The sequence below is a fragment of the Pseudarthrobacter sp. CCNWLW207 genome (assembly GCF_037203945.1).
Lineage (GTDB): Bacteria > Actinomycetota > Actinomycetes > Actinomycetales > Micrococcaceae > Arthrobacter.
This window is the reverse complement of sequence record NZ_JBBCBS010000001.1, coordinates 230,687-288,126: the sequence shown is the minus strand read 5'-3', so window position 1 is coordinate 288,126 and position 57,440 is coordinate 230,687. Positions and strand designations below refer to the sequence as shown.

Genomic DNA, 57,440 nt, shown 5'->3' with positions numbered 1-57,440 from the left:
TTGGGATTACGGACGTCCTTTTCGCCGATATCGGCGGCCCCCAGGGCTGCAGCCGCGGGGCTATGGCTGGTGTCGTGCTCGCGCACACGAAGCTCCGGGTGATGCAGGTCAAGGGCCGGACGCTCGGAGCGGATCCTTGGCAGCGACGTGAAGTTGTGGCGTGGCGGCGGGCAGGACGTGGCCCACTCGAGCGAGGCGCCGAAGCCCCACGGATCGTCCACTTCGACCTTTTCGCTCGATCGCGCCGTGATGTAGACGTTCCAGAAGAACGGGATCATCGATGCGCCCAGGAGGTAGGACCCGAAGCTGGAAAACTGGTTCATCCACATGAAGTTGTCTTCGACCAGGTAGTCCGCGTACCGGCGGGGCATGCCCATGACGCCCAGCCAGTGCTGAATGAGGAACGTCCCGTGAAAGCCCAGGAACAGCATCCAGAAGTGGATCTTTCCGAGCCGCTCGTTGAGCATCTTGCCAGTCCACTTGGGCCACCAGAAGTAGAAGCCGGCGAACATCGCGAACACCACGGTGCCGAACACGACGTAGTGGAAGTGCGCCACCACGAAGTAGGAATCAGAGACGTGGAAGTCCAACGGCGGCGAGGCCAGGATGATGCCGGTCAGGCCACCGAAAAGGAAGGTGATCAGGAAGCCGAGACTCCACAGCATTGGCGTTTCGAAGGTCAGGGAACCGCGCCACATGGTGCCGATCCAGTTGAAGAACTTCACCCCGGTGGGCACTGCGATCAGCATGGTCATGAAGGCGAAGAACGGCAGGAGCACCGAACCGGTCACGTACATGTGGTGCGCCCATACGGTCATGGACAGGGCGGCGATGGCGATGGTGGCGTAGACCAGGCCCTTGTAGCCGAAGATCGGTTTCCGGCTGAAGACCGGGAAAATCTCGGAGACGATGCCGAAGAACGGCAGGGCGATGATGTACACCTCTGGGTGGCCGAAGAACCAGAAGAGGTGCTGCCACAGGACGGCGCCGCCGTTCTCCGGGTCGTAGATGTGGGCGCCGAATTTGCGGTCCGCACCCAGGGCGAACAGTGCAGCGGCGAGCGGTGGAAAGGCCATGATCACCAGGATGGCCGTGACCAGCGTGTTCCAGGTGAAGATCGGCATCCGCCACATGGTCAGGCCCGGGGCACGCATGCAGATGATGGTGGTGATGAAGTTGACGGCACCGAGGATGGTGCCGAAGCCCGACAGCGCAAGGCCAAAGACCCACAGGTCGCCTCCCACGCCCGGGGTGAACGTGGTGTTGTTCAACGGTGCGTAGGCGAACCAGCCGAACGCCGCCGCGCCCTGCGGGGTGATGAAGCCTGCGACGGCGATAGTGGAGCCGAAGAGGAAGAACCAGAAAGCCAGTGCGTTCAGCCGCGGGAACGCGACGTCAGGTGCACCAATCTGCAGGGGCATGATGACGTTGGCGAAGCCGGCGAACAGCGGGGTGGCGAACATCAGCAGCATCATGGTGCCGTGCATGGTGAACAGCTGGTTGTACTGCTCCTTGGTCTGCAGGATCTGCATGCCGGGCTCGAACAGCTCGGCCCGGATGAGCAGGGCCATCACCCCGGCCATCATGAAGAACACAAACGAGGCGATCAGATACATGTACCCGATGATCTTGTGGTCTGTGGACGTGATCCATCTGACCACCATGCTGCCTTTGCGCCGCGGTACTGCTGCGGGCACGGAAGCGGCTGTCCTTTGTGAATGTCCGGCGATGGCCATTTTCCACCTCACAGAATTCCTGTATGGCGCGACAGAGTCCCTAGTTTGAGTCCCTAATTGCAGGCTACTCAGGAACGCGGCCTCCGGGAAGAGGAGAGGCTAGTGCAGGCCCATCGCGTTCCGGACCTCGTCCAGGATGTGGTGCATGGCGGACTCAGCGGTGACGGCGTCCCCACCGGCCACCGCGGCAGCTACATCCTCATGCGCCTGCAACGCTTCGTTCCGCGGCTTGAACGGCATGAGCCCCTGCTTGGTTCGGCTGGTCAAGACCTCGGCCACCATGCCTTCCAGCGCCGTGAACATCTCGTTGCCGCAGCTATGGAGCAGCATCCGATGGAACTCGATGTCCACGGCCAGGAAGCCCTCAAGGTCGCCGGCCTCACCTAGCCGGCGAAGGTCGCCCGCCAACGAAAGCAGCTTGGCGCGCTCGGCGGCGCTCGCCCGGCGCGCGGCCCCGGCCGCGGCAATGGGTTCGACGGCGATGCGCAGCTCCGTGAGGCTGCTGTACTGCTCGGCACTGTTGTCTGAGGCGAGGCGCCAGCGCACCAGCTTGGGGTCGTAGACGTTCCACAGTGCGCGCTCCTGCACCACGATGCCCACCCGGCGGCGGGAATACACGAGGTTCATGGATTCGAGGACCTTCATCGTGTCGCGGGCCACGGTGCGGGAGATCCCGTACTCCTGCTGGAGCAAGTCCAGCGTGAGCCGGCTTCCGGGCGGAAGACTTCCGGACGCGATGGCTATGCCAACCGCCTCCAGAACGCGTTCATGCATCGCGGGGGAGGCCCCGCCGTCGTCCGCGGTTTCCGCGTCCTGTGGTGTCGCCGTCGACATCTGGCCTACCTTCCTCTGCGCCTGCGCGCCCTGCAATCGTACCGAGAAAGTCGTAAAGGTATGACTTGTGACACCAAAAGATAGTATCTGTGGGCCGAAATGGTGATACCTTATCTCCAGCGCACCTCACTGTGAGATGCGCAACGAGCTTTCTTCACTAAGCCAACGGCGTCTTCTTCGGAGGTAAAACATGCAGTATCCAGCCACGCACCTGGTGGTAATGGGCGTTGCCGGTTCCGGCAAGTCCACCATTGCGGCAGCTCTTTCCCGGCAGCTTGGCTGGGCCTGTGCCGAAGCGGACGAGTTCCACCCGCAGTCCAACATCGACAAGATGACCCAGGGCATTCCGCTGCAGGACGAGGACCGCTGGCCCTGGCTGCGGGAGATCCAGGACTGGATGACCACCCAGGCCACCGCCGGGAAAAGCACCGTGCTCACCTGCTCAGCGCTCAAACAGAGCTACCGACGGCTGCTCTCCGATGCGCAGGGCCGGGTCCTGTTCCTGCACTTGCACGGCGGGGCCGACCTGATCGGCCAGCGCATGCAGGGCCGCGAAGGCCACTTCATGCCGCCCACGCTCCTGCCCAGCCAACTGGCCACCCTGGAACCGCTGACCGACGGCGAACTCGCCGCCGGCAGCCTCCAGCTGGACATCTCCCTCTCCCCGGAGGAGATCGTCGCCGCCGTGATCGCAGCGCTCAAGCTGCCCGCACAGCCGGCGGCTAGCTGACCCTCAATTTTGATCGGTCCTTGAGCCCTTGGGCTCGCCGGACCCCCCGATTTCCCCCCATAAATTCTGTTTCAAAGGAGAACCATGGTCATCGAAGGATGGACCCAAACGCTGGGCGCAGGCCCCCTGCTGCTCATCGCCGCGGCAGCGATTGTTGTGCTGCTGTTCCTGATCATCAAGCTGCGGATGCACGCGCTCGTCGCCCTGATCGTGATCAGCCTCGCCACAGCATTTGCCACCGGAATCCCCGCCAACCAGGTGGTACCGGTATTGATCAACGGGTTCGGCACCACCCTGGGCACCGTGGCGCTCCTCGTCGGCCTCGGCGCAATGCTCGGCCGCATCGTTGAAACGTCCGGCGGAGCGAAAGTCCTTGCCGAGTACCTGATTGGTGTCTTCGGCGAGAAGCGGGCCCCGTTCGCCCTGGGCCTCGCATCGCTGATCTTCGGTTTCCCCATCTTCTTCGACGCCGGCCTGGTAGTCATGCTGCCCGTCGTCTTCGCCGTCGCCCACCGCCTGGGCGGGGGAGTGCTGCGCTACGGCCTCCCGGCTGCCGGTGCGTTCTCCGTGATGCACATCTTCCTGCCGCCGCACCCGGGCCCGGTTTCCGCCGCAGCCTTCTTCGATGCCAACATCGGCCTGGTCATGATCGCCGGCCTTATCACCGCCATCCCCACCTGGTACGTCACCGCCTACCTGTTCGGCCTCTGGACCGGCAAGAAGCTGGTCCTGCCCGTTCCGGAAATCCTCGGCCACGCCACCGCTGAAGCCGAGTCCCACCCACCGCGTTTCCGCACCATCGTTGGCCTGCTGCTGCTGCCGCTCGTCCTGATCTTCCTCAACACCGGGCTGAACACCCTGGCCTCCTCGGGCGCGCTGTCCGAAGGCGTCAAGAACGAGCAGTGGTTCCAGATCCTGCGCACCATCGGCGAAACCCCGGTGGCCCTGCTGATCGCCGTGCTCGTGGCTGTGTTTGTCCTGGGCGCCCGCCGTGGCAAGGATGCCGGCGCCATCGAGAAGTTGCTCGAATCCTCACTCGGCCCGGTCTGCTCGGTCATCCTGATCACCGGCGCAGGCGGCATGTTCGGCGGCGTCCTGCGCACATCGGGCATCGGCGCGGCCCTGGCGGACGTGCTGGGCAACCTGGGCATCCCGCTGATCCTGGCCGGCTTCCTGATCTCCGCCATCCTGCGCATCGCCCAGGGCTCGGCCACCGTGGCACTGACCACCACCGCAGGCCTGATCGCCCCGGCTGTGGCACTGGCCGGCCTGACCGGTATGCAGGTTGCCGCGCTGGTCATCGCCGTGGCCGCTGGCTCCGTGGTTGTCTCCCACGTCAACGACTCCGGCTTCTGGCTGGTGGGTCGCTTCTTCGGCATGGACGTCAAGACCACGCTGAAGACCTGGACCGTGATGGAAACGCTGATCGGTGTGATGGGCTTCGCCATCGCGGCGGCCCTGTTCTTCCTCGCCGGGGTGGCTGGCTAACTTCCCCCGCTCCAGCCCAACTAAGTAGCAGCAGATGTCGTTTTGAGCCCTCAAAACGACATCTGCTGCTACTTAGTTGGGGGGCGCTTGGGGGACAGGGGGGAACACCGGCCGGCCCGCCGTCGTTGTGCCCAGAGGCAGCGTGTTCCACCCGAGCGCTGAATCCCGATCAAAGGACACCCCTTGACCCAACGCACCATCGTGATCACCGGCGCCAGCGACGGCATCGGCGCAGCAGCCGCGCGGACGCTCGCGGAGGCAGGGGACCGGGTTGTCGTCGTCGGCCGTTCCGAGGAAAAGACGCAGGCCCTCGCGAAGGAACTGAACGCGGACTACTTCGTCACCGACTTCGCCGAACTCGCCCAGGTCCGCACCCTCGCCGCGCAGCTCAGGGACGATTACGACCGGATCGACGTCCTGGCCAACAATGCCGGCGGCATCCGGAGCGGGCACCAGCTTACGGTGGACGGCAACGAATCCACCTTCCAGATCAATCACCTGGCACCGTTCCTGCTCACCACCGAGCTCATGGACGTCCTCACCGCCAGCAACGCCAAGGTCATCAACACCGCCAGCGGCGCCAACAACTTCGGCAAACTGGACCTCTTCGACCTCAACGCCGAGCACAGCTACTCCACGCACCGTGCCTACGGCACCGCCAAGCTCGCCAACATCCTCTTCACTTCAGAACTGCACCGCCGGTTCGGCGAGCAGGGAATCACGACGGCGGCATTCCACCCGGGCGTGGTCCGCACCAACTTCGCAGCGGATTCGTCCAGCCCGTGGCGGCACGCCTACAAGACCCTGCTCAACCGCTTTATGCTCAGTCCGGACCAGGGTGCCGACACCATGCTGTGGCTCATCAACGGGACCGCCGGCACTGACTGGGTCTCCGGCGCCTACTATGCCAAGCGCGCACTGGCCAAGGCCAACCCGCAGGCTTACGACGCCGGGCTGGCGCAGGGGCTGTGGGAGGCCAGCGAAGCGTTGGTGGCGCCCTAGATCTCCACTGGGTCGGGTCACCCGAGGTAACAAGTGTGCAATATGAACAAGTTCGCATGATTTTAACGATCGTAATTCGGCGATTGTGCTAATTTCTCTCTGTTGACGTGCATATCTTCGTTACCCGGGACGGGACTGGAGTGCGCGCATCTGCCGCACACCTGCTGACCACCCCTCCTGGAGACGATCGTGGAATCCCCCTCACCCCTCACGCTGGACGCTACGACGCCGACCGGGCTGGCACCTGTTCAACCCGGACTCCGCAGATCCATGGGCTCCCGGCACCTGGTGATGATCGCGATGGGCGGCGTTATCGGCTCCGGCCTGTTCCTCAGCTCGGGGTACACCATCTCCCAGGCCGGTCCGCTGGGCGCGGTGCTCGCCTACCTGGTGGGCGCGTTTGTGGTGTACCTCGTGATGGCCTGCCTGGGCGAGCTGGCCATCGCGTATCCGGTCTCCGGGGCATTCCACATCTACGCCGCGCGCTCCATCGGCCCAGCCACCGGCTTCGCCACGGCGTGGCTGTACTGGCTCTGCTGGGCCGTGGCCATCGGCTCCGAGTTCACTGCGTCCGGGCTCCTCATGCAACGCTGGTTCCCGGACGTTGACGTGTGGGTCTGGTGCCTGGTGTTCGCCGCCGTGCTGTTCGGCTTCAACGCTGTGTCCGCCAAGTTCTTCGGCGAGTCCGAGTTCTGGTTCGCCATCGTCAAGGTAGGCGCCATCATTGGCCTCATCGTCCTAGGCGGCGCCGCGCTGTTCGGCTTCCGCCCACTCAGCGACGGCGGCAGCCACCCCAGTCTGTTCGAGAACTTCGCCACTGAGGGCGGACTGTTCCCCAACGGCTTCACCGGCGTACTGGTCACCGTGCTCGCCGTGTTCTACGCCTTCTCCGGCTCCGAGCTCATCGGCGTGGCGGCCGGCGAAACCAAGGACCCCGCCACAAGCATCCCCAAAGCCATGCGCACCACCGTGATACGCCTGCTGATCTTCTTCGTCGGGGCCATAGCTGTCATCGCCGCCACCATCCCGTACACCGAAGTGGGGCTGGACGAGAGCCCGTTCGTTACGGTCTTCTCCGCCGTCGGGATCCCTTTCGCCGCCGACATCATGAACTTTGTGATCATCACCGCGCTCCTGTCCGCCGGTAACAGCGGCCTCTTCTCCTGTGCCAGGATGCTCTACTCCCTGGCGGACGAGGGGCACGCACCCCGGGCCCTGAAGAAGCTCACCCGCCGCGGCATCCCGCTGATCGCACTCTCGGTGAGCATGGTGGGCGGCATCGCCTCGCTGGTCAGCAGCGTGGTGGCCCCGGAAACGGTGTACCTGGTGTTGGTCTCCGTAGCCGGCTTCGCTGTGGTGGGCGTATGGATGTCCATTACCGCCTCGCACTTCTTCCACCGGCGCGCTTTTGTGCGGAACGGCGGAGACGTTGCGGCCCTCGCCTATAAGGCCCCGTGGTTCCCCGTGGTGCCCATCCTGGCGTTCACGCTGTGCGTCATCTCGCTGGTGGGCATCGCGCTGGATCCCAACCAGGTGGCCGCACTCTATTTCGGCGTCCCGTTTGTCGTTGCCTGCTACGGCTACTTCTACTTCCGGCACGGCCGCCAAACGCCGGTCAGGCCCTCACTGGGGAGCTGAATCCACGATTCGGTAGTCGATGGCGGTGTGTCCGGTCACCTCATTGGACCCGAAGCCAAAGGCAGCGTAGGTCATGATGGTCCGTTCGCCGATGACCAGCCCGTTCGCGGGGTCGATGATCATTTCTGCCCGTTGTCCGGCGCGAAGGGGTTCCGTCCGCCCGATCGCCACGCCAACCTTGCCATCGAAGTTGGCCTGCTCGCTGGCGGTGACTCCGGGGATCAGGTTGTTCGTCGTCACCAGGAGCCAGGGCAGTATTGAGTCATTCACCATGCGGATGCTGGCACGCCGTCGCCATGCTTCGTAGAAGACCACGGCAGTGACGTCCTCAGCCACATGCGGCTGGCCCAGCACTTTTGTCGCGTGACGCCAGACCCGGTCATGGTGGCGGTCAAAAAGTATCCCGAAGGCGTCGCCATCACCGTTGACCGCCTGGCACCACAAAACCTCGTCCGAGACATCCGATGGATCGCCCATACCTCATAGTGTCCGGTCGCCGGCGCCGGTTCCATGATGAGGGGGACTATTTTGAACCGGGTCATGCAGGAAGCCCCGGATATCAGGGCCCGGAAGTGAACGTACGACGTCGGCAGTTCCGTAACCAGCGCACGTCGCCTCCGCGACCGCCGGGGATTGCCGTGGAACAATAGTGCGGGCACCGGCAGTAAGGGGTAACAGGCGTGGATTCGTCCGCAGAGGCGTCATCGTTGGCGCAGGGGCTCCGCATTCTCCGGCTGGTGGTGGACCGGGAAAAACGCGGTCGGCAGCAGCCCGGCGTATCCCAGCTGGCGGCGGAACTGGACATGGACCAGGGCCGCGTGTCACGGCTCGCACAGGAGCTGTGCGATCTGGGCCTGCTGGAGCGGGCGGACCGGGGACCGTTCCTGACCGGGCCGCGGTTCTTCAGCCTGGCCGCTTCGCTCAACACCGGCTGGGTACGTGCAGCGAAGCCAGAACTGGAGTCGCTGGTTTCCGCCTTGGGGTTGCGGGCACGGCTCTCTATTCGGGACGGCTTCCGGGCGATCCTGTTGCGCACTTCCAGCAACGACGCCGGACTGGGCAGCTTCGTAGCGCCGGGGATGGTGACGCCGGTGTGGTGTTCTGGTGCCGGCCGGGCCTTGCTCTGGGACCACGACCGGTCCGCCCTGGACCAGTTGCTGCACGAGGTGAACTTCATCGGGGTGGGTGGCCCCGGCGCCGCACATTCCATTGATGAAGTGTGGGACCTGATGGCCCGCGACGTGCCCAGGGGCTACGTCACTTCCGACGAGGAATTTGAGCACGACATTGTGGAAGTCGCCGTCCCTGTGCGGAAGACCGACGGCGCCATCCTCGCCTCGCTCAGCGTGCTGGGAAGCCGTGCCCAAATGGGAACGGATGCCGCGGGAGTTGCCACCGTTCTGCGTGGGGCAGCGGAGCGGCTGGGTTCCCTTGCCGCCAGCTAGTCCTGCACCCGCCTAGTCCTGGCTGCTTAGCGGCTGCCGGTACCCCAGCCGGGCCTCAAGCCATGTTCCCTTTGCCACCAAAGCCGCGGCGCACTCAGTCCGCCGCGGTTCCAGGCGGGCTTTCGTGCCGACGATCTGCAGCGCTGCCGCCACCTCGCCCTTGAAGTCCCGGACGGGCACGGCCAGCGAATAGAGTCCCGGCTCCGCTTCCTCATCCACCACTGAGTAGCCCCGCACGCGCGCCGCGGCCAGCCGCATAAGGAAGTCGTCGACGTCGGACGGGGTATTGGGGCCGTGCCGCACAAAGTCGACGCCGGCAAACACCGTCCGCACCTCGGTGTCCGATGACTCCCACAGTGCAGCCTGCCCGGCGTCGCTGCAGTACGCGGGGTAGGGCCTGCCCAGCCACGAACCCACCAGGTTGCTGCTGGCCGGAACGCTTTCGCCGATGGTCACCGTGCCCGCGCCGTGCAGCACCCCAAGGAAGCAGGCCTCGTCGGTGTCTCGGGCCAAGTGCTCCAGAGCCACGGCACCGTCTGTATGCAGCCTCCGGGCGGTCAACTGCTGCGCATCGGTCAGGAGGGACCAATCCAGGGTGTACGTGCGCTCGCCAGTCCGGCTGAGGAATCCCTCCTGCTCACCGGTGCGGAGGTTCCGCGAGACCTGGCTGCGGTCTTTGTCCAGATCGGCGGCGATCCCTGCCACAGTGCCGCCGGGAAGTCCTGCGCCCTGCCGTGCACCCAATGCCAGGATGGCCAGCATGCCGCGGCCCATGCTGGAGGATTTCAACATAGGCCAGAGTCTAACGGAGGTGCCGCCAGCCAGCCCGGTCATAGTTCGCCATGATCATTAAACACATCTTGGATTGTTTATGATGAACAAAGGACCCTTCCGCAAACCTCCGGAGTTCATTCCATGCCCCGCAATACCACGCTGTCCCAGCTTCTCGATGCCCGGGCGTACCTCACGGCCGACGGCGCCCTTGCCACCGAGCTGGAGGCGCGCGGCTGCAGCCTGGATGACCCGCTGTGGTCGGCCAAAGTCCTTTTGGAGCAGCCGCAGCTGATCCGCGATGTGCACCGCGACTACTTCGAGGCCGGCGCAAATGTGGCAACGACCGCCAGCTACCAGGCCACGCCGCTCGGGTTTTCGCAGCGCGGGCTTTCAGAAGACGCGGCGCTGGACCTTGTCAGGCTTTCGGTCCGCCTGGCCGATGAGGCCCGGCTCGAACACCTTGCCCGGAATCCGCAAGCAGGGCCGCTGCTGGTGGCCGGGTCGGTGGGCCCCTACGGCGCCTACCTCGCAGACGGCTCGGAGTACCGCGGGGACTATGTCCTGGACGCCGAAGCCTTCAAGGATTTCCACCGTCCGCGCATCGCAGCGCTGGTGGACGCCGGCGCCGACTTCCTGGCGTGCGAGACGCTTCCGTCCTTTGCCGAAGCAGAGGCGCTGCTGGCACTGACGGGGGAGTTCGACGTCGAATCCTGGTTCTCCTTCTCGCTGCGGGACGGTGCGCACATCAGTGATGGCACACCGCTGGCTGCGGTAGCGGAACTCTGCGGGTCCGATGATCGCGTGGTGGCCGTAGGTGTGAACTGCGTGACGCTGCACCTGGTTCCGGCCGCCCTGGGAGCCCTCGGCGGGGCCGGCACCAAGCCGCTGGTCACATACCCGAACTCCGGCGAATCCTATGACGCCGCCACGAAGACCTGGGCCGCCGGATCGGGCGCTGAAGGCGAAGGCGGGGCTTCCGGAGCAGACGGCGTGCCAACAGGGCTTGCGGCAGGAGCCGGTGCCTGGCGGGAGCTCGGTGCCCGCATCCTGGGCGGCTGCTGCCGCACCACGCCGAGGGACATCGCTGCCCTCGCCGCCGCCCTGCCGCCCACCCCAAGTAGGTAGCAGCAGATGTCGTTATGAGGCTCCATAGCGACATCTACTGCTACTTAGTTGGGCGGCCGGGCACCCAGATTAGGGGCGCGTCGGACGGGCCCGCTCGACGTCGGCAGCGCTCTCCGTCTGCCCCCGGGCGGTGAGCCCATTAATCACCCCGTCGATGTCGGCGTCGGGCCGGTTCTGGCTCAGCTTGGCCTTCGCCTCAATCCTGGAGATCACCAGCTCGATGCCCACGATCGCGCGCAACTGGCCGGCGATGTAGCGCTCTGGCGCGTCGTCCACGCTCCATGGATGGTCAAAGCCGGCCTCATGGGCGCCGGTAAGGCGCCTGACCTGGCCCGCGAGCCATGCCGGATCCTCGTGGACCACCAGGGTGCCGTACACGTGGGCCGTGGAGTAGTTCCAGGTGGGCACCACGCGGCCGTGCTCAGCCTTGGATGCGTACCAGGAAGGCGAAACGTACGCGTCCGCGCCTTGGATGATCATGAGCGCTTCGCCGATGGCAGGCTCAGACCACTGCGCGTTGTTCCGTGCCAGATGCCCTTGCAGCGCGCCGTGCTCGCCCACCGCAGCATCGTAGACAAACGGCATCAGCGTAGCCAGCAGGCCCTGCGAGGTCATGGTGACCAGGTTGGCCGCCCCGGGTTGGTTGAGCAGGTCCTGGACGGCCTCGGGGCCAGGTTCGAAATGGGCAGGAACGTACATGATGCTAATCCTTTGCAGGTTGGAGGGTTCGGGGAGTGGGGAGGAAGGCGGGCTGGGCGGCAGGCGGCTTGAGCCGGACCCGGACGGCTGCCCCCGCGCAGAGGATGACGGCAAGGCCGCCCACCATAGTGGCCCACGTCAGGGTTTCGCCCAGCAGCAGCCCGGCCCAGCAAATGGTCAGCACCGGCTGGATGAGCTGGACCTGGCTGACCTGGGCGATGGGGCCGATGGCCAGCCCGCGGTACCAGGCGAAAAAGCCCAGGAACATGCTCACCACGCCGAGGTAGGCAAAGGCGGCCCACTGGACCGGCGTCGCGGAAGGCGGCTGCAGCGAGACGGAGACGGCCGTCAGTGCCACCATCAGCGGCGAGGCCAGCACCAAAGCCCAGGACACGGTTTGCCACGCACCGAGCTCACGGGCCAGCAAACCGCCTTCGGCATAACCGACAGCGGCAGCCACCACCGCGCCGAGGAGCAGTACGTCAGCCCAGTGCAGTTGTCCGAAGCCGCCGGACTGCATGGCGGCGAAGGCGACGGCGGCGAGGACTCCTACGGCGGTGATGAGCCAGAATGCGAGCGGCGGACGTTCGCGGCCGCGGAGGACAGCCGCCGTCGCGGTCGCGGCGGGGAGCAAGGCGATCACCACGGCGCCGTGGCTGGCTGGGGTGCTTGTCAGGGCGAAGGACGTGAGCAGCGGAAACCCGACGACGACGCCGGCGGCCACGACTGCCAGGCGCGCCCATTGCGCGCCGCGGGGGAGCCGCTGCCGGGTAAGTGCGAGGGCGAAGGCTGCGAGGAGGGCGGCCACCACCGCGCGGCCGGAACCGATGTACAGCGGGGACAGGCCGGCGACGGCGACCTTGGTGAACGGAACGGTGAAGGAAAAGGCCGCTACTCCGATCAGGCCCAACCAGAGTCCGGTCGGCGGTGAGGGGGATAGCACTATGCGTCCCGATTGAGTAGCGCTACTATTGTCTCTCATGAACTACGATAGCAGTTCCAGGATTGTGGCGCACCTGAAAAAATGGATCGCCGCAGCGGCGCCCGGTGCGAAACTGCCATCCACCCGTTACCTGGTGGCCGAGTACCAAGCAAGTCCCGTCACAGTGCAGAAGGCCCTGCAGACCCTCACGGCACAGGGTCTGATTGAGAGTAGGCCCGGCGTCGGGACGTTCGTGCGGGCGGTCCGGACCGCGCGTCCGTCCGACTACGGCTGGCAGAGCGCGGCCCTCCGGTCACCGCTGGCGCCGCTTCCCCCTGCCTCCAGCACCATGCGCACGGTGGCCAACGATGCCATCTCCTTCCACTCCGGCTACCCGGACCGCGAACTCCTGCCAGAACGGCTGGTCCGTGCCGCCCTCGCCAGGGCAGCCCGCGGCGACGCAGCGCTGTCCCGCCCGCCCGCAGCCGGCATGCCGGAACTGCAGTCGTGGTTCGCGCAGGAGCTTGGCGCCTTGACGCCTGCCGGGACCACACCGCCGAACCCGAGTGACGTCGTCGTACTTCCCGGCAGCCAAAGTGGGCTGAGTTCCATCTTCAGCGCACTCGCTGGCCGCGGACAGCCGCTGCTGATGGAATCGCCGTCCTACTGGGGTGCCATCCTGGCTGCGGCCCAGGCCGGCGTGCGCGTCGTTCCGGTGCCCAGCGGGCCGGACGGTCCGGACACCGCGGAATTGGCCCGCGCCTTCGAGGAGACCGGCGCGCGGCTGTTCTACGCCCAGCCCAACTACGCAAATCCCACTGGTGCCCAGTGGTCAGCCGAACGGCGCGAACAGGTCCTGGACGTAGTGCGCGCGAAGGGCGCATTCCTTGTGGAGGACGACTGGGCCCACGACTTCGGCATCACCTCCAACCCGGTTCCAATCGCCTCCCGCGACGACTCCGGGCATGTGGTCTACCTGCGCTCGCTGACCAAGAGCGTTTCTCCGTCGATCCGCGTGGCCGCGGTGATCGCCCGCGGCCCGGCGCGAGAGCGCATCCTGGCGGACCGGGCGGCCGAGTCGATGTACGTCAGCGGCCTGCTGCAGGCGGCAGCGCTCGACGTCGTCACGCAGCCCGGGTGGCAGACGCACCTTCGCAGCCTCCGCCACCAGCTCGAAGCCCGACGCGACCTGCTGGTCACCAGCCTGCGCCGGCACGCGCCGCAGGCACACATCGAGCAGGTGCCCAAGGGTGGCCTGAACCTCTGGGCGCGGCTGCCCGACGGGACCGACCTCGAACGCCTGACCCGCGATTGTGAAGCGGCCGGAGTGATCATCGCAGGCGGCAACGAGTGGTTTCCCGCCGAACCGGCCGGCCCGTTTATCCGCCTCAACTACTCGGGAACGAACCCGGGCGCCTTTCCCGAAGGCGCCCGGATCATCGGCCAGTCATTGGAGCGGAACAGGGGTTAGGGCTTCAGGGCGGCGCTCCATGCACACCAGCCCGGGCCGTGCGTCCCACGAGGGGACGGTGACGAACCCCCTTGATTCGTATAGCCGCGCGGCCTGTGTCCGCCAATCCCAAACTGAGAGGCGCACAACGCCGGTGCTCTCCCGCAGGACGGCATCAAGGAGCGCGGAACCGATGCCGCGGCCGCGTACCTGCGGGTCGGCCCAAAGCCGCTTGATTTCGTTGGCACCGCGGGCCTTTGAGGCGATGGCGACTCCAACCGCTTCGGCGTCGATCTCCGCCAGGTACACCGACGCCGTTTTGAATACCGTTTCGGGGCGGTCGACCTCGGCTTGGTAGTTTGGCGGGAGTTCCTCATCCGGCCCCAGCGACGGAAGCGACAGGTTCACGGCCTTCTCATGCTCCGTTTGTCGCAAGTAAGTCCCAATGAGGCGTCCTACTTGCCGGGAATCCGGCCCGGTGAGGAGGGCACGTCGAACCGTGGGTTGAGACGGGGAAGCTGGCATGTATCCACTATTGCGCACCGGTCCGCCCGCGCCAACCGTCCAGCGGCCGAAAACAAGCCAGCGGAAGGCTGGATGGAAGTCAGTAGGCTTAGGCCAGCAAGCCGAAGGACGATGGGTGGGGGTTGAACCGGTGACGGAGTTGGTTCTGTGGGCCCGGGCTTACTTTGGCGTCCAGGCGGTAGCCGGCGCCTGCTGGTGGGTTGCGGTCTTCATGTCGCCAGCGGTGCGTGAAGCGACCCTCGGAAATCTCGACCCGATTACCGTGGCCATTTTAGACATTCCACTGTTCGTCATTGCCTCAGCTATGGCCGCAGCAGGCGTCCGGGCTGCCGCAGTGGTGGGTGCAGGCTGGACGTGTGCCGTCGCCATCGCCATGGCGGTTTACGCCACGGTCACAACCGAAGCGGGTTGGGGCGTGCTCACCATGGGTGCCGCCGCCGCAGCTTCGCTGGCCTCGCTCGGCGTCATCCTGCGCGGGTGCGTACCGACCTCGTGGATCATCCGTGGTCCGTTCGCATTCCGTCCCGCCACTGTTCGCTCCAGCGCGGCAATCCACGTGCTTTCAACTTTCGGTCAAATCGTCCTTTTCTGGGGGTTTTTCCTGGCGATGATTCCGCTTGCCATCGCGTTTTTCGAACAGCGCTGGGCGGTGGCAATCCCCTTTCCCTCAGTGGCAGGCCCTGTGGGCGTGGGGGTTCTTGTACTCGCCAGCGCCCTGGGCATCTGGTCCGCAGTGGTGATGTCGGCCCTGGGAAATGGCACGCCGCTGCCGGCGGCGATGCCCAACCGCCTGGTGATCGCAGGCCCGTATCGCTGGATCCGTAACCCGATGGCCGTCGCAGGCATCGTCCAGGGCGCCGCGGTTGGCATCATCCTGCAGTCGTGGCTTGTTATCGCCTACGCGGTGGTTGGCTCCCTGGTGTGGAACTATGTTGTCCGGCCGCTTGAGGAAGCTGACCTCCGGGACCGCTTCGGCGAAGACTTCGAGCGATACCGGGATACGGTGCGTTGCTGGGTGCCCCGGATGCCGAAGGCCCCGCGCTCGCCGTCCCTGCTGTAGGCCTCCTGTAGGCCGCCCGCTCGAAGACCGTGGGCTCAGCCGCCCAGCAGGCTGTACGTGCTGATGACGTTGCCTTTGCTGGTCCTGTACTCATCCTTCAGGGTGAGGCGGGTGACGGGGTCGCCGTCCTCAAACAGGCGCCTGCCGCTGCCGGCCACTACCGGATGAGTCATCAGGGTGAGCTCGTCCAGCAGCCCTGCGAACAACAGCTGACGCGTGACGGAAATGCTGCCGAACACGGCGATCTCGCCGCCGTCGCGCTGTTTCAGCTCCGCGACAAAGTCTTCCAGCGGGCCGTGGATCAGGTGCGAGTTCTGCCACTCCAGCGGCTCAGGCAGAGTCCTGGAGGCCACAAACTTTTCCATCGGGTTGATGAAGCCGGCGAAGTCGTCGTCCACGGTCGCGTTGGGCCAGTAGCCCCCCCATTCCTGGTAGCTCACCCTGCCCAGGACTCCGGTGTCCACGCGCTCCATCATCTCCGTCATGCCCTTGCCCAGGTCTTCGTCGAAGCTGTCGAACTGCCAGAGGTTCGGGTCCGACACCACTCCATCAACGGAGTGGAACAGGCCAGCAGTTACTTTGCGCATGAGGACCTCCAAGAAGGGTGCGTACGGTGCGTGTGGGTCCGGCGGCATGGCCGGACAAATCCACCGTATTCGGCGCTTCCTTGGCAGGGAAGGGCCGCGGAACCGGCTACTGTTCCGGCAGCTCGACCGGAATGCGTAACTTTAGGCCCAGTGGGCACCCGCCACCGGCGTAAATCCGAGGCCGGCGGCTTCGCAGGCGTCCGTAAATGACGCATTTTGGGCAGCCTTCCTTGGCACGGAAATCGCTCCCCGACACGGCCTGGAGTTAGGTTCGTCACCACTGCCTGCGTGTTGCCCGAATCCGCGCTCCGGCAGCCCCATACTGGTGTTGATGCGGCCTGTCGCCGCAGCCCCCGGCCAGGCAGGAGGAAATGCGTGGAAACCCTGAAGAAGATTGTAAAGAACGAGTATTTTCCTGCTGCCGCGGTTCTCGTGGCAGTGGTGCTGTTTTGGGTCATCGCCATGCTCGGCGGGCTCTCGCTCCTGAACAATAACCAGCCGCCGATGGCCACCCTGACATGGCTGCTGTTCGTCTACGCGGCCGCAGTGCTGACACCGCTCGCCGGCGTCCTGGCCGCCATCAATCTGGTCCGCCGCTGGCAGCGCAACCGTCAGTACGCGCAGGCTGTGGCAGGCGTGCAGGATGATGTCGACTTGGCGGATGAGCCGGAAACTGCAGCGGAGCCTGCCGCTGTGCCGTCAGCCGAGCCCAAGCCTGTGCCGGTCCAGCGTGAGCAGGGCCGCCTCGAACCGCAGAGCCGTCCTGTGCCCAAGCAGCCGGCACCGAACCACCAGCCAACGAACCACCAGCCAGCGCAGAGCCGCCCGGCCAAGAGCCAGCCGCTCAAGAAGCCGGCCCAGTCGAAACAGCGCAAGAAAGCCGCGTAGCACAGCCGCCAGCCAGGACTGGTGGTGAAAGCGCCTACACCGCCAGCTCCACCCGGTTCCGCCCGGCCGCCTTGGCCGCATAGAGCGCCGCATCGGCTTCGCCCAGGAGGGTCTCGGTGTCGGCCTGGTGATCCGCACTGTAGGCGGCGATGCCGGCGCTCAGCGTCAGCTGCCCACGGGGGTCGCCGGAGTGGGCCAGTTCCAGGTCGCGCACGCTGACCAGCGCCCGCTCCATAAAAGCCTTGGCGCCCAGCTGCGACTGGTTCGGCAGGACCAGCAGGAACTCTTCGCCCCCATACCGGTAGACGCCGTCGCTTTTGCGTGCCGCGCCCACCAAAGCCGCAGCCACGGCCCGGAGCGCGAGGTCGCCCGCCTGGTGCCCGTAGATATCGTTGTAGCTTTTGAAGTTGTCCACATCGCACATGGCCAGGCAGTAGGCCTCCGCGTACCGCTGGCTACGGGCGTGCAGCTGCTCCAGGTCCTCTGCCAGCTTCAGTCGGTTGTGCAGGCCGGTGAGGGGGTCCGTCCTCGCCTGCTGCGACAGCACCTTACGGTAGTGGGCCAGGTCGGCGTGAAGCGTAGTCACTCGCAGCGCCACCAGCAGCCGCGCGTGCAGAACGAAAGGGTCCAAGGGTTTGGTGACGTAGTCGTCCGCGCCGGCCTCCAGCCCGGCGAGAACGTCGTCGCGTGACCCCTGCGAGGTCAGCAGCACCACGTAGGTGTAGAGGTCCGCGTCCCGCGCCCGGATGGCCCGGCACAGCGCCAGCCCATCCATCCCCGGCATCATCCAGTCCGTGACCACCACGTCCGGCTGGTGTTCCAGGTACAGCGCCCACGCCTCGTCGCCGTCGGCCGCCGCCAGGCAGTCATGCCCGTAGCGTTCGACGGCGGCCCTGGCCACTAAGAGCGAGCCCGGGTCGTCATCTGCCACCAGGACTTTCACTGCGCCACCTCCAGTGCTTGATCGAGTTCGAAGTTCACCCGCGCGAGCTCAGCCTCCAGCCTGCTGACCAGTTGCGGGCCGCCGTCGTGATTTCCGTTGCGCCCCATCTCTTCCAGCTGGCCGCACAGGCTGGCCACGGCCGTTGCTCCAATGTTGGCCGCCGCGCCCTTCAATGTGTGCGCGGCCTGCGCCAAGGCCAGGCCGCCGCCATTGTGCACGGACTCCCGCAGCACTGCGAGCCGGGCCGGAACGTCCTTCCGGAACGCCGCCGCGGCGGCCGGCAGCAGGCCCAGGCCATCCTCCGGGCCGAGGCCCCGCAGCATGGCCAGCCGGTCCGGATCCACCGACGGCGGTCCGCCGCCCGTGACAGCCAGCAGCTGGGGAGCCAGATCGGGTACCCAGCGGGCCAGCGCGGCCTCCAGTTCCGCAGCGTCCACGGGCTTGGAGAGATAATCGTCCATGCCCGCGTCCAGACAGCGTTCCCGGTCGCCGTCGAGGGCGCCGGCAGTCATGGCGATGATGGGAAGGCGGCTCCGCTTGCCCTCGCGTTCCCTGATGACCCGGGTGGCCTCGAAGCCGTCCATGACCGGCATGTGGCAGTCCATCAAAATGGCGGCGTAGTGGCTTCGGGCGGTGGCTGCGACCGCCTCGGCGCCGTCTGCCACCACGTCCACGGCATAGCCGAATTTGGTCACGGTGGCCCGGGCCACCAGCTGGTTCACCGCGTTGTCCTCCACCACCAGGATGCGGCCGCGGGAGGGCGCCTCCGCCATGGTCAGCTCAGCGGAGGACTGCTCCGGGACCGACCCGGCAGGCGCAGCGGGGACCGCGGCGAGTTCCCGGGTGGACATCAGGCGTACCAGGCGGTTATAGAACTCGGAGCTGCGTACCGGCTTCATGAGCCATTCGCGCACCCCTGCGGCGGCGATCTCCGCTGCGTTGACCTGCATCGTAGAGGTCAGCATGATCAGTTGGATGTCCGCCAGGTCGGCGTCGGCCTTCATGGTGCGGGCGAGCTCCAGGCCATCGGTGTCCGGCATGCAGAGGTCAAGCACGGCGAGGTCGAACGGCTTCCCCGCGGCTGATGCCTCGCGCGCCCGGGCGAGGGCAGCTTTGGCGTCGGGAACCGCTTCCGGCTGGAGCTTCCAGCCGCGGAGCTGGGATTCCAGCACCAGGCGGTTGGTGGCGTTGTCGTCCACCACCAGCACCCTCAGCCCCGTGAGGAAGCCGGCTGCGGGAACAGGATCGGTCGACGGCGGTGCCACCGGCAGTGGGATCCGGAACCAGAACCTGCTGCCTTCCCCGGGCACGCTTTCCAGCGCGATCTCGCCACCCATGGCCTCAGTCAGCCGACGGCAGATTGCCAGGCCCAGGCCGGTGCCCCCGTAGCGGCGGGTAGTGGAGGCGTCCGCCTGCGAGAAGGACTCGAACAGCCTCGCATGGTGGGCGGGATCAATGCCAATACCGGTATCACGGACTTCGAAGCAGACCATTGCGGTGGTGCCGGGCTTGGTGTCAGGCTTCTCCACCTTCACCTGGATGGACACCTCCCCGGCCGCGGTGAACTTCACGGCGTTGGAAGCGAGGTTCAGCAGGATCTGGCGGATCCGCCCGGAATCCCCGTTCAGCCTGGCGGGAACATCGGCTTGGCAGTAGGCGATGAGTTCCAGGTTCTTGGCCTGCGCCGGCTCTGTCAGCAGGCCCGCCACTTCCTCCACGAGCATGCGGGGATCGAACGGCCGGACGTCCAAATCCACCTTGCCGGCCTCCAGCTTGGAGAAGTCCAGGATGTCGTTGATGAGGGCAAGCAGCGCTTCACCGGCACCCTTGACGCCTTGGGCATATTGCTTCTGTGTCTCGTCCAGGGGCGTCTCAAGCAGTAGGGCGGTCAGCCCCACCACACCGTTCATGGGTGTGCGGATCTCGTGGCTCATGGTGGCCAGGAACTCTGATTTGAGCCGGCTTGATTCCAGCGCGGCTTCCCGCGCCGCCTGCAGCTCCTGTTCGGCGGCCCGGCGCAGGGTGATGTCCCTGGCAATAACGGCGACCCCGCGCACGTTCCCGGCCTCACGGATGGGGGAGATGGTCAGCGACACCGGGATGACTGTCCCGTCCTTGCGTAGGTGCTCGATCTCGAAGCTCATGGCTTCGCCGCTGTCGCGAAGCTGCTCGAACACTTCATCATCCGCGGCTGTGCTGTCCGGCGGCAGCAGGAACCGGGCGTCGCGGCCCAGCGCTTCCGCGGCCATGTAGCCGTACTGCCGCTCCGCCCCCGGGTTCCAGCTGGTGATGATGCCCTCCGGCGTAGTGCTGAAGATGGCGTCCGAGGAGGACTTGACGATCGCGCCCAGTCCCTCGAGTTCCGCCGTCCGGGCAGCAACTTCCTGCTCCAGTCCGGTGGTGAGGGTGAGGTTTTCTATGATAATCAGGACCTGGCGGACCAGGATGCAGGCGACGGTGATTCTTGCCACCACCAGCAGGAAGGCGCTCATTTCGCTGACGTGCGGGGCCGCAACCATGATCACGGCCACCAGGATCGGAACGTAAGGCAGCAGTTCCAAGGCCAGCGCAAAGGCCTTGCGGTCCGGCCGCGGTTTCTCGGCGTAGGGGAGCAGCGGTGCCAGCGCAATCAGGAGGAAGGCGCCAATCCATCCCAAAGCCAGCGGTGATCCGGTGACGCCTGCGACGCCTTCGAACGTCAGCCGCACATAGATGCTGTCCGTGATGGTGAGGACCAGCAGGCCGCCGCCGAAACACAGCCACGGCAGGCGCTCACCGGGCTGCCTGCGCATTCCGAGGACCAGCACCAGGGACGTCATGACCACGTCCACCACAGGGTAGCCCATGGACGTGAGCCGGGTCAGGAAGTCGCCTTCCGCGCTGAAGGCCGGGCCCAACGCCGTATACCAGCTGACCACCAGGACGGAGCCAGCGATCACAGCGGCGTCCAAGGCAGTCCGGACCATCCCCACCCGGGTGGTGCCGCCGGGACGCTTAAAGCTGAAGAGGGCGATGGCGGCCGGCACGGAATAGGACAGGAACAAGGCGTCCGCCAGGGAAGGGAAGGGGTAGACGTGGTTGTTGGTGAGGCCGAAGTACGTCCAGACGAGCATGCCGGCCGCCCAAACGTAGGCGGCCACCGACATCAGGGTCCAGGCCCGGGCATTCACGCCGCCGCGGCGTGCGGCGTGTGCGCAGCTTCGACCAGCCAGGATCGCGGCCAGGAGGATGGAGAAATCACCCGCCACGATGGCGGTTGCAGTGCTGCTGTTGGCAGCAAAATATAGCCCAAGAACCGCCATCACCACGGCACCAAGCGCAATCAGCCAACCCAGTTTGGCCGTGCGCCTGCCAGTGGCGGGACGATGTTCCAGGAGACCTGTCTGAGACACGCGGATCCCTCCCCATAGGTGCGCCCTTTACCCATAAAAACGTGAGACCTGGGCCCGCCCGAGACCTGGGCGGAGACGCACCCCTATGATATCCCTCACACCTCAAGAGCGCCGTACTTTGCGTCCACGTGGACCACGTTCCGGCCGGCGCGCTGGAGCAGGCTGGCAGCCACCCCGGAGCGGTACCCGGTGGCGCAGTGCACCCACACCCTGCCGTCTGGAATCTCGGCCATCCGCCCCAGCAGCTCATGCAGCGGGATGTTGACCGCCCCGGCCACGTGGCCGCCGTCGTACTCGTCCGTCCGCCGCACATCCAGCACCACATCTCCGGCAGCTCGCCCGTGCTCCAGTTCGGCCCAGCCCACCAGTGGATAATGCGCGACGGCGGTGCCCGGCGCGAGTGCCGACGGCTCGGTTCCGATGGCGGCGTCGGGGGAGTCGATGCCGATCCGGGAGAGGTCCCGGATGGCCTTTTCGACGTCGTCGCGGGCTCCCACCAGCGTCAGTTGCCGGTTCCACGGCAGGACCCAGCCCAGGTAGGCGGTGAAGCTAGAGCCGCGGCCGTACTCAAAGCTGACAGAACCCTGCAGGTGGCTGCTGGCGAAGGCCACCCGGTGGCGGAGGTCCACCACCCATTCACCGTCTGCCAGCCGATGGGTGAGCTCGTCCGGATCCAACGACTCCGGTACGGCAAGGTCCGGGGCGTCCGGGCCCCTCCGGTTGGCCGGGGCCATGTGCGCGTAATAGGACGGGTAGGCGGTGAGGTTGTTGATGAGCTCCCGTACAAAGTGCTCCTCGTCAGGATCCGTGAAGGCGTGGTTGGTTCCCTGCTGTTCGCCGATGGTGGAGCCGTAAACGCCCGACGCCGGCCCGGACGAACAGAAGGAGCCGAACCCGTGCGTGGGGTAGAGGGCTGCCTCCGGCCTGGCCTCGGCGGCGAGGCGGCGGACCGAGGAATACTGCGCGTGGGTCAGCTGTTCGGTATCGCCATCATTGACCAGATCCGTCCTGCCCACCGATCCGTACAGCAGGCTGCCGCCGGAAAACACCGCCTGTTCCCGGCCGTCCGTCACCACATAACTGAGGTGATGGTGGGTGTGGCCCGGCGTGGCCACTGCCTTCACGGTGAGCCGGCCCACCTGGACCGTGCCGCCGTCGGCCATCTCCACGCGTTCAAACTCGACGGCGTCCGCTCCGTTCACGAGGTAAGCGGCGCCGTGGGCGCGGGCCAGGATAAGCCCGCCGGTGAGGTAGTCGTTGTGCAGGTGGGTTTCGGCAACGTGCGTGATCCTGACGTTGGCTTCCGCGGCAGCGGCCTCCACCCGGTCCGTGTCCCGCTGCGGATCAATGACCAGCGCCACCTGCCCGTCGTGGACCAGGTAGCTGCGGTCCCCGAGCGGCCGGGTTTCGATGACAACGACGTCCATAGATTCATTGTCCTCGCATGCGGGATTCGCGGCTGTGCCTTGCTGGGGGTGGGCGTGGTGCCCTCGTTCAGGAGCGGTCCGTGCGGGCATCGAGCGCGTCGATTGCCTGTTTGGCCTGCCGAACGGCCAGCTCCAGCCGGCTCCCATTTTCCGGCAGTGAGAACAGGTAGCCCTGCAGCGAATCGCACTCCAGCGCCGTCAGGTAGTCGGCCTGCGTCGCCGTCTCAACGCCCTCGGCGGTGACGGTCAGGCCCAGGCTGTGGGCCATATTGATCATCGAGCTGAGGATGGGCAGCCGTTCCTCGCCGGTCCGTACCATGGACACAAAGGTCCGGTCGATTTTGACGGTGTCGACGGGGAGTTCCTGCAGCCGGCCCAGCGAGGAGTAGCCGGTGCCGAAGTCATCCAGTGCCACCCGAACGCCGGCCTCGCGCAGGCTGCTCAGCTGCCTGATCAGGCTTTGGTCGGCGTCGAAAAATACACTCTCGGTCACTTCCAGGACCAGCTGGTAGGCGCCCACACCGGCGGCCTCGGTGAGGCGGAGGACGCCGTCGGCAAAGTGGGCGTCCTGCAGCTGCACTCCGGAAACGTTCACCGCGAGCGAGCGTGTGGGGTCCTCGCTCAGCCACGACGCCAGCTGCACCAGGCCGAGCGCCATCACTTCCTCACCGATCTCGCTGATCAGCCCACTGCGTTCCGCCAAGGGGATAAAGACCGACGGCGGGACGCGCTCGCCGCCGCGGTCCCACCTGGCCAGCGCCTCGAACTGCACTACCTGCCCCATCCGCGGGGACACGATGGGCTGGAAGGCGACGGAGATTTCGCCGCGCGGCACGGCCAACTGGAGCCCGGCCTCCATGTCCGTGCGCTGCACGAGGGCTGTCATCATCTCGGGGTGGAACCGCAGGAAACGGTTCTTGCCCGCGGCCTTGGCCGCATACATGGCAATGTCGGCCTGGCGCAGCAGTTCAGACGGGCCAATGGCATCCGCGCTGGCCGATGCCAGCCCAAGGCTCAGGCTGGGGCGGAACACGGTGCCGCTGATGGTTACAGGAACGTGCAGGCACCTGACGATGCACGCCGCGATGGCATCGGCGTCGGGGCAGGCGGTCAGCAGCACCACGAACTCGTCCCCGCCCAGCCTGGCCACCACATCCGCGGTGGGGACACAGCCACGGAGCCTGCGGGCCACTTCCACCAACATGTCGTCGCCGGCCTGATGGCCCAGGATGTCGTTGACTTCCTTGAAATCGTCCAGGTCGATCAGGAGCACGTCCACGGTCTTGAGGCGGGGTTCGCGCAGGGCTGTGGCCACTCCATCGTTGAAGACTGCCCGGTTGGCCAGCCCAGTCAAGGGATCCTGGAAGGCCAGCGCCCGGAGTTTCTCGGCCTGGGCGGCGAGGTCCAGCATGGCCTGCTGTGCCTGTTCCTGGGCTTTCCGGCGCGGGGTGACGTCGCGGAAGCTCCACACCCTGCCGACGATCTTTTCGCCCACGCGCCGCGGCCGGGAGTATCGTTCAAAGGTCCGGCCGTCCTTGAAATCCAGCACGTCATGGCTTTCCGTATCCGGGCTGGACGCTACTTCGTTGAGCCGCGCGATGAAAGCCTCAGGATTCTTAATCTGGGAGACGATCAGCCGCATGACGGGCTCTTCACTTTCGCCTTCCAGAAGCTCGGGGGAGATGCCCCACATCTTCAGAAACTGGTCATTGAACCCCGCCACACTGCCGTCCGAGCTGATCACCAGGATGCCGTCCGCGGTGGATTCGAGGGTTGCCGTCAGCAGCGACATGGCCTCGCGCAGGTCTGCGTCAGCAGCCTTCCGGTGGGAGGTGCTGCGGATCGACACCAGCAGTTGGGGGCCATCGTCGGTTTCCAGCAATGCGCCGGCCATCTCGGCTGCGAACTCGGTGCCGTCACTGTGAAGGCCAAAAACTTCACGTGGCGGGATCGGCTCCAGGTCCCTGAGGCGCCGGAAGATCTGCTCGATCTCGTTCCGGAAGCCCTCCGACAGCAAGGTCCGGTGGTCACTCCCCACGAGCTCGTCGGCCGCGACGCCGAACAGCCGGGACGCTGCGGCGTTGGCGATCCGGATGCTGCCGTCTTTGGCTATCGCCAGGAGGGCATCGGGACTGGCCTCGAACATGGCGTGGCTCCCCGTGGGGTCACCGGCAACGCGCGGCGAACCGCCCGCCTGGGAAGTCCCCGGCGCGGCAGCGTCATCGCCAAAAGCTCCTACCGGCAAATCTTCGCTGTGCCGTCCCGAACCCCCCATGACCCAATCACCCCCACGCACATCATAAAGTGCGAATCCGGGATATCAATGCGGCAGGTGGAATCGGTTTCCTGTTCTGTGCGCAATTTGGCGGGCATGGCAAAGGCGCCGTCCCCTGTCCGGGGGAGCGGCGCCTTTTCGCCTCAAGGACGTACGTGTCAGACGCGGCTGCCGCGCCTTGTGACTGCGCCGTAGATGAGCAGGACAATGATGGAGCCCAGGATGGCCAGCAGCCAGGTGCGCAGGTCGAAGAATTCGGCCAGTCCGCCCCCAAAGATCAGGGAGCCGATCCAGCCGCCCAGGATAGCGCCGACCACACCCAGGACGAGGGTGATGAGCCAGCCTCCTCCTTGCCTGCCGGGCAGGATTGCCTTGGCAATCGCTCCAGCTATCAGGCCCAAAATGAGAAATCCAAGAATTCCCATGATCACACTTCCTTGTCGATTTATTGGTGCCGACGCCTCACCCCGTGATCCAATTCAATCAGTGTGCTTACTACTCCGCAAGGACTCCCCGATATCAAAAAGGCGACAATTAGCCCGTTGGCGCCCCAGTTTGCGGAACTATTGGCTCCGGCGGGGCGCGAAAAGCCCGAAATCGCGCGGCGGCCGGCCCGCGAATCCTTCAATAGTTACGCATTTTAGGTCAGGGCCGTGGCACTCCGCTCCGTGGACTGCCGTCCCAGGCCGCGGACTACCCAACCTTTGGCCTGCCACTCCACGGCATCCAGTACATTCCGGGCATCCAGAATGATCTTCCGTCGGACCAGTCCGCCCGCCTCAGCCGGGCTCAGGCGCCGATACTCCTCCCACTCGGTGAGCAGCAGCACCAGTTCGGCGTCCTCAAGCGCGCGCCGGGTGGACACCTCGAACCGCAGCTGGGGGTAGCGCATCCAGGCGTTGTTGATGGCTTTCGGGTCCGTCACCGTCACGTGGGCGCCTGCCGCGGCGAGCCGAGCCGCGACGTCGAGCGCGGGGGAGTCACGGATGTCGTCCGTGTCCGGCTTGAACGCGGCACCGAGGACAGTGACAGTACGGCCCGCCAGGTCACCGGAGAGTTCACGGGCCAGGTCCACGGTGCGGGAACGCTGGCCCACATTGATGCCGTCCACCAATCCCATCCAGTCGTCCACAGAATCCACCTGCAAAGCGGCCGCCTGTGCCCGAAAGCTGCGGATGTCCTTGGGCAGGCACCCTCCGCCGAAGCCCAGGCCAGCGTGCAGGTACCGGCCGCCGATCCGAGGATCCAGCCCCATCGCCTCGCCGAGTTCGGTCACGTCGGCGCCGGAGGCATCGCACAGCTCGGACATTGCATTGATGAAGCTGACCTTGGTGGCCAGGTAGGCATTGGCTGCCGACTTGATCAGCTCCGCAGTGGCAAAGTTGGAGACCAGCCTCGGAATGCCTGCGCGCAGCAGGGGTTCGTAGACAGCATCCAGTGCGGCGGTCACTCCGCGCGGAGCACCCGTCCCGCGATGAAAGGCGGAGGCCCGCCCGCCTGACACGCCGTAGACCAGCCGGTCCGGAACCAGCGAGTCCTTGACGGCAGTCCCCTGCCGCAGGAACTCAGGGTTCCAGCCCAGCAGCACATCTGGCCGGCTCGCCAGAATGTCGCGAAGCATATCCACGGTTCCCACCGGCACCGTGGATTTGCCAACGACGGCGGCGCCCCTTGCCAGGTGTGGAAGCAGCGCCTTGGTGGCGGACACCAGGAAGGTGAGGTCGGCGCCGTCGGACGTCTTGGACTGCGGCGTCCCCACACACAGGAAGTGGACCTGCGCACGGTCGGCTTCGGAGAAGGCCGTGGAGAATGTAAGCCGGCCCGTAGCCTTCCCGTCCCGGAGCAGTTCGTCCAGGCCTGGTTCAAAGAAGGGCGCGTGCCCGCGCCTGAGGTGGTCCACCCTCGCGGCGTCGATGTCGATGCCTACTACCGTGTGGCCCATCGAGGCGAGCGTGGCGGCATGGACAGCACCGAGGTAGCCGCAGCCGATGACCGAGATCCTCACAGTACCCACCCGCGCCCTAACTTCGCAGGCTCGGCCAAAGGAACCCGTGGGCGTGGGCCCTGCGCAAGCATCGGCTCACCACTGATCACTGAGCGATAATGCCGTACCAGTTCAGCGCTGAGCGCAGGCCACGTCCGGTCCTGGACCGAGGCATGGGCCGCCTCTGCGAACGCGCGGCGCTTGGCGTCATCGCCAATCAGGTCCATGACATGTCCGCGCAGTCCAGCCAAATCACCGGGCTGGTACAGCCACCCGGTGCGGGAGTTCTCCACCAGGTCCAGTGGGCCGCCGCGTCCGGTGGCAACCACGGGAACGCCCGATGCCATGGCCTCCTGGATGGTTTGGCAGAACGTCTCAAACTCACCGGGATGGACAAAAAGATCGAAGGAGGCCACCGCGCGTGCAAGCTGTTCGCCGCCGAGGAATCCTGTGAACGTGGCGTTCGGCAGGGCTTCCTCGAGGGTTGCCCGCTGCGGGCCGTCGCCCACGATCACCAGCTTGGTATTGGGCACATTGGCCAGCGCGGCCAGGTCCTCGACCTGCTTCTCGATGGCTAGCCGGCCCACATACCCGATGATCCGCTCACCGCCGGGCGCCACGGAAGCCCGCCACCCGTCGTCGCGCTTTCCAGGCGAAAACCGGGCCGTGTCCACACCGCGCCGCCACATGTCCACGCGCGGAATGCCGCGGCCGCGGAGCTGGTTCAGGGCGAAGGTGGACGGGACCAGCGTCCGGGTGGCCAGCAGGTGGATGTTCTCCACCCGGTTCCAGGCCCAGTTCTCCAGGAACGGCACCCCGTACCGGGCGGCGTAACTGGGGACTTCGGTCTGGTAGATGGCGACGGTGGGGATGCCCAGCTGGTGCGCCGCCTGCACCGCGCGCCAGCCCAGGACAAAGGGTGATGCCAGGTGGACGACGTCCGGTGCGTAGTCGGCAAGGATTCGCTTGACCCGGTACACACCGCCCATCGCCACGCGCACATTGGTGTACCCGGCCAGCGGCACCGAGGGAAGCCGGTGCACCAATGCACCGTTCACAGCCTCGGGGACCGCGGTGTCCCTGGCGTCCAGTGTTGAGGGGGCAATCACCAGGACCTCGTGGCCCCGTTCCTCCAGGTGCTCCAGCACCCGCAGGATGGAGTGGGTCACCCCGTTCATCAGTGGCAGGAATGATTCAGCGACAATTGCGATCCTCACCCCTCCACGGTGGGTGCCCGGGCTGACGGTCCGGGGTCGCGGGAGTAGAGCGCAGGGAAAGCTTGGGTTAACAGATCAGAGGCGCCTGGTGGCACCGGGCGCACGGCCCGGGCCCGGGATCCTTATTCAGCCTGTTGGCCAAGGATCTCGCGGGCAATCCGCTGGGCCTCAAGCTCTTCGGGGCCAACGGTGTTTCCCCGCAGGTATCCGGCGCTGGCGATGATGTGCCGCAGCTCAGCTTCTGTCCGCGGTGAGCCAACGCCGTGGTGGGCCATGGCATGGCAGTTGGCGCACAGCGGAACGAGGTCCGTGAGCGGGTCCAGCACGTAGTCGTTCCCCAGTTGGGAAGCGGGTACCACGTGGTGGACCTGGATGAAGTCCGCGCCAATTTCGCCGTAGGCCATCTCGAAGGAGAACCCGCAGGCCGCGCAGTTGATGCCACGATGCGCGATGCAGGCCCGCCGTGCCTCGGGGTCGCGTTCGTGCCGGTTGACCGCGACGCGTGCGACAGCATTGTCGGGGTAGGTGCCGGGAACAGGTTGTGTCGGGTCAGTTCCCTGCGAGGGGCCGTAGCTGGTCCAGACCGCCCGGATGGCGGCAGCATCGCCGGGCCCGAGTTCCAGGCCGGCGACGTCGGCGGTATCCCACGCGACATCGGGCATCACCTCCCGGAGAAGTCCTGCAGGAACCTGGTCGCCGAGGGGCAGCAGCGCGTCGAAGGCAACCTGCACCGTAAATCCGGGATGGTCCGGGGCGGCGTCGGGTTCGGGCGGCCCTGGTTCTTCCAGGGGCTCCCGCTGCTGGGACAGCACCACGCCGTGACCGATCAGCCCGGGAGCGTGGTCTCCCACGACGAGCAGCCACACGTCGGTGCCGGTGGCAAAGCCGCGGCGCACGCTCCAGGGCTCAAGGTGCAGCCCTGTATCGGCGACTTGTTCAACAACCGCCGCGTAGTTCCAGCGGTTCCAGCGGACCGGGTCCCAGCCCAGGATGATGGTGCTCATGCGCCCATTGTTCCAGTGCCCGGCCTGTGGAGCGGCTGGAATGCTCCATTAGTCCTGCGGCTCGTGTTCGGTGGGGCGGCCCCCAGCACCGCCCCACCCAACATGGCCCTTAGCCGAGCTTGCGCATCGGGTCTGGCCAGTTGCCCACAGTCGAGATGATGCAGGCGCGGTTGATCACAGTGATGGTGATGGACATGACGGTGTCTCCTGACTGAATGTGGTTTCCGCGCACCGATGGTGGGCGGTGGTCATGTTCTGCCGCGAAATGGGCAGGGGTGACCTGTTCAGTCGGGTGAGGACCCCGGATCGAAGGAAGGGCCGGCCGGCAACGTCTCGGCGCCGGACATCTTTGGTCCGTTTACGGCGGCGGGGAGTGCTGTCCAGGACCCACCAAGGTCGGCCGCGCCGTCGGCGCCTCCGGCCGACCCGGAGCTGGCCGTCCCCGCTGAATTAGCCGCGGCCGGCAGATCAAGCCTGCCGGGAATGTGGTCCCGGTCTTCCGGCCCGGAAGGGCTGGCCGTTGCCGCGGCAGGCGAGGCCACTCCGGGGCGGTCCTGGGCGGGGGTGAAGCCGAAGCCCAAGGTATTGGATCCGACGTCGACATTCGCCGGTTCCGTTGGTGTCGCGATGATGTTGGCAGCGGCCGAGCCCTGGGTGCCAACGCCATCAGCCGCGACAGCGTCCGACGCCGGGAGGCTGGGAGCCGCGGTGGGCGCACGGCCGGGTGCCGGCGTCGGGAGCGGTGGCGGGCTGGGCAACGGAGCTATCCCTGGAACGGGCGCCAGGTCCGGGAGCGGCAAAGGCAGGGGCGCGGGCAGGGGTTCCGGCAGCAGCGGGGGCAACTGGTCGGGCAAAGGCAGGACGTCGGTCAGGGGAAGCGGAAGGGGCGCCTGCACCAGGGGCAACTCTGTAAGCGCGGGCGCGAGGAGGGTGACTGTATCGACAGTGCCGGAGACCACCGGCAGGGCGGGTGCGGCCAACGGAGTGACGACGCCTGTTGCTGAATTCGTGACCGAGGTTGCGGTGGCCTCTGCAAGTTCGCCGGCGCTGACAACGGGGGGAGGCTCAATGGCCGGGAGCGGCTCGGCAAGAGGGGACGCCGCGGGCTTAAGGAGATCCCCGGCGTCCGGGGCGAGGCTGGATGCGGTGGCTGCTCCGGCTCCCCACACAAGCCAAGCCACCGCGGCAAGGAGGGCAAGCAGAAGGGGCCGGACGGCGGAGCGGCATCGGGCTTTCGGTGTCGCTCCCATCCCATCCCCCCTCTCGATGTGGACAACAGGCTACGCCGAGTGGCGCCGTCCGTCGACCCCCTAAATGCCCCTTCTTAGCGGTCCCGCAAAGAAGGGGAGGAAAAAATACTAAGTAGGCTTTTCTTTCGATGATAAGCATGCTTATCGTATAGGGGCAGTTATAGCGGAAACCTCAAGAAGATGGGGCGGATGCCAGCCTTTCCGGACACCGATGTAGTTCGGGTTGGTGGATCAACCGCAAGCCAGGAAACCATCCAAAGGAGAAGTCATGCTCACGAGGGAAAGCATCGAAAACCTGCTCAACCGGGGAGGAAACGTCATCGGAGCCGACGGCGAGAAGATCGGCTCGATCGGCCAGTTGTACGCCGACGACGACACGGGCGAGCCCACCTGGGTCACCGTCAAGACCGGGCTCTTCGGCACACACGAGTCGTTCGTTCCGGTGGAAGGCGCCCGGGCCGAAGGCGATGACCTCGTGGTCCCGTACACGAAAGACCATGTTAAAGACGCCCCGCGGGTGGATACGGACGGGCACCTTGAACCCGAGGAAGAGGACCGTCTCTACGCCCACTACGAACGCGAGGCCCGAACATACTCCGAGACGCGCTCCGATACCGACAGGGACACCGACTATGCAGGCGATGCCGACCTGAATGCGGGCACCCGGGCTGCCGGCGCCGTCGGCCACGACACGTCGGGTCCCACGACGGACGACGCCATGACCCGCTCCGAAGAGCGCCTGCGCGTCGGCACAGAGCGGCAGGCCGCAGGCCGCGTCCGGCTTCGGAAGTACGTCACCACGGAGAATGTCACCAAGACTGTGCCCGTGCAGCGCGAGGAAGTCCGCTTGGAGCGCGAGCCGATCACGGAAGCCAACCGTGGAGCGGCCATGTCCGGTCCGGACATCAGTGAAGAGGAACACGAGGTGACCCTCCACGAGGAACGCCCCGTGGTCGAGAAGGAAACCGTTCCGGTGGAGCGGGTACGCCTCGACAAGGACGTGGTCACGGATGACGTTACGGTCAATGACGAAGTCCGCAAGGAGCGCATCGAGACGGACGGTCTTGAGGGCAAGCGCGACATCGACGACATGCGCCGCTGACGCACCTCCGGGGGCCGTCGGCTGACAGCCGCTGACTTCCGGGTCTCTGGTACGCGATCGACGCCGGGAGCCGCCGTGAGCGGCCCCGGCGTCTTCGTGCCGCCGTTGTGATTGCCGTTACTTGCAGCACTTGCCGCAGAAACTTTAGGAGGCACAAGGAAAGCCGGTGCAGCTGTCCGCGTCACCGCGCCAACTGCACCAGCCCTTAGGACGAATATTCAGAATTTATTGAACTAACCTCATACGCGGCTCCTATTTCCCGGGTTCGGTTCCGGGTTACCTTCTGTCGCTGGCCATGTTGCGGGACAACAGCCAGCCACCAGCAATCATCGCAACGCCCAGCACCAGGTGCGCCCAGTTGTCAGCCATGTTGAACGACAGGAAATTGGCTGCCGAATCAACACCCACACTGAGCCCAAAAATGGCAAGGACGATGTACAGCGCGCCGGCGCCCAAGAGGAAATTACGCGCGCCATGTTCGGTCCGGGACATCGCCCAGCCCGTTGCGCCGATGGCCAGTTGCACAATATTGAGCAGCATGGACACCTGGAACAAACCAAGGAACATGGCGTGGGAATCAGGCCCAAGGAACATCAATTCGCTGTACTGCGTGGTGACGCCCGGGACAAAGCCCAGGATGCCCACCACGACCAAGAGAATACCTACACCCATGCCGGCATTCTGGACGTCTGCGCGCCCGAAATGAACGCCGTGTGCATGTGGGGATGCGGTAGTCATTTTTCTGCCTCCAACCACTGATTGCGGACATTCCAATTTTACGGCTGACCTGTGAAAAAAGCGCTGTAGGGCCCTGGCGCGGGCCGACTGGCGCACTGCAGCTACGAACTCTGGTGAGCCGGGTCTCGTAGGCGCGCTAAGCCTGTCGTAGACCCGTGGGAAGGCCGCTCCGTGACACCATGGAACACGATGAAACTGCGCGCTGATCAGACCGGAGACCGAGGCCTTCCCATGCCCTTATGGCTGCAGGGGGCGCTTGAAACGGCGCAGGCAGCCATCATTTCGGCCCTCGTGGTGATCGCGCCGATCATCGCCGTCTGGGCTACCGCCGGTTTCCAGAACGCCGAGTTCGACATCCTGGCCAGGCTTGCGGGCCAGGCGTGGCTGCTGATCCACGGCGTTCCCCTGGTACTGGCCGACGTCGGGTCTGGCGCGGCCGGCAGCGCAGGGTCCGGCATGCTGACCCTGGTTCCCCTCGGACTGACACTGATCCCGTTCCTGCTCGCGTGGCGGGCAGGGCGGCGGCTGGCGCGCGCTTCGTACACTGACCAGCTATGGCAGGCCCTGCTGGGGTCCTGGATGGTCTATGCCGCCTTCGGCGCGGCCACCGGATTCGTGTGCCGTACCGCCGACGTCGTCATCAACCTCTGGTACGCCATGCTGGTCCCGCTGATCCCTTACGCACTGGGGATGGTGGTGGGTGCCCGGCGCGAGGCAGGGTCGTGGAGCCGGCTGATCGGTGTGGACGCCGTGGCCTGGATCTCCCGCACCAGCCAGCATTCCCGCTGGGCTGGTTCCTATCTGGCCTCCGCAGCCAAGGCCGGATTCGTGGCGTTGGCATCGGCCCTGGCGCTCGCGTGCGTGTTACTTGCTGCGGACCTGTTTATTCATTGGAACCTGGTGGTGGCGGTCTATGAAGCGCTCGACGCCGGCGCCCTGGGAGGTGCGGCGCTGACCATCGCGCAACTCGGGTACCTCCCCAACCTCGCCGTCTTTGCCCTCGCCTGGACATCCGGATCCGGGTTTGCCATGGGCGTTGGTTCGCAGGTGGGCCCGCTCGGAACCGCCACCGGGCCCCTGCCGTCCATTCCCGTCTTCGCTGCCATCCCTGCAGGTTCGCTGGACTACGGGTTTGTGGCGCTGGTGGTGCCGGTTCTGGCGGGCTTGCTGGCGGGCTGGTGGTTCCTGCGCGAAGGGGAGAACCACTTCGACGAGTGGCTTTCCATCAAGATCCACGCCCGCTGGTTCACAGCGACCGTGTCGACGCTGGCGCTCGGCGTGCTGGTCGGTGTAGTCGCCGGGTTGCTGTCCGCGGCACTGGCCTGGCTGGCACGCGGATCAGCCGGCCTGGGACGCCTAACGGATATCGGGCCGGACCCGCTGTGGACCGCAGCCTGGGTGGCCGCTGAGGTGGGCATCGGCGTCGTGATCGGGTACGCGGCAGGACCGTGGTTGGAACGCCAGCAGCAGGTGGAAGAGGAAGCGGAGCTGGCGCTCTAGCTGCCGGCCTCAGGGCAGGCGCGGCAGCGAGTTCTCCATCTGGACCCTGCAGGAGGACATCGCCTGGTCCGTGATGGCCTGTCGGATGCACTGCTGGTAATCGCGGAACTCATCGAAGAACACGGACGCCGCCAGGATGACCACCACCATGACCAGCGAAACCACCAGCCCGGAGATGGTGCCGACCAGCACTAGCTTGGACTCCTTGAGCCGGACCGCGCGGATCAGCAGCAGGATGCCCAGGACAAAGCTGGCTGCCGTCAGGATGCCGGTGAGCCAGAGGTAGCTGACGTCGAGCTGGAAGACGAAAAAGGCTCCCAGCACGGTGACGATGAACGCCCGGAACAGATTGTGCGTGGTGCTCAGCGAGCTCTTGGCTGCCTCGCTGAGCGGTGGTTTGGTCCGCTGCCGACCAGCGGGTTCCGGGAGGGAGTTCATGTTTTCAAGCCTACGCGAGCCTGCCCATAAGCTAGACCCATGCGCATCGTAGTCCTCGTATCCGGTACTGGCTCCAATCTCCAGGCAGTCATCGACGCCGTCAAATCCGGGGAGCTGGACGTGGAGATCGCTGCCGTGGGCTCCGACCGCGAGGGGACATACGGCGTCGAACGCGCTTCCGAGGCGGGACTGGAGACATTCGTGGTCAACTTCAACTCGTTCCCCACCCGCGCCGAATGGGATGAAGCGCTGACCGCGAGGGTGGCGTCCTACGCCCCGGACGTGGTGGTCTCCTCCGGCTTCATGCGCATTGTCAGCGCCGAGTTCATCGATGCATTCCACGGCAGGTACCTCAACACGCATCCGGCGCTGCTGCCTTCATTCCCGGGCGCCCACGGTGTCCGCGACGCCCTGGCCTACGGCGTGAAGGTCACCGGCTGCACGGTGCACTGGGCCGATGCAGGGGTGGACACAGGGCCCATCATTGCCCAGGAAGCTGTGACGGTCGAGGACTCCGACACCGAGGAATCCCTGCACGAACGCATCAAAGTGGTGGAGCGCCGCCTCCTGGTCTCCACGCTCGCAGCCCTCGCCGCGGCTCCTGTGTCCTAACCGCCTTCCCCGCCCCGACACCCCTCCCGTTACCCCTCCCAACTAGGTAGCAGCTGATGTCGTTTTGGGCCTTCAAAACGACATCAGCTGCTACCTAGTTGGGCCAGTGGGGCGTACCTGTGGATAACTTATGCGGCCCGGCGCAAAATTTGCCACGATGGCCCCATGAAAACTCCGCAGCCACTGCCGGGACAGCTGCGTGCGGCGGCATTTACTTTCCAGGAAGCGGTCGACGCCGGTGCAACAGTTGCGCGTCTGCGGCACCGTTCGTTGGTCGTACCGAGCCGAGGGGTCAGGCAGCCAGCGCACCACACGTTCGCCGAACAAGCGTCGGCAGTCCGGCCGCTGACGTTGGTCACGGAATTTTCGGCTGCTTCCCATGCGACGGCGTTCAATTTGTGGGAGTTTCCGGGCTTCCTTCCGGGCGCGGACGAACCCCTCACCCACATCTCCAGGCCGGACAACTTGGCCATGCCCCGCCGCACCGGAGTCCGGGGGCATCGAGGCCAGTTCTTTGCCGATGAAATCGTCAGTCACAACGGCCTCCTGATCACCTCGCGAACCAGGACCTGGCTGGACTGCTCCCGAAAGATGAGCATCGAGGAACTGACCGTTGTTGCCGATCACTTGCTGAGGATTCCGAGGCCGCACTTCGAAGCGAGATCGGAACCGTTCGCAACGCGCGAGGACCTTGCTGACATGCTCGACCGGCACAAGGGGACACCCGGTATCCAGAAGGCACGCGTTGCCCTGGACCTGGCGCGCGTGGGCTCGGATTCCGCCCCGGAAACGAGGCTTCGGCTGGAACTCGTGTATGCCGGCCTGCCCGAAGCTCAACTGAACGTGCCCACAGCTCTGAGCGCCGGCGTCGTGCGTGAACCGGACCTGGCCTATCCGGAACAAAAGGTGGCCGTGGAGTACGACGGCGAAGTCCATTCCGAGGCGGCGCAGATCGTCCGGGACATCGCAAGGGAGGAAGATTTTGTGCGGGCCGGCTGGTTGCTGGTCCGAATTTCCAATTGCCACATGCTGAATGATGCCAGGGCCGCCGTCGCCAAAGTCCGCTCAGCGCTTACGAGCCGCGGCTGGTCACCCAAGTAGGTAGCAGCAGATGTCGTTTTGAGCCCCCAAAACGACATCTGCTGCTACTTAGTTGGGGAGGGGAGGGAGGATTTACTCGAGGCGGCGCTGTTTGGTCTCCGGGGAGAAGAACGCCATCCACAGCACGGCCACCAGGACCAGCCCGCCGGCAAGTGCGAAGGAGGTGGCAAGGCCCAGCTCCGGCCAGAAATAGTTCGCGAAAATGAGCGGGCCGAAGCCTGCGCCCAACCTGGAGAACGTCGACGCCCAGCCGAACCCGGTGCCGCGTAGCTCCGTCGGGTAGAGCTCGGAAACGTAGGCGTAGAGCACCGGGATGGCCACCTGGACCACGAAGCCGAACACCAGCAGCCAGAACACCGCGGCCGTGGGGATGTCCACCACAATCGCCACGATCACCAGGGTCAGGGCTGAAAGCGGCCCTGTGATTGCGAGGATCCACTTGCGGCCCACCCGTTCCACCAGCAGCGCGGCTACGATCACACCCAGAAGTCCGACGGCGGCCATGGACGCCGTGGTCACGAACGCCTTGTACTCAGCGAAGCCGGCACCGATGAGGATCCGCGGCATCCACGTCAGCGACAGGTAATACACCAGCAGGATGCTGAAGAACAGGGCCCAGGCCGTGGCCGTGATCTTCCAGTTGAACTGCCACACCAGCCGCAACTGGTGCCAGGCGCTGCCGGCGGACAGCCGCGGAACTTCCTGGGCATCGGGCAGGCTGTAGGCGCGGGGTTCGGCACCGGTTGCGGCCACCAGGCCGTCGATGACCTTCGCGGCTTCCTCGCGCCGTCCCTTGCGGATGAGGAACAGGGGGGATTCCGGGACACTCCGGCGGACCCAGAACACCAGGAGCGCCGGCAACACCATGACCAGCATGGTCAGACGCCAATCGCCGAACACGGCCACCAGTCCCGCGGAGACAAAGCCTGCCAGGGCGGCGCCGACAGGCCACCAGCCGTCCATGGCAGTGAGGACCTTCCCACGCTGTTTCCGCGGAGTGAACTCACCCACCAGCGCGTAGTCCACCGGGATACAGCCACCCAGTCCAAAGCCGGCCATGAAGCGGAAAACGCAGAACCAAACAAAGTCGGGGGAGAAAGCACCGAGGACCGTGAAAAGCGAGAAAATCAGCAACGTGGCTGTGAAGGCCTTCTTGCGCCCGATGGTGTCCGCTATGGTGCCCCACACAAAGGCACCCAGCGCCATCCCGATCAGGTTCGCCGTACCCACCCACGCAACCTCGCCCGGGGCCAGGGCCCAGTGCGTGGACAGCAGGGGAATGAGGATGCCGTTCAGCGTCACGTCCCAGGCATCGAACATGAAACCCAGCCCCCCGATGAGGAAAATCCGCCCCTGGACCTTCCACCGCCACGGCAGTTCCTGGACCACCTGTTCGCCGCTGGGCACAGTGGTGTAAGTATTCATTTTGGCCTCCTGTGAAAACTCTATCCGTGCCCACAGACCTTCACACTCCGCCGGGCAAACGGGGGAAGTCCGGCAACGCGATAAACTGGCCGTATCCCCACCAACCGCGGCACTGTTCCGCGAGATAAGACGGAGACTTTTGTGAGCTTCACGCAGCTTGACCGTGTTCCCATCCGCCGGGCCCTCATCTCGGTATACGACAAGACCGGTCTGGAGGAGCTCGCCAAGGGCCTGCACGCAGCGGGCGTGAAGATCGTATCCACCGGCTCCACGGCCAAGAAGATCGCCGAGGCCGGCATCCCGGTCCAGGAAGTCGAGGAAGTCACCGGCTCCCCGGAGATGCTTGACGGCCGCGTCAAGACCCTGCACCCCCGCGTGCACGGCGGCATCCTGGCCGACCGTCGCGTCCCGGCACACATGGAAACCCTCGCCGGCATGGAGATCGAAACCTTCGACCTCGTGGTAGTGAACCTCTACCCGTTCGTGGAAACCGTCAAGTCCGGTGCCGCGCAGGACGACGTCGTCGAACAGATCGACATCGGCGGGCCCGCCATGGTGCGCTCCGCTGCGAAGAACCACGCCGCCGTCGCCATTGTCGTTGACCCCGGTTTCTACGGCGAAGTGGTCACAGCCGCGGCCGAGGGCGGCTTTGACCTAAAAACGCGACGCCGGCTCGCAGCCAAGGCTTTCGCCCACACCGCCACGTACGACAACGCCGTGGCCACGTGGACCGCCAGCCAGTTCCTGGACGAGGACGGCGACGGCGTCATCGACTGGCCTGCCTACGCAGGCGTTGCGCTGGAGCGCTCAGAGGTCCTCCGCTACGGCGAAAATCCCCACCAGCAGGCCGCACTGTACGTTGACAAGGCCGCTCCTGCGGGCATCGCACAGGCGGACCAGCTGCACGGCAAGGCGATGAGCTACAACAACTTCGTCGACGCCGATGCCGCCCTCCGCGCTGCATTCGACTTCGCCGAGCCGGCTGTCGCCGTTATCAAGCACGCCAACCCGTGCGGTGTGGCCGTCGGTTCAGCCGATGCTGAAGACCCGATCGCCGACGCCCACGCCAAAGCCCACGCCTGCGATCCCGTCTCGGCCTTTGGTGGTGTCATTGCCGCCAACCGCACGGTCTCCGCCGGAATGGCCCGCACCGTGGCCAACATCTTCACCGAGGTGGTCATCGCGCCGGCTTTCGAGCCGGAGGCTGTGGAGATCCTGTCCAAGAAGAAGAACATCCGCCTCCTCGCCCTGCCCGAAGGCTACGGCCGCTACCCGGCGGAAATGCGTCAGGTTTCCGGTGGTGTCCTGGTGCAGATGTCGGACAAGGTGGACGCCGACGGCGACAACCCCGCCAACTGGACTCTCGCCGCCGGTGACGCCGCAGATGAGAAGACTCTGGCAGACCTCGCCTTCGCCTGGACCGCCTGCCGCGCTGCCAAGTCGAATGCCATCCTGATCGCCGCGGACGGTGCAGCCGTGGGTATCGGGATGGGCCAGGTCAACCGCCTGGACTCCTGCCGCCTCGCTGTGGAGCGTGCCAACACTCTGGGCGTGAAAGTGGAGTCCGACGTCGAAGGTGCCGGCGGTGCCTCGAACGCCGCCGCGAGCGGCGCACCAGAGCGGGCCCGCGGCGCAGTGGCTGCCTCGGACGCGTTCTTCCCGTTCGCCGACGGCCTGCAGATCCTGATCGACGCCGGCGTCCGCGCCGTGGTCCAGCCGGGCGGTTCCGTCCGGGACGAGGAAGTCATCGCTGCGGCCAACGCGGCCGGCATCACCATGTACTTCACGGGTGCCCGCCACTTCTTCCACTAGTCCCCACCAGCACCCTCGCCTCGCAGGCTCGGCCAGGGAAACCTGGCGGCGTGGGCCCGGTTAAAGCCCGACGGCGTCCGTCCCCCTTTGAGGGGGACGGACGCCGTCGCGCTTTAACTGCTGGTTACTGCTCACCGCATGAGGATCCGCGCCCCGCTGCTTGAGGCGCGGACCCCTCCTCCGGAAGCCGGAGCTCCCGGGGCCTGGCTTCCGCCATCCGCTCATCCGTCCAGTACTCGAGGATCTCCTCGTGCGACTGATCCGTTTTGCTGTGGCTAACGGTGTCCTCCTGTGGCGAGGATTCCTTAGGAGGCGGCCGCACTCGTGTAGGTCTGCTGGATGACGGTGCCCCAGTATGGGCCGTACATGACCGGTGACCGGCTGTAACCGTAGCTGTTGATGGAGTTCTGGAGGCCGCCGGCGTTGCTTCCGATGAACCACGGACCGCCTGAGGACCCGCCGGTCATGTCGCAGCTGATGCCCTGGGTGAGGAACTGCGGGTTGTTGGGATCGTTGGACGCCGGGCCGTAGCAGCTCTTGAGGCTCTCACCGTTGAAGGGTGAAGCGGCGGGGTAGCCGTAGGCCTTGTAGGTCAGGCCTCGGGCAGCGTTGAATTCGACGCCGGATTCGTTCACGACGTCTGATAGGAAGTTGCCATTGAGGGTGTTCATGACAGCGAACCCGGTGTCGTACTGCATGTTGCCGTCGTTGCTCCACTGGGCGGGGGCGTAGAGGGCCTTTGCGGTCCACTTGCCGTAGGGGGCGGCACCGTTCAGGTAGGCGGGAACGAAGATGAAGTTCGTGGCGAATGCTCCCGGCCCCTCGTTGAGGCAGTGGCCGGCGGTGGAAACGGTGCTCTTGTTGTTCGAGACCACGGCATTGCCGGAGCAGACATAGTTGCTCCCGGCGAGGGTGAAGAAGACCTTGCCAATATGGTCCACGGGGTTTTCGCTGACGGCGATGGTGGTCTTGCCCTTGCCAGCCTGGATCTTGGTGTTGTTGCCTTTCTCCACGGGCGCGGCGCTGCTGTTGCCCCGTTCCAGTGCCTTGCCCGCCAGGACATCGCCGGGAATGGCGTTGCGCATGCGGTCGGCGGTCCAGTAATCTGCGGCTCCCGTGCTGTCCACGACGGCGCTGGTGACGGAGGGTTGCTCCTTGTCACTGGATGCGGAGGGTGCTGCCGTCGCCCCGCCGGCCGTGGTCAACGCCAGCAGTGCGGCTGCGGAAAGGCTCAGAAAGCTGGTAGCCAGAGACCTCGTACGTGTCATGGTTGTCCTGTCTAAACGGGTGGGGGAGGGCTCCAGTCAAGCCCGCCGAGTGACCTACCGAATTTATCCGCATATGACAAGTTTGTAAATAGTAGTGACGTCTCATGTATGGTGCGGTCCCTGACCTGCGTGAAAGCCGCAGCAGGCCCACAAACATTCCGCATAATGTTCTGAAACCACGTTCCAGCTCTGGCGGTAACTCCTAGCAGCGGAGTAATTTGAGCCACAGCATTGGCTGTCCGACTGGGCTCCGGACCTAATAGAGATTGGGGTCCTCGTCATGTTTTCCTTCCGCAAGTCCGGCAAGAAACCCGCCCTCAACGGCCGCCATTTCTCCGCTGCCGAGACGCAGCCGGCAGCTGTTGACCTCGCAGCTCAGGCGGTAACCTTCCAACTCCGTGACGTTGACCCGGTCCACACCTTCACCTCAACGGAGGAATTGCGCGGCCGGGATGCCAAGTATGTGCAGGTCTGGCCCAGTGATGTTCCCCACAGGCGGCGCTGACTGCTCCCACGCCGTCACCGGCGACTCCCGCAACCAAAGCGCGACGACGGCCTGCCCGCCTGGGCGTGCGACCGCCGTCGTGCGTTTTCCAACGCTGTAATCCGGCAGTAATGGAGCGGCGCCAAAGCTCGCGGGTAGGGTTCAAAGCCGCGTCCTCGGGTAAGTTAACCATGGTGAAATAGACCGGATTTGAAAAAAATCAGCCGACCTTCAGGGAGACGCCCGCGCATGTCCAAGATTATCTATACCCACACCGACGAAGCGCCGATGCTGGCTACCTATTCGTTTTTGCCGATCATCGAGGCGTTTGCTTCGACCGCAGGTGTGGAGGTGGAGACCCGTGACATTTCGCTCGCAGGCCGCATCATCTCCGTGTTCGGTGACTACCTCACCCCGGAACAGCAGATCGGTGACGCCCTTGCTGAACTGGGTGCACTGGCAAAGACGCCCGAAGCCAACATCATCAAGCTGCCCAACATCAGCGCTTCCATCCCACAGCTGAAGGCCGCCATCGCCGAGCTCCAGGGCCAGGGCTACAACCTGCCGGATTACCCGGACAACCCTTCCTCGGACGAGGAAACGGCCATCCGCTCCCGCTACGACAAAATCAAGGGCTCCGCCGTGAACCCTGTCCTGCGCGAAGGCAACTCGGACCGTCGGGCGCCGCTGTCCGTCAAGAACTACGCCCGCCAGAACCCGCACTCCATGGGTGCGTGGTCCGCGGACTCCAAGACCAACGTGGCCACCATGGGCAAAGACGACTTCCGCTCCAACGAGAAGTCCGTGGTTATTGAGTCTGAGGGCACCGTCGCCATCCAGCTGGTTCGCGAAGACGGCTCGGTCAAGGTCCTGAAGAAGGCCTTCCCCGTTTTGGCCGGAGAAGTTATTGACGGCACGGTCATGCGCGCCGCCGCCTTGGACGAGTTCCTGGCAGCACAAGTGGCCCGTGCCAAGGAAGAGGGAGTCCTCTTCTCTGCACACCTGAAAGCCACCATGATGAAGGTCTCGGACCCCATCATCTTCGGCCACGTGGTGAAGGCATACTTCTCCGAACTGTTCGACACTTATGGCAAGCAGCTCGCCGCCGCCGGCATCAGCCCCAACAATGGCCTCGCCGCCATCTTGAGCAGCCTCGAAGACCTGCCTGAAGACGTCCGTGAGGGCGTCCAGGCACTCATCAAGAAGGGCCTCGAAGAGGGTCCCGCCCTTGCGATGGTGGACTCGGACAAGGGCATCACTACCCTGAACGTCCCCTCCGATGTCATTGTGGACGCCTCTATGCCCGCCATGATCCGCAGCTCCGGCCACATGTGGGGTCCCGACGGCAAGGAAGCCGACACCCTGGCCGTACTGCCGGACAGCTCCTACGCCGGCATCTACCAGGTTGTTGTGGACGACTGCCGCGCCCACGGCGCCTACGACCCCACCACCATGGGCACCGTCCCGAACGTGGGCCTCATGGCCCAGGCCGCTGAGGAATACGGCAGCCACGACAAGACGTTCGAGATCCAGGAAGCCGGAACAGTGCAGATCGTTGACGCGTCCGGCGCCGTGCTGATCGAACACGAGGTAGCTCCGGGCGACATCTGGCGCGCATGCCAGACCAAGGATGCCCCCATCCGCGACTGGGTCAAACTGGCAGTTACCCGTGCCCGCGCGTCGAAGACGCCCGCAGTGTTCTGGCTGGACGAGACCCGCGCACACGACGCCAACCTCATCGCCAAGGTCAAGGAGTACCTCAAGGACCACGACACCGAAGGCCTGGACATCCAGATCATGTCTCCGGTGAAGGCCACGGCGTTCACCCTGGAGCGCATCCGCAAGGGCGAAGACACCATCTCCGTGTCCGGCAACGTGCTCCGGGACTATCTCACGGACCTGTTCCCGATCCTGGAATTGGGCACCAGCGCCAAGATGCTCTCCGTTGTCCCGCTGATGAACGGCGGCGGGCTCTTCGAGACAGGCGCTGGCGGATCCGCCCCCAAGCACGTCCAGCAGCTGCTCAAGGAAAACCACCTTCGCTGGGACAGCCTGGGTGAGTTCCTTGCCCTGGCCGTCAGTTTCGAACATCTGGCCACCACCACGGACAACGCCCGCGCCCAGATCCTGGCTGACACCCTGGACAAGGCCACCGGCACGTTCCTGCTGGAGAACAAATCCCCGAGCCGCCGCGCCGGCGAGCTGGACAACCGCGGCAGCCACTACTTCCTCGCCCGTTACTGGGCCGAGGAACTGGCCAAGCAGACCGAGGACGCCGACCTCGCGGCATCGTTCTTTGCAGTGGCCAACGAGCTGTCCTCCAAGGAGGAGACCATCGTGGGTGAACTGGCTGCGGTCCAGGGCTCGCCGGTGGACATTGGGGGCTACTACCGTCCGGACGAGGCCAAGGCCTCCGCTGTCATGCGTCCGTCGGCCACGCTGAACCAAGTTATTGCAACCTTGAACTAGGTCCAAGCCAGACGAAACAAGAGGCGGTGCCCCGGGAAACCGGGGCACCGCCTCTTGTCAGTCGTTCTCCTTGCCCTTGCCTTTGCCGTCGTTGCCTTTGCCGTCGGCCGGCGCCGGTGCCGCGGGGGCGGGGGCTTCCTTTGCGGCTTGAGCAGCAGCTTCGGCTTCGGCCTGCACCTGTGCTGCGGCAGCTTCCGCTGCAGCCTTCGCCGCGGCGGCGTCGGCCACCGCTTTGGCTGCCGCAAGGTCAGCCCGGACAGCGGTGGCGGCGGTCATGATGCTCCGCCTGCGGTCTTCGGATACCTGTCCGTTCCCGACGGCGGAGGCTAGATCTGCCTCAAGACTGTCCAAAGCGGCAAGCCCGCTCGCCGGATCATTGCCCGCCGCGGCCTGGGTCACGCCAAGAACACGTTGCTGGAGTTGCCGGGCGGCGTCGGGCTTGAGGCCGTTATCCGCGGAGCCGCAACCCGCCAGGAACACGGCGAGTAGAAGCGCCGCCCCAGCGGCCACGGCCCGGGCGGCGGTTATGCGACGGTGTCCGTTAGGGGCAGGACTCATGGCTCGACGCTCTCCTGAAGCTGCTTGAGGTGGTCACCCAAGGTGCCGGTGACGGACGGGTACGGGACGACGTCGGGCGTTGGCTGTGGTGCCAGGCTGAACGTCAGTGCAGCTGCGATGGCTCCTATGGTGAGGATGCCCAGGACGAGCACGAGCCAGATTCGCTTTCCGGCGTGGCGAAGCCGGGAGAGTACCGGGACTCGGCCGCGTGCTTCTGAACCGCTGGACGCTGCCGCTTCGGCCATGTGCTCCTGGTAGCCGGGGAGCTTGGTTTCAGTGGTAATTGTCGGGGGCCTGAACGGCATGGCCGGAAGCACCCGCGTGGTTTCCGGTGCGAGCTCGCCAGGTGCGGAGACGGGGGATACGAGGGCCTGGCGTAGTGCCGTTTCCACATCCGCTGCTGTAGGGCGTTCCAACGGTTCGACAGCAGTCATCGAGCGGATGAGGTCAGCCCACTCCGCCGGCACGTCGTCTGGTATTTCCGGTGCACGATGAATCCTGGCCACAGCAGATTCGACGGCACTTCCCGGGTACTCTATGGTCTGCTTGATGCATTCCAGGAGGACAAGGCCCAGCGAATAGATATCCGTTGCCGGTGACAGGGGAGCCCCCATGGCCTGCTCCGGACTGAGGTACGCGGCCGTGCCCACCAGGGTTCCGGTGGTGGTAAGCCGTGTTGAGTCCGCGATCCTGGCGATGCCAAAATCCGTCAGTTTGGGCCGCAGGGGTTCCCCCGGACGGATCTGCACCAACAGGATGTTGCCTGGTTTGATGTCGCGATGGATGATGCCCAGGCTGTGCACGTAGGCCAAGGCATCGGCGATTCCTGCACCAATGACGGCGAGCTCGTCCAGCGGAACTGCACTGTGCCTGATTCGGCTGCGAAGGTCTTGCCCGTCCACCAGCTCCATTGTCAGGAACGGCCGGGGCTCATCCGGGATGCGGGTATCGATTCCGGCGTCGAACAGTGTTACCAGGCTTGGATGGTTAAGGGTTGCCAGCAGCTGGATTTCGGCTTCCTGCCGCTTGAGTTCATCGGAGTCCGGGGCCTGCGGCGCGAAGAGCTTCAGTGCCACATCCCGGCCAAGGTGCTCGTCCCTGGCACAGTACACCGATGACATGCCGCCCCGGCCGATCACTTCTCCCAGGCGATACCGTCCGCCAACCACTTCATTCTTGATGGAGCTAGGCGAATCCGCCACCATGACCAGCTCCCTCCGGTGCGCTGCGGCACTATTGTTCCTAAATTATACCGGCCGGTAACGCCTCCTGGAGTGGTTATCGTGCGCGCCTGCGGTCCGGGTGCAGAGGCATGGAGGCCTTCGCACCCGGACCACTGGTCACAAGGACATGTGCTATCTGGCTGGCGGCCACCTCCTTTCGCCGGCTGCCGCGTACGGCAGCGATTGTTGGTGCTTGTCGAGTTTCAGAACCTCTTGATCCATCTTCTGATTGTTAGGACGTCTTGCGACGGCGGAACATCAGCAGGCCTGTAACCAGCAGGAGCAGGGCGACGGGGATCAGCGATGCATCGATTCCTGTCTTGGCCAGCGTGGCGGTGCCGCCCTGGCCTGTGGTGCTGCCCCTGGCGTTGCCCAGGGTGTTGGCCGCTGCGGATGCCGAGCCTGCAGTGGTGCCGGTGGTGCCCCCAGCCGGGACAACGGTGATTCCGGTGCTGTCAGAGCCGGTGGTACCGGTGGTGGTGCCGGTATTTCCGGTGGTGCCGGTGGTGCCGGTTCCCGGGGTATCGGTGCCGCCGGTAGTGCCCGTTCCGCCCGGCGTTCCCGTGCCCGGCGTTTCGGTTCCTGGGGTCTCAGTGCCGGGTGTTTCCGTACCGGGAGTGACACTGCCGTCAGTGGCGCCTCCGATGATGACGGATCCACCGACGCCGGCTGTCACGTCATCCAAAAGACCTGAGGTGTCCAGACCCAGGTCGACATCAACTGCGGCGTCCAGGCCACCACCGGTGGTGCCGGTAGTGCCGTCGGTGCCGAGGCCGAGGCCGAGGCCCAGGTCGACGGCGGCGGCCACATCGGCTGTGGTGTCGGTGCCGGTCAGGCTGCCGTTGCCGAGGCCGAGGTTGATGTCGGCTGCGGCGGCCACGTCGGCTGTGGTGTCGGTGCCGGTCAGGCTGCCGTTACCGAGGCCGAGTGCGACGTCGGCTGCGACGGCCACGTCGGCGGTGGTGTCGGTGCCGGTCAGATTGCCGTTACCGAGGCCGAGGTTGATGTCGGCTGCGGCGGCCACGTCGGCGGTGGTTCCGCCGTCGTTAGTCCCGCCGAGGACGCTGTTGCCGAGGCCGAGGTTGATGTCGGCTGCGGCGGCCACGTCGGCTGTGGTGTCGGTGCCGGTCAGGCTGCCGTTTCCAAGGCCGAGGTTGACGTCGACCACAGCGGCAACATCCGCGGTATCCGACGGCGTTGGGTCACCCAGCAGGCCCAACGACGTCGTGTTCGCGGATGTCGCCGCTGAGACCAGGGCGGATGCGGTGAGGTCCGATCCGCTGGTTGTATCCGCAGCGTTGGCTGCGGTGGCGCCGAGGGCTAGGAGCCCGCCGGCAAAGAGGGTGCTAAGCAGCCCTCTGCGAAGGTTGGAATGCATGGTTTTGTCTCCTGAGAAGTTGATGTGGGGCGCAGGTAAGCAACCCTTTTGCCTTGTCCTGCCACGGAATGGCAGGCAGGGCTCAACTAGTCAGGAGAGGAACCGGGGTCGAATGACACCGGTGAGGGGGCATGCTCAGAGGATCCGCTGACCGGGAAAGCGCCCGGGAGCAGGAAATCAAGATCAAGGTCGTTCAGCCAGGCGGCCGAGCCTGAGGGGCCCGACGGCGGTGCTCCGCTCCCAGCCCCGGAACTGGGGCCGGAAGGTGCCGGTGAAGGACTGCCTGCAAGTGGTAGCTCAGGCTCCGAGGCGGCAGTCGTGGGCGCGCCAGGGGAGGAAGATGTTCCGGCAAGGGCAGCCACAGGAGAGGCCGGGAAGCCTGCTGTGCTGGCAGCCCCGGGAAGTTGCTCCAGAATGATCCCTGAGAAATTACCAGAGGCGGTCGGATCCGCCAGCGAGTCACCCTCGTTCAGAATGCTTGCGGAATCAGTAGTAACGGATCCGCTGTCCGGGACGCTGGGCAGGGTTACGGGCAAGGGAACAGCTCCCGTGACCAAGTCCGAGACTGGCTGCACCAGAGGCTCAAGAACTGGAACCGCGCCAACGAGCGGCGGAGCGACAGTTTCCACCAGTCCCGCGGCGGCGTCATCGGCCACAACAGCAACAGGGACGACAACAGTGGAGACCGTGCCCGCAGGAACAACCTCGTTCACGACCGGGACGGCCGTGACCAACTGGTCTGTGGCGCCGGTGAGTGTGCCCGCCACGGGCCGCAGGAGTCCGGGCGATGGCACGGGCTGAGGGGCCGGTGTCGCAACCTCGGGCAGGGACGGCAGCGTGCTTGCCAGCGGGGCTGCGAGGGACGAAACCGACGAAGTTACCCCGCCCAGTAGCGAACCCGAATCGGGCGAATCGGCAGATGCGGCAGTGGTGGAAAGCGTCAGCCAAGTGAGTGTGGCGGCTCCAGCGAGGAGAACTGGCCGGAGCGCACGCCATGGCGATAGACCTCTAGCCATGCGTACCACCCCCAGAGCGGATCAACCGACGATGTTTACATCGTAAGACCGCTTATTGATCGAAGTCCATGAAAAAATCAACAAATTCCCATCAAATTGACTTTCTTTGTCATTCATATTCAGTCGGCCCTAATGCGCGTCGTTTGGGTAGCTGACACCGAGTTGGGCTCGCACGCCATCGAAAAGGCGCATGGTGTTCAGGGAATCCTCGAGGGGCATAACGGGGCTTTCGACAAGCCCTTGCTGGATGCAGCGTGTCACTTCGCGGAGTTCATAGGTGTAGCCCCGACCGACGACGTCGAACACTTCGCGGCGGAGTTCCCCGCGGCCTATCCGGACCAGCAGTTCGCTCGGATTGTTGATGGAGCCCACGCTTTGGAGGTATCCCAGGCTTCCGGCCACTGTTGCGATCCGTGGACCGTGTGCCAACAGCGACGACGTCAGCTGGACTTGGGCGCCGTGGTTGTAACCGAGAGTCATCGCATTTTGGGCGTCCACGCCGTCGTCGTTGACAACGCCAGTGGCACTGACGGTCTGCGGGAAACCGAGGGTTCCCAGCGCCCAGAGCAGCGGGTAGACGGAGATGTCCAGCAGCGCCCCGCCGCCGTCCTGCCTCGCCCAAAGCCTGGACGTGGGGGAGTACGGCGCGGGGAAGCCCAGATCGGCGCTGACCCAGTGCACATCACCCAGTTCCCCTGAGGCAGCGATGTCGAAGGCGCGTTGCATGGCCGGCAGGAACCGGCTCCAGATCGCTTCCATCAGGAAGAGGTTCTTTTTGCGGGCCACGGCAATGAGCTCGCTGGCTTCGCGGGCGTTGATCGTCAAGGCCTTTTCGCACAGGACGTGTTTCCCGGCGTTCAGGGCAGCGAGGACAATCTGGTGGTGCTGGGCGTGGGGCGTGGCCACATACACGACGTCAATCGAATCATTGGCGAGGAGCCGCTGGTAGCCGTGGACGCCGTCGTCGTCCCCGTATCCCTTGGCGAACCCGTAGGCCGCGGCGAAGTTGTCCGCAGTCTCCTGGCTGCGGGAACTGACGGCGTAGAGCTCGGCGTCGGCCAGGAGGGCCAGATCTTCGGACACGGACCGGGCGATGCCGCCGGTGGCTACTACTCCCCACTTCAGGGTGTTGCCGGTAGCGGACCTGGGGTCCTGGTCGGACTGGCTGGACAGCCACGGTTTGGCGATAGGCGCACTCATGAGAGCCATCCTCTCATTGCAGTGAGAGGGTCCGGGAAAAACCTGTAGGAAGTGAGGGAGGGTCCCTGGGCGGACCCTCCCTTTCGCTATGCCGGGGTTGCCACCGCCGAACGGGTGCGGGCAGCCTCTTCCGTCAGCTTGCCCTGCTGCAGCCTGAAGCGGCGGTCCGCCTTGTTGGCTAGCGCCCGGTCGTGGGTGACCACCAGGATGGTGGTGTTGTGCTCCCGGCTGAGCGAACTGAGGAGCTCGATGATGTGATCACCGGTCTGTTCGTCCAGGTTGCCTGTTGGTTCGTCCGCCAGGATCAGTTGGGGTTCATTGGCCAGAGCACGGGCAATCGCCACGCGCTGCTGCTCGCCGCCCGAGAGCCGGTTGATCCGCCGTACTTGTTTGTCCGGGTCCAGCTGCACCTGTTCGAGAAGATCCTTTGCCCGCTGGAGGCGTCCGGCCTTGCGCATCCCGGCGAACTCCATCGGAAGCATCACGTTGTCCACCGCGGAGAGATTCGGGATGAGGTTGAACTGCTGGAACACAAAGCCGATGTCCCGGCGTCGGTATTCGGTCAGCTTCCCGTCCGGCATGCTCGCCAGGCTCACACCGTTCACGACGACGTCGCCGCTGGTGGGCTTGTCCAGCGCACCCAGGAGGGACAACAGGGTGCTCTTGCCGCTGCCGCTCTTGCCGACGATGGACGCCAACGTGCCCTGCTCGAGTTCAAAACTCACATTGTTGACTGGCTTGATGGTGCGGTCGCCCGAGTTGAAGGTGCGGACCAGGTTCTTGACTTCAATCATGGCTATTCTCCTCGCAGGACTTCGATGGGGCGGATGCGGGCCGTGAGCAGCGCGGGGACAAGCGCGCCGATGATGGCGACTCCGAATACTGCGGCTATTCCGGCGGCAATGACGCCGGGGGAAGCGCTGGCGGTGACGGAGGTAAGCAGCTGGGAGGCTCCGCCGAACGGTCCGCCGGAAGGAAGGCCAGCGCCGCCAGGGAAGCCTGCGCCGCCGCCCGGCAAACCGGCGCCGCCAGCTGCCCCGGCCATGACGGCCCCGGGGCCGGTGGGGGCCGCCGTCGTGGTGTTGGTGCTGATCAGCGCCGAGGCGATGCCGCCGCTGGCGAAGGATGCGATCGCGGCACCCACGGCGCTGCCCATGGCAACCAGGACGAGGGCTTCGAGCACGAACTGCAGGCCGATGGTGCGGTTGGGTGCGCCGATGGCCTTGAGGACACCGATCTCCCGGCGGCGTTCGCGGACCAGCATGACCATGATCAGCAAGATGATGAGCCCAGCCGTGCCGAGAGCTGCAACGAAGGCGATGAAGGAGATGTTCCTGACGCTGCCGAGGGAGCTGACCGCCGTCTCCAGGTTCTGGCCCTGGGTGACATCAGCCTTGTCGGTGCCGAGGGCCGTCTCCAGGGCAGCCTTCGTGGACTGAACATTTTCCAACGAGTCCACGGTCACAATCATGCTGGACAGCTCGTCGGGCAGCTCCGCCAGGTTCTGCGCCGTCGGAAGAGTTACGTAAAGGGCGTTGTTGCCGAACGTCGTGCCGGAATCGAACAGGCCCGCCACGGTGTAGGTCTGGTCATTGATGGTGAACGTGGACCCCACCGAGAGCCCGTTCTTTTCCGCGAGTGTGGTGCCCAGCAGGGCGTTGGCCGATTCCGCGGTGTAGTCGCCCAGACCTGATCCGTCAGTGATGGTCAGCGCTTTGCCGGTGCTGTCCATCTCCGCGCCGATGCCGGTGGCGGTGATCGGCAGCGAGCGGGCAGGCTGCGTGGTGGTGGTGCCGGTGGCACCCGTAGTGCCGTTGGCCGCCTGGTTGCGGTTGCCCAGCGTGCCGGCATCAATGGCGGCTGTCAGGCTGGTGGTCAGTGTAGTTGCGGACGTGCCCCCGGGTCCGCCGCCCTGGCCTCCGCCGGGGCCTGCCGGGGCGCCGGCGGCCGTCTGGGCGGCAGCCTCGGCAGCGTTCCGGAGCCTGAGGGAAGTGGTCCCGACGACGGAACTGACGTTGGGAACGGCAGCGGCGGTGGCGGCCTGCTCGGTTGTCAGCGGCTCGCCGCCACCTTCGAAGCCCTGGCCTCCGGCGGGGTTGACGGTCAGGACAGTCCCGACGGAGGCATTCAGCTCCTGGACTTTGGCGCTCACGGCCTGGTTGGCCACCAGCATGGCCAGTGCCAGACCGATGGCCACTGCCAGGACCGCAACGACTGCAGCCGTTCGAACCTTGTTTCTGAAGGCATTGCCTACACTCCGGGCAAGGACGCTCACTGTACTCCTAGGATCTCGGCCGGCGGAAAGACCGGCGTTCTGATCCCAGACTCGTGCCCGTCCCTGTGCGGAAAACGTGGCGAACCTATGTTTGCGCTGTGAAGCCGTTCTTGTTTGAAGAGCGGCAAAAAAGGACACCCCTTGACAGCTTTGTCACGGCCGACGTAAGAATAGTAGTGCCACTCGGAAAGCGTTTTCTGAGCGGCGGTTCCCCGAAATCTGTATCCGCACCCGACTAGGCATGTGGTCTGTTTGGCATGCCGGAAATAAAGGCCAATGACGTCCTCCATACGTTTCAAATCCACGTCCCATTCGAGACTTGCCCGTCCTCGCCTCGCCGGAGCAGTGGTGGCGTCCGCCTCGGTGCTGGCGCTCGCTGCCGGGCTCGCTGTTGCCGGACCCGCCGACGCAGCACCCGGAACCAGGGCGCCTGGTGGCACAGCGGCTTCGTCCCTGACTGGAGGGGGCGTCATCCGCGCCGACGACGCGGCACCCACCGGCTGGGCCGCCGTCGACGGCGTCACGAACGGCGGGGCGGGCGCTCCGGCCGAAAACCGCTACGAGGTGGGCACGCTGGCAGAGCTGAAGGCAGCGCTGGCCAACCGTGGTGAACCGAAAGCGCCCAAAATCATCTATGTCCGCGGAACCATCGACGGCAACCAGACACCGGACGGGCGCATTCTCGGGGAGCAGTACTATGCGCCCGGCTACGACATCAACAAGTACATGTCCTGCTTCGGTCCGGACGGCAGGACCTGGAGCGACCAGACCTTCGATTACTGCAGGTCCATGCGCCAGCTGCGCCAGACGGGCAGCAACAACATGAAGCGGCAGATCGAGGTGAGCGTCCCCAGCAACACCACATTGATGGGCCTCGGTAATGGCGCGGGGTTTGTAGGTGCAAACATCGTGATCCTGAGCGCCACGAACGTGGTGGTGCGCAACCTCAGCGTGGAGGCACCCGTGGACTTCTTCACCACGTGGTCCCCGGACGACGGCCAGGGCGCCTGGAACGCGCGGTTCGACGCCCTGTCCTCAGTCACGTCAGACCATCTCTGGATCGATCACGTCCGGCTGACCGACGGACGATACCCGGACAGTGAGGCGCCCATGGGGTTCCGGGGCAAGCCCGCCAACCGGCATGACGGTTTGCTGGACCTCAAGGACGGCACCGATTATGTGACCATTTCCAACAGCAAACTGCACAACCACGACAAGACGATGCTGCTCGGCTCCGGCGACGAGCACGTGGACAAGGACGGCGGCAAGCTGCGCGTCAGCTACATCGGCAACCTGATGGAGAACATCCAGCAGCGCGGCCCCCGCGTCAGGTTCGGCAAGGTGCACGTGGTGAACAACTACTTTGTGGGCAGCACCGACCATCAGCAGTACCCGATGGTCAGTAAGGCACAGGGCGGCAGCAGCTACTTCCTGGGCGCAGGCTACGAGTCCAGGATTTTCTCCGAGTACAACGCCTTCGACTACACGGGACCCGGCGCGGACGCATCCATCATGGTCAGCAGCTACAACGGGCACCGCTTCAGCGACACCGGGTCGTGGTTCAACGGAGCCCCGGCGGACCTGAAGTCCGTGGCCCGGGCCTCCTACGAAACCAACCGGGCGGAGGCACTGGCAGAGGCGGAACTGAGCGGCACACCCGCACCGGACTGGACCGCTTGGGACTTCACCACCGACGTCGGCTGGCACCCGGCGGACGCGTACGGCTACAGGGCCTTCACCACGCCGCAGGCTGTGCGCAACCACGCACTGCACTTCACAGGGCCGGGCGTCCTACGCGTGGACGGCCCGGCGTCGTAGTTCTAAAACGGCAAAGTTGGGCGCACGCGCATCGCTTAAAGGGGAATGCCCCGGCTCCTGTGAACTGGTCACTGAGGGAGCCGGGGCATTCCGCGTTCAGTTTGTTACTTGGTGATCGGGCCGAGGGTCGGATCGTCCACGTAGGCAGTCTTCACGTTGGCTGCGGTCACGATCGCAGGCGGCAACAGGAAGGCAGGAACGCGCTTGAACTCGTTCTTGTAGTTGCGGTTGTCGTTGATTTCCAAGGCGAGGCCCTGCTGCAGGTCCTTGATCATGGTGATCGTGTGTTCGACAATCTTGCGAGTGTCCTTGTTGATCGTGGAGTACTGCTCGCCAGCCATGATGGACTTCACGGACTCCACCTCGGAGTCCTGGCCGGTCACAACCGGAACGGACTTGCCGGCGCTCTTGATGGACGTGATCACGGCCCGGGCCAGGGTGTCATTTGGAGACAGGACACCGTCCAGCTCAGAAGAGGCGTAGCTGCCCGAGAGCAGTGCGTCCATGCGGCGCTGGGCGTTTTCCGGCTTCCAGTCCTGCGTGACAGCCCGCTGGAAATCGGACTGGCCGGAGACCACCTTCAGGGTCCCGTCGTCGATCTTGGGCTTCAGGACGCTCATGGCGCCGTCGAAGAACACCTTTGAGTTGGCGTCGTCCGGGGATCCTGCGAAGAGTTCGACGTTATACGGGCCAGCCTTCTTGGCCGCCATGCCTTCCAGCAACGCCTGGCCCTGCAGTTCACCGACCCTGAAGTTGTCATACGCCACGTAGTAGTCGATGGCCTTGGTGTTTGTCAGCATGCGGTCGTAGGCGATGATGACCGCGCCAGCGTCCTTGGCCTGCTGGAGCTGGGTGCCCAGCTGTGCACCGTCCACGGCGCCGACCACGATCACCTTGGCGCCGGAGGTGATCATCGTGGAGATCTGGTTCTGCTGCTCGGATACGCCGTTGTTAGCGAACTGCACGTTGGGCTTGAAGCCGGCCGAGGACAGCCCGTCGTTGAACAGCTTCTCTGCCAGGGTCCAGTTCTCGCTGGTCTTTTTGGGAAGGGCGACGCCGATCACGGCGTCCTGGGGAAAACCGGACAGGGCGGTGCCCGCCTTGGCGGCTTCGGCGTCGACGTCGGAGCGGCCGCACCCTGTCAGGGAGAGCGTTGCGACGGCCGCGAGGACGGTCAGGGTCTTTGCGATTTTACGCATGTGAGTTTCTCTTTCTGGGTCCAAAGGCAGCCGGGCATGCCGGCCGCCGTCGCGGGCTATTTTGACTCGGCTGGTTCTGCGGGAGTGATGATCTCGGAGGTCTTGGCAATCTCTTTCTCCGGGGTGGGCGGCTGGTTGGAGCGCAGGCCGTTCATCAGCATCCCGATGATGGAGCGGCGCCCCTGGCTCTTGTTGTAGACATCGATGGCCACGGCAATCAGCAGCACCAGGCCCTTGATGATCGACTGCATGTCGGCTCCGACGCTCAGCAACTGCAGGCCGTTGTTCAGCACAGCCATAACGAGGCCACCCACGATGGAACCGATCACGGTGCCGACGCCGCCGCTGACCGCCGCGCCGCCGATGAAGACGGCCGCAATGGCGTCAAGTTCCCAGCCCACGCCGTCCGCGGGTCCTGAGCTGGTGGACCTGGCCACGAACATCATTCCAGCGAGTGCCGCCAGGATGGACATGTTCATCATGACCAGGAAGTTGACCTTCTTGGACTGCACACCGGAGAGTTCGGCGGCGTGGCGGTTGCCACCTACCGCGTAGACGTGCCGGCCAAGGATGGTCTTGCTGGTGATGAAGACGTAGAGCGCCACCAGGCCCACGAGGATCAGGCCAGAGACGGGGAACGAGGTCCCGTAGCGTCCGGTCGAGAACAACCAGGTGACGTACAGGACTGCCCCGGCAAGCAGGACCAGCCGGGTGATGGGCACCCAGAGCGGATCCACGGTGGCACCGGTGCCGGCTTCGATGCGGCGGTTGCGGAACTCCAGGAACACCACGACGGCGATCAGCAGGAATCCGAGGATGACTGTGGGGGCGTTGTAACGGGCGAAGTCGCCGATCTCCGGCAGGAAGCCTGCACCCATGGCACGGAATTCCTCCGGCACGGGAACGGTCAACGATTTGCCCACGAACTGGTTGGCGCCACGGAAAAGCAGCATTCCGGCCAAGGTGACGATGAAGGCGGGAATGCCCACATAGGCCACCCAGAAGCCCTGCCAGGCACCGATCACTGCGCCCAGGACCAGTCCGAGGACGATGCCAAGGTACCAGGGGATGCCCCAGTCCCGCATGGCTATGGCCACTACGATGCCCACGGCTGCGGCAACAGAGCCGACAGAGAGGTCGATGTGGCCGGCAATGATCACCAGCACCATTCCGATCGCCAGGACCAGGATGTAGGAGTTGCCGTTGAACAGGTTGATCATGTTGGTCGGCGTCAGGACCTTACCGCCGGTGAACAACTGGAAGAACAGCACGAGTGCCACGAGGGCAATGATCATGCCGAACTGGCGGGTGTCACCGCCGAAAATCCTTTTAAGTGCTTTCATAATTGTTCCGTCCTCGGGCTTATGCGGTTTGTGCAGTGGGGGCGGCGTTGTTGCCGGCGCGGGTGGCTGAGGTCATCAGGCGCATCAGGCTTTCCTGAGTGGCGTGTTCCTTATCCAGTACTCCCGTGATGGAGCCCTCAAAGATGGTGTAGATCCGGTCCGACAGTCCGAGCAGCTCAGGCAGCTCAGAGGAGATCACAATGACGCCCTTGCCCTGCTGTGCCAGCTGCTGGATGATGCCGTAGATCTCGTACTTCGCGCCGACGTCGATTCCGCGCGTGGGCTCGTCAAGGATGAGCAGGTCCGGGCCGGTGAACATCCACTTGGCCAGCACAACCTTCTGCTGATTGCCGCCGGAGAGCTTGGACACCCCTTCATTGACTGTGGGCGCTTTGGTCCGAAGGCTCTTGCGGTACCCCTCGGCCACCGTGAATTCCTTGCGGTTGTCAACGACGAGGCCCTTGGTGATGGCCTTGAGGTTTGCTGAGACGGTGGTGGTCTTGATGTCATCCAGCAGGTTCAGGCCGAGGCTCTTGCGGTCTTCAGTGACGTACGCCAGTCCCGCTTTGATGGCTTGGGGAACATTCCGGATGTGGATTTCCTGGCCGTTCTTGAAGACCTGGCCTGAGATGTAGTTCCCGTAGGAACGCCCAAACAGGGAGCGGGCAAGTTCGGTGCGGCCCGCGCCCATGAGCCCTGCGAAGCCGACGATCTCGCCGCGGCGCACCGTGAAGCTCGAGTTCTTGCAGACGAGCCGGTCTGCCACCTGGGGATGGCCCACTGTCCAGTTGCGGACCTCGAACAGCACATCGCCGATTTCCGGGGTGTGCTCCGGGAAGCGGGACTCAAGGGAACGTCCCACCATTCCCTTGATGATCCGGTCCTCGTCCACGCCGTCGGCCACGATGTTCAGTGTTTCCACCGCTTTACCGTCGCGGATGATGGTGATCTCATCCGCGATCTGTTCGATTTCGTTGAGCTTGTGGGAAATGATGATCGAGGTAATGCCCTTGGCCTTGAGGCCGAGCATCAGGTCCAGCAGGTGCTGGGAGTCGGATTCGTTCAGGGCGGCAGTGGGCTCGTCCAGGATGAGTAGTTTTACCGACTTGTTCAGGGCCTTGGCGATTTCCACCAGTTGCTGCTTGCCGACGCCGATTTCCTTGACGGGAGTGTCCGGATCCTCGCGGAGGCCTACCCGGGCGAGGAGTTCGATGGAGCGTTTACGCGCCTCTCCCCAGTTGATCACGCCACGGCGCGCCGGCTCATTGCCCAGGAAGATGTTCTCCATGATGGAGAGTTCCGGGATGAGTGCCAGTTCCTGGTGGATGATGACGATGCCCGCGTGCTCACTGGCCCGGATGTCCTTGAACTGCTGGACCTCGTTCTGGTAGACGATGTCGCCGTCGTAGCTGCCGTACGGGTAGACGCCGGACAGCACCTTCATGAGCGTGGATTTGCCGGCGCCGTTCTCACCGCAGATGGCGTGGATCTCGCCGGCCTTGACCCGGAGGCTGACCTCCGACAGCGCCTTGACGCCGGGGAACTCCTTCGTGATGGAGCGCATCTCGAGGATTACTGGATCACTTTGCGTGGTTTGGGACGTCATATGCCCTTACGCCTCCAATGATGACTTCGTTGTCCGCCCCGCAAACCGCGGGGCCGTCTGATGAAAAAGTAAACTGGATCACAGCCGTTGTCGTCAAGTCTTGAACGCAACCTCCCCATATCTAGTCGGTCTGGGAACGCCGGATCCCGGCGTACTGGAAGACCAGCGCGGCCGCCCCGAGAGCTTCGGCGCGGTCCCCGAGGGATGACATGGTGAGTGTGGTTGTCTCGCCGATGACGGGCACGGCATGGCGCACCAGGCCCCGCCTGATGGGGTCCAGGAGGAGGCTGCCAAGGCCGGCCAGCGGCCCGCCCACCACGATCACTTCCGGGTTGATGAGGTTGGCCACGTTGCCTAGCGCCCGCCCCACTGCCAGGCCGGCATCGTCCACGACGCGGAGCGTTGCCGGATCCTTGGCGAGGGCCTTACTGACGATGTCCGCCGGCGTCAGGGGCCTGTCCTCGCGGCGGCTGAGGAGCT

Annotated in this window: 49 protein-coding genes (2 of these 49 running past the window's edge); 17 read left to right on the top strand and 32 right to left on the bottom strand. The window is 65.2% G+C overall.

Annotation, left to right across the window (positions count from 1 at the left end):
- Together ctaD and V9L17_RS01150 are read right to left on the bottom strand one after the other, a co-directional pair.
- A protein-coding gene (gene ctaD / locus V9L17_RS01155; protein WP_337350421.1) for an aa3-type cytochrome oxidase subunit I crosses the window boundary here: on the bottom strand, positions 1-1,736 show its 5' portion. 13 nt of this gene lie to the left of the window's left edge; only the first 1,736 of its 1,749 coding nucleotides appear in the window; it begins with the start codon at positions 1,734-1,736; the stop codon falls past the left edge of the window.
- A 99-nt stretch (positions 1,737-1,835) separates the two neighbouring features.
- Positions 1,836-2,570 (bottom strand): FadR/GntR family transcriptional regulator, encoded by a 735-nt coding sequence (locus V9L17_RS01150; RefSeq protein ID WP_337350108.1) that lies wholly within the window; start codon positions 2,568-2,570, stop codon positions 1,836-1,838.
- Between the two features lie 190 nt (positions 2,571-2,760).
- On the opposite strand from V9L17_RS01150, the gene V9L17_RS01145 reads away from it, so the two are divergent.
- The 4 genes from V9L17_RS01145 to V9L17_RS01130 all read left to right on the top strand — a co-directional run bounded on the left by V9L17_RS01145 (position 2,761) and on the right by V9L17_RS01130 (position 7,428).
- On the top strand, positions 2,761-3,300 hold the full coding sequence (locus V9L17_RS01145) for a gluconokinase (RefSeq protein WP_337350107.1): 540 nt from the start codon (positions 2,761-2,763) through the stop codon (positions 3,298-3,300).
- A gap of 84 nt (positions 3,301-3,384) precedes the next feature.
- Positions 3,385-4,788 (top strand): GntP family permease, encoded by a 1,404-nt coding sequence (locus tag V9L17_RS01140; RefSeq protein ID WP_337346740.1) that lies wholly within the window; start codon positions 3,385-3,387, stop codon positions 4,786-4,788.
- Between the two features lie 183 nt (positions 4,789-4,971).
- A complete protein-coding gene (locus tag V9L17_RS01135; RefSeq protein WP_337346739.1) occupies positions 4,972-5,790 on the top strand; it encodes an SDR family NAD(P)-dependent oxidoreductase in 819 nt (272 codons plus the stop codon).
- A gap of 189 nt (positions 5,791-5,979) precedes the next feature.
- On the top strand, positions 5,980-7,428 hold the full coding sequence (locus tag V9L17_RS01130) for an amino acid permease (protein ID WP_443197996.1): 1,449 nt from the start codon (positions 5,980-5,982) through the stop codon (positions 7,426-7,428).
- Here V9L17_RS01130 and V9L17_RS01125 read toward each other — a convergent pair.
- On the bottom strand, positions 7,414-7,905 hold the full coding sequence (locus V9L17_RS01125) for an RNA polymerase sigma factor (RefSeq protein ID WP_337350106.1): 492 nt from the start codon (positions 7,903-7,905) through the stop codon (positions 7,414-7,416). The genes V9L17_RS01130 and V9L17_RS01125 overlap by 15 nt on opposite strands.
- Positions 7,906-8,108: 203 nt before the next feature.
- Between V9L17_RS01125 and V9L17_RS01120 the strand changes: the two genes are divergently transcribed.
- Entirely contained in the window at positions 8,109-8,873 is a 765-nt protein-coding gene (locus tag V9L17_RS01120) for an IclR family transcriptional regulator (protein ID WP_337350105.1), read from the top strand.
- Positions 8,874-8,885: 12 nt separating this feature from the next.
- Here V9L17_RS01120 and V9L17_RS01115 read toward each other — a convergent pair whose 3' ends face one another.
- Complete coding sequence (locus tag V9L17_RS01115; RefSeq protein ID WP_337350104.1) at positions 8,886-9,665, bottom strand: IclR family transcriptional regulator; 780 nt, start codon at positions 9,663-9,665, stop codon at positions 8,886-8,888.
- A gap of 123 nt (positions 9,666-9,788) precedes the next feature.
- Between V9L17_RS01115 and mmuM the strand changes: the two genes are divergently transcribed.
- A complete protein-coding gene (mmuM, locus tag V9L17_RS01110; RefSeq protein WP_337350103.1) occupies positions 9,789-10,772 on the top strand; it encodes a homocysteine S-methyltransferase in 984 nt (327 codons plus the stop codon).
- Between the two features lie 69 nt (positions 10,773-10,841).
- Here the strand turns inward: mmuM and V9L17_RS01105 are convergent, their stop codons facing one another.
- Positions 10,842-11,471 carry an FMN-binding negative transcriptional regulator gene (locus V9L17_RS01105; RefSeq protein WP_337350102.1) on the bottom strand — a complete coding sequence of 210 codons (630 nt, stop codon included), beginning with the start codon at positions 11,469-11,471 and terminating at the stop codon, positions 10,842-10,844.
- Between the two features lie 4 nt (positions 11,472-11,475).
- Positions 11,476-12,453 (bottom strand): DMT family transporter, encoded by a 978-nt coding sequence (locus V9L17_RS01100; protein ID WP_337350101.1) that lies wholly within the window; start codon positions 12,451-12,453, stop codon positions 11,476-11,478.
- Here V9L17_RS01100 and V9L17_RS01095 point away from each other — a divergent pair.
- Complete coding sequence (locus V9L17_RS01095) at positions 12,452-13,864, top strand: aminotransferase-like domain-containing protein (RefSeq protein ID WP_337350100.1); 1,413 nt, start codon at positions 12,452-12,454, stop codon at positions 13,862-13,864. The two genes, V9L17_RS01100 and V9L17_RS01095, sit on opposite strands and share 2 nt — an antisense overlap.
- Here the strand turns inward: V9L17_RS01095 and V9L17_RS01090 are convergent.
- Positions 13,841-14,251, bottom strand: a complete 411-nt coding sequence (locus V9L17_RS01090) for a GNAT family N-acetyltransferase (RefSeq protein WP_337350099.1) — start codon at positions 14,249-14,251, stop codon at positions 13,841-13,843. The two genes, V9L17_RS01095 and V9L17_RS01090, sit on opposite strands and share 24 nt — an antisense overlap.
- A gap of 232 nt (positions 14,252-14,483) precedes the next feature.
- Here V9L17_RS01090 and V9L17_RS01085 point away from each other — a divergent pair, with 232 nt between their 5' ends.
- On the top strand, positions 14,484-15,428 hold the full coding sequence (locus V9L17_RS01085) for a methyltransferase family protein (protein ID WP_337350098.1): 945 nt from the start codon (positions 14,484-14,486) through the stop codon (positions 15,426-15,428).
- Positions 15,429-15,463: 35 nt separating this feature from the next.
- Here V9L17_RS01085 and V9L17_RS01080 read toward each other — a convergent pair whose 3' ends face one another.
- The gene (locus V9L17_RS01080) at positions 15,464-16,015 is read right to left on the bottom strand and encodes a dihydrofolate reductase family protein (protein WP_337350097.1); all 552 of its coding nucleotides are present in this window, start codon (positions 16,013-16,015) and stop codon (positions 15,464-15,466) included.
- 375 nt (positions 16,016-16,390) lie between these two features.
- Between V9L17_RS01080 and V9L17_RS01075 the strand changes: the two genes are divergently transcribed.
- Entirely contained in the window at positions 16,391-16,903 is a 513-nt protein-coding gene (locus tag V9L17_RS01075) for a hypothetical protein (RefSeq protein ID WP_337350096.1), read from the top strand.
- A 34-nt stretch (positions 16,904-16,937) separates the two neighbouring features.
- Here V9L17_RS01075 and V9L17_RS01070 read toward each other — a convergent pair whose 3' ends face one another.
- The 9 genes from V9L17_RS01070 to V9L17_RS01030 all read right to left on the bottom strand — a co-directional run bounded on the left by V9L17_RS01070 (position 16,938) and on the right by V9L17_RS01030 (position 30,395).
- Positions 16,938-17,846, bottom strand: a complete 909-nt coding sequence (locus V9L17_RS01070; RefSeq protein ID WP_337350095.1) for a GGDEF domain-containing response regulator — start codon at positions 17,844-17,846, stop codon at positions 16,938-16,940.
- Positions 17,843-21,238: a response regulator gene (locus V9L17_RS01065; RefSeq protein ID WP_337350094.1), complete on the bottom strand. Its 3,396-nt coding sequence runs from the start codon at positions 21,236-21,238 to the stop codon at positions 17,843-17,845. The genes V9L17_RS01070 and V9L17_RS01065 overlap by 4 nt, the downstream gene beginning before the upstream one ends.
- Positions 21,239-21,333: 95 nt before the next feature.
- The gene (locus V9L17_RS01060) at positions 21,334-22,665 is read right to left on the bottom strand and encodes an MBL fold metallo-hydrolase (protein ID WP_337350093.1); all 1,332 of its coding nucleotides are present in this window, start codon (positions 22,663-22,665) and stop codon (positions 21,334-21,336) included.
- Positions 22,666-22,732: 67 nt separating this feature from the next.
- The gene (locus tag V9L17_RS01055; protein ID WP_337350419.1) at positions 22,733-24,811 is read right to left on the bottom strand and encodes a putative bifunctional diguanylate cyclase/phosphodiesterase; all 2,079 of its coding nucleotides are present in this window, start codon (positions 24,809-24,811) and stop codon (positions 22,733-22,735) included.
- A gap of 287 nt (positions 24,812-25,098) precedes the next feature.
- On the bottom strand, positions 25,099-25,365 hold the full coding sequence (locus V9L17_RS01050; RefSeq protein WP_337346722.1) for a GlsB/YeaQ/YmgE family stress response membrane protein: 267 nt from the start codon (positions 25,363-25,365) through the stop codon (positions 25,099-25,101).
- A 215-nt stretch (positions 25,366-25,580) separates the two neighbouring features.
- Complete coding sequence (locus tag V9L17_RS01045) at positions 25,581-26,945, bottom strand: UDP-glucose dehydrogenase family protein (RefSeq protein ID WP_337350418.1); 1,365 nt, start codon at positions 26,943-26,945, stop codon at positions 25,581-25,583.
- Entirely contained in the window at positions 26,942-28,141 is a 1,200-nt protein-coding gene (locus V9L17_RS01040) for a glycosyltransferase family 4 protein (RefSeq protein WP_337350092.1), read from the bottom strand. The genes V9L17_RS01045 and V9L17_RS01040 overlap by 4 nt, the downstream gene beginning before the upstream one ends.
- 122 nt (positions 28,142-28,263) lie before the next feature.
- Positions 28,264-29,145, bottom strand: a complete 882-nt coding sequence (locus V9L17_RS01035; RefSeq protein WP_337350091.1) for an HNH endonuclease — start codon at positions 29,143-29,145, stop codon at positions 28,264-28,266.
- A gap of 284 nt (positions 29,146-29,429) precedes the next feature.
- Positions 29,430-30,395, bottom strand: a complete 966-nt coding sequence (locus V9L17_RS01030; protein WP_337350090.1) for a hypothetical protein — start codon at positions 30,393-30,395, stop codon at positions 29,430-29,432.
- A 268-nt stretch (positions 30,396-30,663) separates the two neighbouring features.
- Between V9L17_RS01030 and V9L17_RS01025 the strand changes: the two genes are divergently transcribed.
- Entirely contained in the window at positions 30,664-31,497 is an 834-nt protein-coding gene (locus V9L17_RS01025) for a PRC and DUF2382 domain-containing protein (RefSeq protein ID WP_337350089.1), read from the top strand.
- Between the two features lie 276 nt (positions 31,498-31,773).
- On the opposite strand, the gene V9L17_RS01020 is transcribed toward V9L17_RS01025, so the two are convergent.
- A complete protein-coding gene (locus V9L17_RS01020) occupies positions 31,774-32,235 on the bottom strand; it encodes a DUF4383 domain-containing protein (protein ID WP_337346717.1) in 462 nt (153 codons plus the stop codon).
- Between the two features lie 189 nt (positions 32,236-32,424).
- On the opposite strand from V9L17_RS01020, the gene V9L17_RS01015 reads away from it, so the two are divergent.
- Positions 32,425-33,735, top strand: coding sequence for a cell division protein PerM (locus tag V9L17_RS01015; RefSeq protein ID WP_337350088.1), 1,311 nt, complete (start codon positions 32,425-32,427; stop codon positions 33,733-33,735).
- A gap of 9 nt (positions 33,736-33,744) precedes the next feature.
- Here the strand turns inward: V9L17_RS01015 and V9L17_RS01010 are convergent, their stop codons facing one another.
- On the bottom strand, positions 33,745-34,173 hold the full coding sequence (locus V9L17_RS01010; protein WP_337346715.1) for a hypothetical protein: 429 nt from the start codon (positions 34,171-34,173) through the stop codon (positions 33,745-33,747).
- A gap of 39 nt (positions 34,174-34,212) precedes the next feature.
- Here V9L17_RS01010 and purN point away from each other — a divergent pair, with 39 nt between their 5' ends.
- Positions 34,213-34,785, top strand: coding sequence for a phosphoribosylglycinamide formyltransferase (gene purN, locus V9L17_RS01005; RefSeq protein WP_337346714.1), 573 nt, complete (start codon positions 34,213-34,215; stop codon positions 34,783-34,785).
- Positions 34,786-34,950: 165 nt separating this feature from the next.
- Positions 34,951-35,886 (top strand): DUF559 domain-containing protein, encoded by a 936-nt coding sequence (locus V9L17_RS01000; protein ID WP_337350087.1) that lies wholly within the window; start codon positions 34,951-34,953, stop codon positions 35,884-35,886.
- A 72-nt stretch (positions 35,887-35,958) separates the two neighbouring features.
- Here V9L17_RS01000 and V9L17_RS00995 read toward each other — a convergent pair whose 3' ends face one another.
- Complete coding sequence (locus V9L17_RS00995; protein ID WP_337350086.1) at positions 35,959-37,311, bottom strand: MFS transporter; 1,353 nt, start codon at positions 37,309-37,311, stop codon at positions 35,959-35,961.
- 141 nt (positions 37,312-37,452) lie between these two features.
- Here V9L17_RS00995 and purH point away from each other — a divergent pair, with 141 nt between their 5' ends.
- The gene (purH, locus tag V9L17_RS00990; protein WP_337350085.1) at positions 37,453-39,123 is read left to right on the top strand and encodes a bifunctional phosphoribosylaminoimidazolecarboxamide formyltransferase/IMP cyclohydrolase; all 1,671 of its coding nucleotides are present in this window, start codon (positions 37,453-37,455) and stop codon (positions 39,121-39,123) included.
- A gap of 305 nt (positions 39,124-39,428) precedes the next feature.
- On the opposite strand, the gene V9L17_RS00985 is transcribed toward purH, so the two are convergent.
- Positions 39,429-40,391, bottom strand: a complete 963-nt coding sequence (locus V9L17_RS00985) for a trypsin-like serine peptidase (RefSeq protein ID WP_337350084.1) — start codon at positions 40,389-40,391, stop codon at positions 39,429-39,431.
- Between the two features lie 280 nt (positions 40,392-40,671).
- Between V9L17_RS00985 and V9L17_RS00980 the strand changes: the two genes are divergently transcribed.
- Positions 40,672-40,896 carry a hypothetical protein gene (locus V9L17_RS00980; RefSeq protein WP_337350083.1) on the top strand — a complete coding sequence of 75 codons (225 nt, stop codon included), beginning with the start codon at positions 40,672-40,674 and terminating at the stop codon, positions 40,894-40,896.
- Positions 40,897-41,124: 228 nt separating this feature from the next.
- On the top strand, positions 41,125-43,344 hold the full coding sequence (locus V9L17_RS00975; protein WP_337350082.1) for an NADP-dependent isocitrate dehydrogenase: 2,220 nt from the start codon (positions 41,125-41,127) through the stop codon (positions 43,342-43,344).
- A gap of 57 nt (positions 43,345-43,401) precedes the next feature.
- Here the strand turns inward: V9L17_RS00975 and V9L17_RS00970 are convergent, their stop codons facing one another.
- From V9L17_RS00970 to V9L17_RS00940, 7 genes are all read right to left on the bottom strand, one after another.
- Positions 43,402-43,902, bottom strand: a complete 501-nt coding sequence (locus V9L17_RS00970; RefSeq protein WP_337350081.1) for a hypothetical protein — start codon at positions 43,900-43,902, stop codon at positions 43,402-43,404.
- A complete protein-coding gene (locus V9L17_RS00965) occupies positions 43,899-45,107 on the bottom strand; it encodes a serine/threonine-protein kinase (RefSeq protein ID WP_337346706.1) in 1,209 nt (402 codons plus the stop codon). The genes V9L17_RS00970 and V9L17_RS00965 overlap by 4 nt, the downstream gene beginning before the upstream one ends.
- A gap of 250 nt (positions 45,108-45,357) precedes the next feature.
- Positions 45,358-46,503 (bottom strand): hypothetical protein, encoded by a 1,146-nt coding sequence (locus V9L17_RS00960; RefSeq protein ID WP_337350080.1) that lies wholly within the window; start codon positions 46,501-46,503, stop codon positions 45,358-45,360.
- Positions 46,504-46,589: 86 nt separating this feature from the next.
- A complete protein-coding gene (locus V9L17_RS00955; RefSeq protein ID WP_337350079.1) occupies positions 46,590-47,519 on the bottom strand; it encodes a hypothetical protein in 930 nt (309 codons plus the stop codon).
- 129 nt (positions 47,520-47,648) lie between these two features.
- A complete protein-coding gene (locus tag V9L17_RS00950; RefSeq protein WP_337350078.1) occupies positions 47,649-48,719 on the bottom strand; it encodes a Gfo/Idh/MocA family protein in 1,071 nt (356 codons plus the stop codon).
- An 86-nt stretch (positions 48,720-48,805) separates the two neighbouring features.
- The gene (locus V9L17_RS00945) at positions 48,806-49,513 is read right to left on the bottom strand and encodes an ABC transporter ATP-binding protein (RefSeq protein ID WP_337350077.1); all 708 of its coding nucleotides are present in this window, start codon (positions 49,511-49,513) and stop codon (positions 48,806-48,808) included.
- Between the two features lie 2 nt (positions 49,514-49,515).
- Positions 49,516-50,994 (bottom strand): ABC transporter permease, encoded by a 1,479-nt coding sequence (locus tag V9L17_RS00940; RefSeq protein ID WP_337350076.1) that lies wholly within the window; start codon positions 50,992-50,994, stop codon positions 49,516-49,518.
- Between the two features lie 276 nt (positions 50,995-51,270).
- Between V9L17_RS00940 and V9L17_RS00935 the strand changes: the two genes are divergently transcribed.
- Positions 51,271-52,812, top strand: a complete 1,542-nt coding sequence (locus V9L17_RS00935) for a pectate lyase family protein (protein ID WP_337350075.1) — start codon at positions 51,271-51,273, stop codon at positions 52,810-52,812.
- A gap of 104 nt (positions 52,813-52,916) precedes the next feature.
- On the opposite strand, the gene V9L17_RS00930 is transcribed toward V9L17_RS00935, so the two are convergent.
- The 4 genes from V9L17_RS00930 to V9L17_RS00915 all read right to left on the bottom strand — a co-directional run.
- Complete coding sequence (locus tag V9L17_RS00930) at positions 52,917-54,011, bottom strand: sugar-binding protein (RefSeq protein WP_337346700.1); 1,095 nt, start codon at positions 54,009-54,011, stop codon at positions 52,917-52,919.
- A 56-nt stretch (positions 54,012-54,067) separates the two neighbouring features.
- Entirely contained in the window at positions 54,068-55,354 is a 1,287-nt protein-coding gene (mmsB, locus tag V9L17_RS00925; protein WP_337346699.1) for a multiple monosaccharide ABC transporter permease, read from the bottom strand.
- A 19-nt stretch (positions 55,355-55,373) separates the two neighbouring features.
- Positions 55,374-56,960, bottom strand: coding sequence for a multiple monosaccharide ABC transporter ATP-binding protein (mmsA, locus tag V9L17_RS00920; protein WP_337346698.1), 1,587 nt, complete (start codon positions 56,958-56,960; stop codon positions 55,374-55,376).
- 121 nt (positions 56,961-57,081) lie between these two features.
- Positions 57,082-57,440, bottom strand: partial view of an ROK family transcriptional regulator gene (locus V9L17_RS00915; protein WP_337346697.1) — the 3' end only. It continues 841 nt past the right edge of the window; 359 of the gene's 1,200 nt are visible here — the last part of the coding sequence; its start codon lies beyond the right edge, outside the window — the gene reads right to left on this strand; it ends in the stop codon at positions 57,082-57,084.

Coding starts and splice junctions, on each gene's coding strand:
- V9L17_RS01150 (WP_337350108.1), bottom strand. CDS start 2,570: ATGTCGACGGCGACACCACAGGACGCGGAAACCGCGGACGACGGCGGG.
- V9L17_RS01145 (WP_337350107.1), top strand. CDS start 2,761: ATGCAGTATCCAGCCACGCACCTGGTGGTAATGGGCGTTGCCGGTTCC.
- V9L17_RS01140 (WP_337346740.1), top strand. CDS start 3,385: ATGGTCATCGAAGGATGGACCCAAACGCTGGGCGCAGGCCCCCTGCTG.
- V9L17_RS01125 (WP_337350106.1), bottom strand. CDS start 7,905: ATGGGCGATCCATCGGATGTCTCGGACGAGGTTTTGTGGTGCCAGGCG.
- V9L17_RS01115 (WP_337350104.1), bottom strand. CDS start 9,665: ATGTTGAAATCCTCCAGCATGGGCCGCGGCATGCTGGCCATCCTGGCA.
- mmuM (WP_337350103.1), top strand. CDS start 9,789: ATGCCCCGCAATACCACGCTGTCCCAGCTTCTCGATGCCCGGGCGTAC.
- V9L17_RS01105 (WP_337350102.1), bottom strand. CDS start 11,471: ATGTACGTTCCTGCCCATTTCGAACCTGGCCCCGAGGCCGTCCAGGAC.
- V9L17_RS01095 (WP_337350100.1), top strand. CDS start 12,452: ATGAACTACGATAGCAGTTCCAGGATTGTGGCGCACCTGAAAAAATGG.
- V9L17_RS01100 (WP_337350101.1), bottom strand. CDS start 12,453: ATGAGAGACAATAGTAGCGCTACTCAATCGGGACGCATAGTGCTATCC.
- V9L17_RS01080 (WP_337350097.1), bottom strand. CDS start 16,015: ATGCGCAAAGTAACTGCTGGCCTGTTCCACTCCGTTGATGGAGTGGTG.
- V9L17_RS01060 (WP_337350093.1), bottom strand. CDS start 22,665: ATGGACGTCGTTGTCATCGAAACCCGGCCGCTCGGGGACCGCAGCTAC.
- V9L17_RS01055 (WP_337350419.1), bottom strand. CDS start 24,811: ATGTTCGAGGCCAGTCCCGATGCCCTCCTGGCGATAGCCAAAGACGGC.
- V9L17_RS01050 (WP_337346722.1), bottom strand. CDS start 25,365: ATGGGAATTCTTGGATTTCTCATTTTGGGCCTGATAGCTGGAGCGATT.
- V9L17_RS01035 (WP_337350091.1), bottom strand. CDS start 29,145: ATGAGCACCATCATCCTGGGCTGGGACCCGGTCCGCTGGAACCGCTGG.
- V9L17_RS01030 (WP_337350090.1), bottom strand. CDS start 30,395: ATGGGAGCGACACCGAAAGCCCGATGCCGCTCCGCCGTCCGGCCCCTT.
- V9L17_RS01025 (WP_337350089.1), top strand. CDS start 30,664: ATGCTCACGAGGGAAAGCATCGAAAACCTGCTCAACCGGGGAGGAAAC.
- V9L17_RS01020 (WP_337346717.1), bottom strand. CDS start 32,235: ATGACTACCGCATCCCCACATGCACACGGCGTTCATTTCGGGCGCGCA.
- V9L17_RS01015 (WP_337350088.1), top strand. CDS start 32,425: ATGAAACTGCGCGCTGATCAGACCGGAGACCGAGGCCTTCCCATGCCC.
- V9L17_RS01010 (WP_337346715.1), bottom strand. CDS start 34,173: ATGAACTCCCTCCCGGAACCCGCTGGTCGGCAGCGGACCAAACCACCG.
- purN (WP_337346714.1), top strand. CDS start 34,213: ATGCGCATCGTAGTCCTCGTATCCGGTACTGGCTCCAATCTCCAGGCA.
- V9L17_RS01000 (WP_337350087.1), top strand. CDS start 34,951: ATGAAAACTCCGCAGCCACTGCCGGGACAGCTGCGTGCGGCGGCATTT.
- V9L17_RS00995 (WP_337350086.1), bottom strand. CDS start 37,311: ATGAATACTTACACCACTGTGCCCAGCGGCGAACAGGTGGTCCAGGAA.
- V9L17_RS00985 (WP_337350084.1), bottom strand. CDS start 40,391: ATGACACGTACGAGGTCTCTGGCTACCAGCTTTCTGAGCCTTTCCGCA.
- V9L17_RS00980 (WP_337350083.1), top strand. CDS start 40,672: ATGTTTTCCTTCCGCAAGTCCGGCAAGAAACCCGCCCTCAACGGCCGC.
- V9L17_RS00975 (WP_337350082.1), top strand. CDS start 41,125: ATGTCCAAGATTATCTATACCCACACCGACGAAGCGCCGATGCTGGCT.
- V9L17_RS00970 (WP_337350081.1), bottom strand. CDS start 43,902: ATGAGTCCTGCCCCTAACGGACACCGTCGCATAACCGCCGCCCGGGCC.
- V9L17_RS00965 (WP_337346706.1), bottom strand. CDS start 45,107: ATGGTGGCGGATTCGCCTAGCTCCATCAAGAATGAAGTGGTTGGCGGA.
- V9L17_RS00960 (WP_337350080.1), bottom strand. CDS start 46,503: ATGCATTCCAACCTTCGCAGAGGGCTGCTTAGCACCCTCTTTGCCGGC.
- V9L17_RS00955 (WP_337350079.1), bottom strand. CDS start 47,519: ATGGCTAGAGGTCTATCGCCATGGCGTGCGCTCCGGCCAGTTCTCCTC.
- V9L17_RS00950 (WP_337350078.1), bottom strand. CDS start 48,719: ATGAGTGCGCCTATCGCCAAACCGTGGCTGTCCAGCCAGTCCGACCAG.
- V9L17_RS00945 (WP_337350077.1), bottom strand. CDS start 49,513: ATGATTGAAGTCAAGAACCTGGTCCGCACCTTCAACTCGGGCGACCGC.
- V9L17_RS00935 (WP_337350075.1), top strand. CDS start 51,271: ATGACGTCCTCCATACGTTTCAAATCCACGTCCCATTCGAGACTTGCC.
- V9L17_RS00930 (WP_337346700.1), bottom strand. CDS start 54,011: ATGCGTAAAATCGCAAAGACCCTGACCGTCCTCGCGGCCGTCGCAACG.
- mmsB (WP_337346699.1), bottom strand. CDS start 55,354: ATGAAAGCACTTAAAAGGATTTTCGGCGGTGACACCCGCCAGTTCGGC.
- mmsA (WP_337346698.1), bottom strand. CDS start 56,960: ATGACGTCCCAAACCACGCAAAGTGATCCAGTAATCCTCGAGATGCGC.